At 67.0% G+C, this 55979-nt stretch carries 49 protein-coding genes (2 of these 49 cut by a window edge); 23 read left to right on the top strand and 26 right to left on the bottom strand.

The window, feature by feature from the left end; genetic code table 11:
• The 9 genes from IB261_RS30070 to IB261_RS30030 all read left to right on the top strand — a co-directional run.
• Positions 1–840, top strand: the 3' portion of a protein-coding gene (locus IB261_RS30070) for an acyl-CoA dehydrogenase family protein (RefSeq protein ID WP_138213566.1). It extends 321 nt beyond the left edge of the window; 840 of the gene's 1161 nt are visible here — the last part of the coding sequence; its start codon lies beyond the left edge, outside the window; the stop codon is at positions 838–840.
• A gap of 10 nt (positions 841–850) precedes the next feature.
• Entirely contained in the window at positions 851–2938 is a 2088-nt protein-coding gene (locus IB261_RS30065; RefSeq protein ID WP_192383526.1) for an acetate--CoA ligase family protein, read from the top strand.
• A gap of 159 nt (positions 2939–3097) precedes the next feature.
• Positions 3098–4708: a 5-guanidino-2-oxopentanoate decarboxylase gene (locus tag IB261_RS30060; RefSeq protein ID WP_192383527.1), complete on the top strand. Its 1611-nt coding sequence runs from the start codon at positions 3098–3100 to the stop codon at positions 4706–4708.
• A gap of 55 nt (positions 4709–4763) precedes the next feature.
• Entirely contained in the window at positions 4764–5954 is a 1191-nt protein-coding gene (locus IB261_RS30055; protein ID WP_081519057.1) for a pyridoxal phosphate-dependent aminotransferase, read from the top strand.
• Positions 5947–7365, top strand: a complete 1419-nt coding sequence (locus IB261_RS30050) for an aldehyde dehydrogenase family protein (protein WP_192383528.1) — start codon at positions 5947–5949, stop codon at positions 7363–7365. The genes IB261_RS30055 and IB261_RS30050 overlap by 8 nt, the downstream gene beginning before the upstream one ends.
• 72 nt (positions 7366–7437) lie before the next feature.
• Complete coding sequence (locus IB261_RS30045; RefSeq protein ID WP_192383529.1) at positions 7438–8142, top strand: NAD(P)H-dependent oxidoreductase; 705 nt, start codon at positions 7438–7440, stop codon at positions 8140–8142.
• A gap of 456 nt (positions 8143–8598) precedes the next feature.
• A complete protein-coding gene (locus tag IB261_RS30040) occupies positions 8599–9534 on the top strand; it encodes a LysR family transcriptional regulator (protein WP_192383530.1) in 936 nt (311 codons plus the stop codon).
• Positions 9535–9715: 181 nt separating this feature from the next.
• Entirely contained in the window at positions 9716–9910 is a 195-nt protein-coding gene (locus IB261_RS30035) for a hypothetical protein (protein ID WP_045213909.1), read from the top strand.
• A gap of 382 nt (positions 9911–10292) precedes the next feature.
• A complete protein-coding gene (locus IB261_RS30030) occupies positions 10293–11294 on the top strand; it encodes a hypothetical protein (RefSeq protein ID WP_081519061.1) in 1002 nt (333 codons plus the stop codon).
• Here IB261_RS30030 and mifR read toward each other — a convergent pair.
• Both mifR and mifS read right to left on the bottom strand, forming a co-directional pair.
• Positions 11276–12610: a two-component system response regulator MifR gene (gene mifR / locus IB261_RS30025; protein ID WP_151188792.1), complete on the bottom strand. Its 1335-nt coding sequence runs from the start codon at positions 12608–12610 to the stop codon at positions 11276–11278. The two genes, IB261_RS30030 and mifR, sit on opposite strands and share 19 nt — an antisense overlap.
• The gene (gene mifS / locus IB261_RS30020; RefSeq protein WP_081519063.1) at positions 12607–14370 is read right to left on the bottom strand and encodes a sensor histidine kinase; all 1764 of its coding nucleotides are present in this window, start codon (positions 14368–14370) and stop codon (positions 12607–12609) included. Before mifS ends, mifR begins: the two co-directional genes overlap by 4 nt.
• A gap of 103 nt (positions 14371–14473) precedes the next feature.
• On the opposite strand from mifS, the gene IB261_RS30015 reads away from it, so the two are divergent.
• Complete coding sequence (locus IB261_RS30015) at positions 14474–15352, top strand: alpha/beta fold hydrolase (RefSeq protein WP_192225691.1); 879 nt, start codon at positions 14474–14476, stop codon at positions 15350–15352.
• Positions 15349–15738: a DUF7079 family protein gene (locus IB261_RS30010; protein WP_081519065.1), complete on the top strand. Its 390-nt coding sequence runs from the start codon at positions 15349–15351 to the stop codon at positions 15736–15738. Before IB261_RS30015 ends, IB261_RS30010 begins: the two co-directional genes overlap by 4 nt.
• 6 nt (positions 15739–15744) lie before the next feature.
• Here the strand turns inward: IB261_RS30010 and IB261_RS30005 are convergent, their stop codons facing one another.
• Positions 15745–16236 carry a DUF3301 domain-containing protein gene (locus IB261_RS30005; protein ID WP_081519066.1) on the bottom strand — a complete coding sequence of 164 codons (492 nt, stop codon included), beginning with the start codon at positions 16234–16236 and terminating at the stop codon, positions 15745–15747.
• 120 nt (positions 16237–16356) lie between these two features.
• On the opposite strand from IB261_RS30005, the gene pdxY reads away from it, so the two are divergent.
• Positions 16357–17226, top strand: a complete 870-nt coding sequence (gene pdxY, locus IB261_RS30000; RefSeq protein ID WP_081519067.1) for a pyridoxal kinase PdxY — start codon at positions 16357–16359, stop codon at positions 17224–17226.
• 85 nt (positions 17227–17311) lie between these two features.
• Here the strand turns inward: pdxY and IB261_RS29995 are convergent, their stop codons facing one another.
• The 6 genes from IB261_RS29995 to IB261_RS29970 all read right to left on the bottom strand — a co-directional run bounded on the left by IB261_RS29995 (position 17312) and on the right by IB261_RS29970 (position 24334).
• On the bottom strand, positions 17312–17896 hold the full coding sequence (locus IB261_RS29995) for a YqaA family protein (protein ID WP_024766834.1): 585 nt from the start codon (positions 17894–17896) through the stop codon (positions 17312–17314).
• 4 nt (positions 17897–17900) lie between these two features.
• Positions 17901–19604, bottom strand: a complete 1704-nt coding sequence (gene ybaL, locus IB261_RS29990; RefSeq protein WP_081519068.1) for a YbaL family putative K(+) efflux transporter — start codon at positions 19602–19604, stop codon at positions 17901–17903.
• Between the two features lie 209 nt (positions 19605–19813).
• Positions 19814–20293 carry an acyl-CoA thioesterase gene (locus IB261_RS29985; protein WP_081519069.1) on the bottom strand — a complete coding sequence of 160 codons (480 nt, stop codon included), beginning with the start codon at positions 20291–20293 and terminating at the stop codon, positions 19814–19816.
• A 202-nt stretch (positions 20294–20495) separates the two neighbouring features.
• Positions 20496–21254 (bottom strand): SDR family NAD(P)-dependent oxidoreductase, encoded by a 759-nt coding sequence (locus IB261_RS29980; protein ID WP_045213936.1) that lies wholly within the window; start codon positions 21252–21254, stop codon positions 20496–20498.
• Between the two features lie 237 nt (positions 21255–21491).
• Entirely contained in the window at positions 21492–22859 is a 1368-nt protein-coding gene (locus IB261_RS29975; RefSeq protein ID WP_081519070.1) for a glutamine synthetase family protein, read from the bottom strand.
• A gap of 80 nt (positions 22860–22939) precedes the next feature.
• Complete coding sequence (locus IB261_RS29970; RefSeq protein WP_151188788.1) at positions 22940–24334, bottom strand: aspartate aminotransferase family protein; 1395 nt, start codon at positions 24332–24334, stop codon at positions 22940–22942.
• Between the two features lie 127 nt (positions 24335–24461).
• Between IB261_RS29970 and IB261_RS29965 the strand changes: the two genes are divergently transcribed.
• Complete coding sequence (locus IB261_RS29965) at positions 24462–25250, top strand: SDR family NAD(P)-dependent oxidoreductase (RefSeq protein WP_081519072.1); 789 nt, start codon at positions 24462–24464, stop codon at positions 25248–25250.
• Positions 25251–25324: 74 nt separating this feature from the next.
• Positions 25325–25990 carry a GntR family transcriptional regulator gene (locus tag IB261_RS29960; RefSeq protein ID WP_081519073.1) on the top strand — a complete coding sequence of 222 codons (666 nt, stop codon included), beginning with the start codon at positions 25325–25327 and terminating at the stop codon, positions 25988–25990.
• A gap of 8 nt (positions 25991–25998) precedes the next feature.
• Here IB261_RS29960 and IB261_RS29955 read toward each other — a convergent pair whose 3' ends face one another.
• The 3 genes from IB261_RS29955 to IB261_RS29945 all read right to left on the bottom strand — a co-directional run bounded on the left by IB261_RS29955 (position 25999) and on the right by IB261_RS29945 (position 27795).
• Positions 25999–26211, bottom strand: coding sequence for a YgdI/YgdR family lipoprotein (locus tag IB261_RS29955; protein WP_017521498.1), 213 nt, complete (start codon positions 26209–26211; stop codon positions 25999–26001).
• 103 nt (positions 26212–26314) lie between these two features.
• A complete protein-coding gene (locus tag IB261_RS29950; protein WP_081519074.1) occupies positions 26315–26716 on the bottom strand; it encodes an SMI1/KNR4 family protein in 402 nt (133 codons plus the stop codon).
• A gap of 194 nt (positions 26717–26910) precedes the next feature.
• A complete protein-coding gene (locus IB261_RS29945) occupies positions 26911–27795 on the bottom strand; it encodes a Tim44 domain-containing protein (protein WP_138213587.1) in 885 nt (294 codons plus the stop codon).
• A 259-nt stretch (positions 27796–28054) separates the two neighbouring features.
• On the opposite strand from IB261_RS29945, the gene IB261_RS29940 reads away from it, so the two are divergent.
• Positions 28055–29815 (top strand): cation:proton antiporter, encoded by a 1761-nt coding sequence (locus IB261_RS29940; RefSeq protein ID WP_081519076.1) that lies wholly within the window; start codon positions 28055–28057, stop codon positions 29813–29815.
• A gap of 75 nt (positions 29816–29890) precedes the next feature.
• On the opposite strand, the gene uvrD is transcribed toward IB261_RS29940, so the two are convergent.
• Positions 29891–32071 (bottom strand): DNA helicase II, encoded by a 2181-nt coding sequence (gene uvrD / locus IB261_RS29935; RefSeq protein ID WP_192383531.1) that lies wholly within the window; start codon positions 32069–32071, stop codon positions 29891–29893.
• A 176-nt stretch (positions 32072–32247) separates the two neighbouring features.
• Between uvrD and IB261_RS29930 the strand changes: the two genes are divergently transcribed.
• Positions 32248–35097, top strand: a complete 2850-nt coding sequence (locus IB261_RS29930) for an EAL domain-containing protein (RefSeq protein WP_081519078.1) — start codon at positions 32248–32250, stop codon at positions 35095–35097.
• Here IB261_RS29930 and IB261_RS29925 read toward each other — a convergent pair.
• The 7 genes from IB261_RS29925 to IB261_RS29895 all read right to left on the bottom strand — a co-directional run bounded on the left by IB261_RS29925 (position 35091) and on the right by IB261_RS29895 (position 43146).
• Positions 35091–35612: a nitrous oxide reductase accessory protein NosL gene (locus tag IB261_RS29925; protein ID WP_192383532.1), complete on the bottom strand. Its 522-nt coding sequence runs from the start codon at positions 35610–35612 to the stop codon at positions 35091–35093. The two genes, IB261_RS29930 and IB261_RS29925, sit on opposite strands and share 7 nt — an antisense overlap.
• A 14-nt stretch (positions 35613–35626) precedes the next feature.
• Positions 35627–36451: an ABC transporter permease gene (locus IB261_RS29920; protein ID WP_192383533.1), complete on the bottom strand. Its 825-nt coding sequence runs from the start codon at positions 36449–36451 to the stop codon at positions 35627–35629.
• Entirely contained in the window at positions 36448–37356 is a 909-nt protein-coding gene (locus IB261_RS29915) for an ABC transporter ATP-binding protein (protein ID WP_192383534.1), read from the bottom strand. The genes IB261_RS29920 and IB261_RS29915 overlap by 4 nt, the downstream gene beginning before the upstream one ends.
• Complete coding sequence (locus IB261_RS29910; RefSeq protein ID WP_192383535.1) at positions 37353–38618, bottom strand: nitrous oxide reductase family maturation protein NosD; 1266 nt, start codon at positions 38616–38618, stop codon at positions 37353–37355. The genes IB261_RS29915 and IB261_RS29910 overlap by 4 nt, the downstream gene beginning before the upstream one ends.
• A 59-nt stretch (positions 38619–38677) precedes the next feature.
• A complete protein-coding gene (gene nosZ, locus IB261_RS29905) occupies positions 38678–40585 on the bottom strand; it encodes a TAT-dependent nitrous-oxide reductase (protein ID WP_081519083.1) in 1908 nt (635 codons plus the stop codon).
• Positions 40586–40612: 27 nt separating this feature from the next.
• The gene (nosR, locus tag IB261_RS29900) at positions 40613–42760 is read right to left on the bottom strand and encodes a transcriptional regulator NosR (RefSeq protein ID WP_192383536.1); all 2148 of its coding nucleotides are present in this window, start codon (positions 42758–42760) and stop codon (positions 40613–40615) included.
• A 74-nt stretch (positions 42761–42834) separates the two neighbouring features.
• A complete protein-coding gene (locus IB261_RS29895) occupies positions 42835–43146 on the bottom strand; it encodes a c-type cytochrome (protein WP_054910310.1) in 312 nt (103 codons plus the stop codon).
• 200 nt (positions 43147–43346) lie between these two features.
• Between IB261_RS29895 and IB261_RS29890 the strand changes: the two genes are divergently transcribed.
• The 6 genes from IB261_RS29890 to IB261_RS29865 all read left to right on the top strand — a co-directional run bounded on the left by IB261_RS29890 (position 43347) and on the right by IB261_RS29865 (position 48861).
• Positions 43347–44144, top strand: coding sequence for a CbbQ/NirQ/NorQ/GpvN family protein (locus tag IB261_RS29890; RefSeq protein ID WP_151188777.1), 798 nt, complete (start codon positions 43347–43349; stop codon positions 44142–44144).
• Positions 44128–44721: a cytochrome c oxidase subunit 3 gene (locus tag IB261_RS29885; RefSeq protein WP_192383537.1), complete on the top strand. Its 594-nt coding sequence runs from the start codon at positions 44128–44130 to the stop codon at positions 44719–44721. The genes IB261_RS29890 and IB261_RS29885 overlap by 17 nt, the downstream gene beginning before the upstream one ends.
• Positions 44718–44966 carry a cytochrome C oxidase subunit IV family protein gene (locus IB261_RS29880; protein ID WP_081519087.1) on the top strand — a complete coding sequence of 83 codons (249 nt, stop codon included), beginning with the start codon at positions 44718–44720 and terminating at the stop codon, positions 44964–44966. The genes IB261_RS29885 and IB261_RS29880 overlap by 4 nt, the downstream gene beginning before the upstream one ends.
• Before the next feature lie 113 nt (positions 44967–45079).
• A complete protein-coding gene (locus tag IB261_RS29875; RefSeq protein ID WP_045213987.1) occupies positions 45080–45520 on the top strand; it encodes a c-type cytochrome in 441 nt (146 codons plus the stop codon).
• A gap of 2 nt (positions 45521–45522) precedes the next feature.
• On the top strand, positions 45523–46947 hold the full coding sequence (locus tag IB261_RS29870) for a cbb3-type cytochrome c oxidase subunit I (RefSeq protein WP_081519088.1): 1425 nt from the start codon (positions 45523–45525) through the stop codon (positions 46945–46947).
• A 66-nt stretch (positions 46948–47013) separates the two neighbouring features.
• A complete protein-coding gene (locus IB261_RS29865) occupies positions 47014–48861 on the top strand; it encodes a nitric oxide reductase activation protein NorD (protein ID WP_192383538.1) in 1848 nt (615 codons plus the stop codon).
• 147 nt (positions 48862–49008) lie between these two features.
• Here IB261_RS29865 and IB261_RS29860 read toward each other — a convergent pair whose 3' ends face one another.
• From IB261_RS29860 to nirK, 6 genes are all read right to left on the bottom strand, one after another.
• Positions 49009–49191 carry a protein DnrP gene (locus tag IB261_RS29860; protein ID WP_081519090.1) on the bottom strand — a complete coding sequence of 61 codons (183 nt, stop codon included), beginning with the start codon at positions 49189–49191 and terminating at the stop codon, positions 49009–49011.
• Positions 49192–49194: 3 nt separating this feature from the next.
• Complete coding sequence (locus tag IB261_RS29855) at positions 49195–49878, bottom strand: Crp/Fnr family transcriptional regulator (RefSeq protein WP_081519091.1); 684 nt, start codon at positions 49876–49878, stop codon at positions 49195–49197.
• A 108-nt stretch (positions 49879–49986) separates the two neighbouring features.
• Entirely contained in the window at positions 49987–50658 is a 672-nt protein-coding gene (gene ytfE / locus IB261_RS29850; protein ID WP_081519092.1) for an iron-sulfur cluster repair protein YtfE, read from the bottom strand.
• Positions 50659–50754: 96 nt separating this feature from the next.
• On the bottom strand, positions 50755–51483 hold the full coding sequence (locus tag IB261_RS29845; RefSeq protein ID WP_139791608.1) for a Crp/Fnr family transcriptional regulator: 729 nt from the start codon (positions 51481–51483) through the stop codon (positions 50755–50757).
• Between the two features lie 65 nt (positions 51484–51548).
• Entirely contained in the window at positions 51549–52376 is an 828-nt protein-coding gene (locus IB261_RS29840) for an SUMF1/EgtB/PvdO family nonheme iron enzyme (RefSeq protein ID WP_081519093.1), read from the bottom strand.
• Between the two features lie 65 nt (positions 52377–52441).
• Positions 52442–53593 (bottom strand): copper-containing nitrite reductase, encoded by a 1152-nt coding sequence (gene nirK, locus IB261_RS29835; protein ID WP_081519094.1) that lies wholly within the window; start codon positions 53591–53593, stop codon positions 52442–52444.
• A 243-nt stretch (positions 53594–53836) separates the two neighbouring features.
• Between nirK and IB261_RS29830 the strand changes: the two genes are divergently transcribed.
• Positions 53837–55979, top strand: partial view of a PA5441 family protein gene (locus tag IB261_RS29830; RefSeq protein ID WP_192383539.1) — the 5' portion only. It continues 35 nt past the right edge of the window; the window shows 2143 of its 2178 coding nt (coding positions 1–2143); the start codon lies at positions 53837–53839; its stop codon lies beyond the right edge, outside the window.

Raw genomic sequence — 55979 nt, 5'->3', positions numbered from 1 at the left:
GACTACCTGCTGCCGGTGGTACAGGGCGAGAAGATCGACTGCTTCGCCCTCACTGAACCGGGCGCCGGCTCCGACGCCAACTCGATCAAGACCCGCGCCGTGCGTGATGGCGAGGACTTCGTGATCAACGGCTCCAAGCACTTCATCAGCCATGCCGGCCACGCCGACTTCGCCATCGTCTTCGCGGTCACCGACACCTTCGAGCGCAACGGCAAGAAGCGCAACGCCGTGACCGCCTTCCTGGTGGACAAGGGCACCGCCGGCATGACCGTGCGCCGTGGCCCGAAATGCGTGAGCAACAAGGGTTACCACACCTACGAGATTTTCTTCGACGACTGCCGCGTGCCGGCTTCCAAGGTCCTCGGCGAAGTCGACAAGGGCTGGGAAGTGGCCAACGCCTGGCTCACCGCCGGCCGCGTGATGGTCGCCGCCAACTGCGTCGGCCAGGCCCAGCGCGCGCTGGACCTGGCGCTGCAGTGGTCGGCCGACCGCAAGCAGTTCGGCGCGGCCATCGGCAGCTACCAGGGCATCTCCTTCAAGCTCGCCGACATGGCCACGCAGATTCGCGCCGCCGAGCTGATGACCCTGCACACCGCCTGGAAGATGGACCGCGGCAGCATGACCGACGGCGAAGCCGGCATGGCCAAGCTGTTCGCCAGCGAGGTGCTGGGCAAGGTCGCCGACGAGACCGTGCAGATCTTCGGCGGCATGGGCCTGATGGACGAAGGTCCGGTGGAGCGCATCTGGCGCAACGCGCGCATCGAGCGCATCTGGGAAGGCACCTCGGAAATCCAGCGCCACATCATTTCCCGCGAACTGCTGCGTCCGCTGCTGCGTTGAGGCCCGTGCGATGAAACGCGAAAACCTCCAGCGCCTGCTGGCGCCCCGGCACCTGGCCTTCATTGGCGGTCGCAGCATGGCGCGCGCGCTCAAGCGCTGCGCCGAAGGCGGCTTCGCCGGCCCAATGTGGCTGGTCAACCCGCAATACGACGAACTCGAAGGCGTGCCCTGTGTACGCAGAATTGCCGAGCTGCCCGAAGGGCCGGATGCGGTGTTCGTCGCCACCAACCGTGACCTGACCCTGCAGGCCGTCGCCGAACTGGCCGCCAGGGACGCCGGCGGCGCCATCTGCTACGCCTCCGGCTTCGCCGAGACCGGCGCCGAGGGCGAAGCCCTGCAGCGCCGCCTGCTCGCCAGCGCCGGCGACATGGCCCTGCTCGGCCCCAACTGCTACGGCCTGCTCGACTACCTGCACGGCTCCGCGCTGTGGCCGGTGGCCCACGGCGGGCACTTGGTGGAGAAGGGCGTTGCGGTGCTGACCCAGAGCGGCAACTTCGCCTACAACCTGTCCATGAGCGACCGCTCGCTGCCCATCGCCTACATGGCCTCGGTGGGCAACCAGGCGCAACTGGGAGTGGCCGAACTGATGGACGTGCTGCTCGACGAGCCGCGCGTCACCGCCATCGGCCTGCACCTGGAAGGCTTGAAGAACGTCCCCGGCTTTGCCCGCGCGGCCTTCAAGGCGCTGCAGAAAGGCATCCCGGTGATCGCCCTGAAGACCGGCGTTTCCGAGATCGGCGCCGAACTCGCGCTCAGCCACACCAGCTCCCTGGCCGGCTCCGACGCGCTGTACGACGCACTGTTCGACCGTCTCGGGGTGATCCGCGTCAGCGGCCCGGTGAGCTTCATCGAAACCCTCAAGGCGGCCGCTTGCGGCAACCTGCCGGCCGGCCCCAGCCTCGCCGCGCTGGCCTGCTCCGGTGGTGATGCCGGGCTGATTGCCGACTACGCCGAGCGCAACGGCCTGAGCCTGCCCAAGCTGGTTGACGCGCAGCGCGCCGAACTGGCCCAGGTACTGCCTGACTACGCCAACATCGCCAACCCGCTGGACTTCACCACCGCTATCTGGGGCGATGGCCCGGCGCTCGACCGTATGCTCGACAGCGCCCTGCAGACCCCGGCCGATGCCGCCCTGCTGGTGCTGGACTACCCCGGCGAGGATACCGGCGAGCGCCCGCAGTGCGACCTGCTGCTGGAGCTGTACTGCGCGGCATTGAAGCGCCACGACAAGGTCGGCTTCATCGCCTCCGCGCTGCCCGAGCTGCTGCCCAGACATTCCCGCGAACTGCTGCATTCCCACGGCGTCGCCGCGCTGCAAGGCGTGGAAGACGGCCTCGCCGCCTGGGGTCGCATCGCTCACTACCGGCAGCGCCGCGAAGCGCTGCTGGCCCGTGGCGAAGCCGCGCTGGTACCGCTCTGCCCGCAGGCGCTGGACAGCGAAGGCCGGTTGCTGGACGAGTGGCAATCCAAGCAGGCGCTGAAACCCTTCGGCCTGCCGCTGCCGCGCGCCGCCCTGAGCACGCCGACCCAGGCCCGCGAAGCGGCCGCCGATGTCGGCTTCCCGCTGGCCTTGAAAGTGGTCAGCGCGCAACTGCCGCACAAGACCGAGGCCGGCGGCGTGGCGCTCAACCTGCGCAACGAGGCGGCGCTGGAAGCCGCGCTGTTCGACATGCGCGAGAACATCGCCCGCCACGCCCCCGGCGTGCCCTTCGACCAGGTGCTGCTGGAGCGCATGGCCAATCCGCCACTGGCCGAGCTGATCGTCGGCATCAAGCGCGAGAACGGCTTCGGCCTGGCGCTGGTGCTGGGTGCCGGCGGCATCCTCGTCGAGCTGCTCAAGGACAGCCGCAGCCTGCTGCTGCCGACCACCGACGCGGCGATCCGCGACGCCCTGCTGGGCCTGCGCAGCGCGCCGCTGCTCACCGGCTTCCGCGGTCGCCCGGCGGTGAACCTGGAGGCGCTGGTGGAGGCCATACGCGCCGTTGCCGACTACGCCTGCGAGCACGTGGACAACCTGCTGGAACTGGACGTGAACCCGCTGCTGGCGGACGCCGATGGCGCCGTGGCGGTGGATGCGCTGATCCGCATCGCCGAGTGATCGGCAGCAGGACCTGAAGGAAGAACACGAACGCTCCCTCTCCCGCTTGCGGGAGAGGGAGCAAAAGCGGCGCACGCCGGACACTCGGCGTTGGCCCCAACGAGTAGGGCGAGTAACCGCTTGCGGTTATCCGCCGAAGAACAGTTCGGGAGATCGTTCATGCAAAACGACAAGACCCTCACCGGCGGCCAGGCCCTGGTACGCCTGCTGGCCAACTACGGCGTCGATACCGTGTTCGGCATTCCCGGTGTGCACACCCTGGAGCTCTACCGTGGCCTGCCCGGCAGCGGCATCCGCCATGTGCTGACCCGCCATGAACAGGGCGCCGGCTTCATGGCCGACGGCTATGCGCGCGTCAGCGGCAAGCCGGGTGTGGCCTTCATCATCACCGGGCCGGGGGTGACCAACGCCGCCACCGCCATCGGCCAGGCCTACGCCGACTCGATCCCGATGCTGGTGATTTCCAGCGTCAACCACACCGCCAGCCTGGGCAAGGGCTGGGGCTGCCTGCACGAGACCCAGGACCAGCGCGCCATGACCGCGCCGATCACCGCTTTTTCCGCCGTCGCCCTGAGCGCCGAAGACCTGCCCGAGCTGATCGCCCGCGCCTACGCCGTGTTCGACAGCGAGCGCCCGCGCCCGGTGCACATCTCCGTGCCGCTGGATGTGCTGGCCAACCCGGTCGCCCGCGACTGGACCCACGAAGTGGTGCGCCGCGCCGGCCGTGGCCAGCCCAGCAGCGAAGCGCTCAAGCAGGCTGTGGATAAGCTCCAGGCTGCAAAGCGCCCGATGATCATCGCCGGCGGCGGCGCGCTGCATGCCGCCGATTGCCTGGCCGCGCTCAGCGAGCGCCTGGCCGCGCCGCTGTTCACCAGCGTCGCCGGCAAGGGCCTGCTGGCGCCGGAAGCGCCGCTCGCCGCGGGTGCGACCCTGTGCACCCAGGCCGGTTGGGACATGATCGCCGAGGCCGACGTGGTCCTGGCCATCGGCACCGAAATGGCCGACACCGACTTCTGGCGCGACCGCCTGCCGGTCACCGGCGAGGTGATCCGCGTCGACGTCGACTCGCGCAAGTTCAACGACTTCTACCCGAGCGCCGTGGCGCTGCTGGGCGATTCGAAGGCCACCGCCGAGGCGCTGCTCGCCGCGCTGCCGAGCGCGAGTCGGGATGCGGCGAAAGCGCAGTCGCGCATTGCCGAACTGCGTGCGCAGATCGACGGCGGCCACGCGCCGCTGCAACTTATCCACAAGTCGATCCTGGAACGCATCGCCAAGGTCCTGCCGGACAACGCCTTCATCGCCAGCGACATGACCCAGCTGGCCTACACCGCCAACTACCTCTACCCGAGCAAGGCACCGCGCGGCTGGCTGCACCCCACCGGCTACGGCACCCTCGGCTACGGCGTGCCTGCCGGTATCGGCGCCAAGTTCGGCGCGCCGGAGCGTCCCGGCCTGGTGCTGGTCGGCGACGGCGGCTTCCTCTACACCGCGCAGGAACTGGCCACCGCCACCGAGGAGCTGGACAGCCCGCTGGTGGTGCTGCTGTGGAACAACGATGCGCTGGGGCAGATCCGCGACGACATGATCGGCCTGGACATCGAGCCCATCGGCGTCCTGCCACGCAACCCGGACTTCGCCCTGCTCGGCCGCGCCTACGGTTGCGAGATGCGCCAGCCGCAGAGCCTGGACGAACTGGAGCACGACCTGCGCACCGGCTTCGCCCATCCGGGCGTCACCCTGATCGAGCTGAAACACGCCTGCGCCCAGTAGGACCCGTTGCACCCGCCGGAGCCCACGGGCTCCGGTACCTTGAAGGAAGCACAGCATGCGCTACTCGAACTTCACCCAACGCATCGCCGGCGACGGCGCCGCTGCCTGGGACATCCACTACCGCGCCCTGGCGCGCATGGAGCAGGGCGACGACATCCTGCTGCTGTCGGTGGGCGACCCGGACTTCGACACCCCGGTGCCCATCGTGCAGTCGGCCATCGACAGCCTGCTGGCCGGCAACACCCACTACGCCGACGTGCGCGGCAAGCGCTCGCTGCGCGAAGCCATCGCCCGCCGCCACAGCCAGCGCAGCGGCCAGGCCGTCACCAGTGATGACGTGGTCGTGCTGGCCGGCGCCCAGTGCGCGCTGTATGCCGTGGCGCAGTGCGTGCTCAATCCGGGCGACGAGGTGATCGTCGCCGAGCCGATGTACGTCACCTACGAAGCGGTGTTCGGTGCCTGCGGCGCCAAGGTCATCCCGGTGTCGGTGCGCTCCGAGCACGGCTTCCGCGTGCAGGCCGAGGACGTCGCCGCACTGGTCACCCCGCGCACCCGCGCGCTGGCGATCAACAGCCCGCACAACCCGTCCGGTGCCAGCCTGCCGCGCGCCACCTGGGAAGCGCTGGCCGAGCTGTGCATCAGCAACGACCTGTGGATGATTTCCGACGAGGTCTACAGCGAGCTGCTGTTCGACGGCGAGCACATCAGCCCCGCCAGCCTGCCGGGCATGGCCGGGCGCACCGCGACCCTCAACAGCCTGTCGAAATCCCACGCCATGACCGGCTGGCGCGTGGGCTGGGTGGTCGGCCCGCAGGAGCTCTGCGCGCACCTGGAAAACCTCGCCCTGTGCATGCTCTATGGCTCGCCGGACTTCATCCAGGACGCCGCCTGCACTGCGCTGGAAGCCAAACTGCCGGAACTGGAAGCCATGCGCGAGGCCTACCGCCAGCGCCGCGACCTGGTGCTCGACTGCCTCGCCGACTGCGTCGGCGTGCGCGCCCTGCGCCCGGACGGCGGCATGTTCGTGATGGTGGATATTCGCGCCACCGGGCTCTCCGCCCAGGACTTCTCCGACCTGCTGCTGGACCGCCACGGCGTCTCCGTGCTGGCCGGCGAAGCCTTCGGCCCCAGTGCCGCCGGGCACATCCGCCTCGGCCTGGTGCTCGGCGCCGAACCGCTGCGCGAAGCCTGCCGCCGCATTGCCCTGTGCGCCGCCGAACTGCTGAAGGAAAAACGCTATGCGTGAGCGTACACAGCTCTACATCGACGGCGCCTGGGTGGCACCGCAGGGGCAGGGCTTGGCCGAGGTGCAGAACCCGGCCACCGAGGAATCCGTCGGCCGCGTGCCGCTGGGTGGCGAAGGCGACGTGAACCGCGCGGTGGACGCCGCGCGCCGGGCCTTCCCGGCTTGGTCGCAGACCCCGTCCCTGGTGCGCGCCGGCTATATCCGCGCGCTCGCCGAGCAACTGAAGAACCGCGCCGACGAAATGGCCGCGCTGATCACCGCCGAGCTGGGCATGCCCATCCAGTGGTGCCGAATGGTGCAGGTCGACGGGCCCATCGAGGGTCTGGAAAGCTACGCCGCGATGGCCGCGCACATGGACGAAGTGCGCGAGGTCGGCAACTCGCTGGTGGTGAAGGAAGCGGTGGGCGTCTGCGCCTTCATCAACCCCTGGAACTACCCGCTGCACCAGCTGATCGGCAAGCTCGCCCCGGCGCTCGCCGCCGGCTGCACCGTGGTGGTCAAGCCGAGTCAGGACACTCCGCTGCACGCCTTCCTGCTGGCCGACATGATCCACGCCATCGGCCTGCCGGCCGGCGTGTTCAACCTGGTCAGCGGCCCCGGCTCCAAGGTCGGCGAAGCCCTGGCGCGGCACCCGGACGTGGACATGGTGTCCTTCACCGGCTCCACAGGTGCGGGCGTCAAGGTCTCCGAAGCCGCGGCGCCGACGGTCAAGCGCGTGTGCCTGGAGCTGGGCGGCAAGTCGCCCTTCCTGATCACCGCCGATGCTGACCTGGCCACTGCCGTGCGCCACGGCGTGCAGGACGTGATGATCAACTCCGGGCAGACCTGCACCGCGCTGACGCGCATGCTGCTGCCGGCCCATCGCTATGCCGAAGCTGTGGAAATCGCCCGCGCCGAAACCCTCGCGCTGAAGATGGGCGATCCGCTGGATGCCGACAGCTTCCTCGGCCCGATGTGCTCGGGCGGCCAGCGTCGCACCGTGCTCGATTACATCCGCGTCGGCCAGGAAGAGGGCGCGCAGCTGGTCTGTGGCGGCGCCGAGCGTCCGGCTCATCTGGAGCGCGGGCACTATGTGCAGCCGACGATCTTCGCTGGGGTGAACAACCAGATGCGCATCGCCCGCGAAGAAATCTTCGGCCCGGTGCTGTGCCTGATTCCCTACGCCGACGAGGCCGAGGCGATCGCCATCGCCAACGATTCGCCGTTCGGCCTGTCCAGCGCCGTGTGGGCGGGCGACCGCGAAGATGGCCTGCGACTCGCCCGGCAGATGCGCGCCGGCCAATGCTTCGTCAACGGCGGTGCCTTCAACTACCGGGCGCCGTTCGGTGGCTACAAGCAGTCCGGCAACGGCCGCGAATGGGGTGAACAGGGCCTGCACGAGTTCGTCGAGCTCAAGGCCATCCAGCTTTAAACAGACCCCCTCTCCCTCCGGAAGAGGGCTGGGGTGAGGGCTGTGCCGCTCACCGACTTGTCAGGAATCCACATGAACGTACTGATCGTCCACGCCCACAACGAACCGCAATCCTTCAGCACCGCGCTGTACCAGCTCGCCGAGGAAACCCTGCGCGGCCAGGGCCACGAGGTGCAGGTCTCCGACCTGTACGCGATGAACTGGAACCCGGTGGCCAGCGCCGCCGACTTCGGCGCCCGCGCCAACCCCGAATATCTGGTCTATGCGCTGGAGCAGCGTGAAGGCGCCAAGGCCAGGACCATCGCCGCTGACATCCAGGCCGAGCTGGACAAGCTGCTCTGGGCCGATCTGGTGATCTTCAACTTCCCGATCTACTGGTTCTCCGCGCCGGCCATCCTCAAGGGCTGGTTCGACCGCGTGCTGGTCTCGGGTATCTGCTACGGCGGCAAGCGCTTCTACGACCAGGGCGGCCTGGCCGGCAAGAAGGCGCTGGTGAGCGTGACCCTCGGCGGGCGCGACCATATGTTCGGCGACGGCGCCATCCACGGCCCGCTGGAAGACATGCTGCGGCCGATCCTGCGTGGCACCTTGGCCTACACCGGCATGAGCGTGCTGCCACCCTTCGTGGCCTGGCATGTGCCCTACATCAGCAACGAGGCGCGCCAGGAGTTCCTGCGCCAGTACCAGGATCGCCTGCAGAACCTGGAGAGCGACCAGCCGCTGGAGTTCGTGCGCCTGGAGCAGTTCGACGAGCGCCTGTACCCGCTGCCGCGCTGATCGGCTCTTCTGTAGAAGCGAGGGGGCGCCTAGCCCTCACCCTAACCCTCTCCCAGGGGGAGAGGGGACTGATAGGCGAAGGATGATGCAGTGGTGTCAGCCGGCACGAACTGCCCCCTCTCCTAGGGGAGAGGGCTGGGGTGAGGGGACAGCCCTCGCGCCGAATGTCACCCGGCAGAAACGAAAAAGGGCGGTCATCCGAAGATGACCGCCCCTGGAGAAAGAGTCAGTCGCTGCAGCCAGGTATGCGCGGGGGAGAGGGCCGTCGATTGGTGTATCGGCGGCCGTACGATGAGCCTGGTGTGCCCAACGTTGCTGCAGCGACTTGTCCGGCACTATACGTGGTAACAATCGGCAAAAAACGACCCTATACTGCGATTCAGTTTTGCGTCGCGGACAACAATGGTTGTCGTCTCCTACAGGCGCCTACGACAAGATCAACAGGCAGGGGGAAGCATGGACGTACTTCACGCGATGCGGGCATTCGTCCGGGTGGTGGATGCCGGCAGTTTCACCGCCGCCGCCAACGCCCTGGGGTTATCCACAGCCCAGGTCTCGCGCGTGGTCTCCGACCTCGAAGCCCAGCTGGAAGCGCGCCTGCTGCACCGCACGACAAGACGCCTGGCGCTGACCGAAACCGGTGAGCGCTACCTGCTGCGCTGCCGGGAAATCCTCGCCGATGTCGATGAAGCCCAGGCCGAAGCCAGTGGCGCGCATCTGAACCCGCGCGGTCGCCTGCGTGTGCACTCGCTCACCGGGCTGGGCCAGCAGCACCTGATCCCGCTGATCTCGCGCTACTGCGAGTCCTTCCCCGAGGTCTACATCGAGCTGACCCTGGCCCAGCGCCAACCGGACATCCTCGAGGAAGGCCAGGACGTGGTGATCACCCGCGACCGCGAGCTGCCCGACTCCGAGTTCGTCGCCCAGACCCTGGGCACCATCTACAGCGTGCTCTGCGCCAGCCCCGAGTACCTCAAGCGGCGGGGCACCCCGACCAGCGTCGCCGACCTGCACCAGCACCAGTGCCTGCGCCTGCAGGACCCGACCTTCCCCGAAGGCTGGGCCTTCGAGGAAGGCAACGAGGAAAGTGTGATCCGCCCGCGCGACACCTTCATGGTCAACGTCGCCGAGGCGCTGACCGGCGCCGCCGCCGCCGGCATGGGCATCTGCCTGCTGCCCAGTTACGTCGCCGCACCCGCGCTGCGCCGCCGTTCGCTGGTGCGCGTGCTGCCCCGGCACAGCCTGCACGTGCGGCAGATATATGCGTTGTACCCGTCGCGGCGCTTCCTCGACGCGAAGATCCGCACCTGGGTGGAATTCCTCAAGGCGGAGCTGCCACGGGTATTCGAGGAAGACGAAGCAGTGCTCAACGATCCCGTCAACTGGGCATAAGGCAAAGCGCTAGCGTGGCGGATCGTCGCAGCCGCTCTATATCGGTGTTCTCGGACGATCGGCGCGGATTGTTGCTTTTTAGGCAATGCTTTGTTGGTTAGCTAGCTATTTTTCGAGGGACTGTTGCGCCGTAACCTTTCATCAACCCCGACCAATCGGGTGTTCAGAAAGGATCACCGTCATGTCCCGTTCGCTTTATGTTGCTGCCCTGCTGTCCGTCTGCTCGCTGTCCTTCACTCAGCTGAGCTTCGCCGAAGAATCGCGCCTGATGACCGACAAGATGGTCAAGGCCAACGAAGCAGTGATTGCCCAGCAGCAGGCCCAGTCCGCCGAGCAGACCGCCAAGGCCGCCGCTGGCAGCAACGCCGATTCCTGATCGGCCGCTTCCCCCGGGAGGCTCGGTGCGTGAGCCGGGCTTCTCAACACCTTGCGCCGCATAAGACATGCGGCGTTTTTTTTGCCTGCGTTTTCACAGCGGCCAGCTGACTGTTACAGATTCTGAAACAGTCTTTCGCGGCCAGTGACCTGTATTCCTGTCTATTTGGTCAATATACTTGACCCAACAGCGCGGCTTTCCAGCCCCGCCGTTACCGGCCTCACCGCCGGCAAGCTTCCCGACGTCGATTCTTGATTGCTCCAGATCGATGTCCGTCTCAAGGCCGCTCACGTCAGCGGCCTTTTTTTTGTCTGGCGCAATGCCTTGGCAAGGCTGCCGTACTTCTGTTGGAATTCGCGCGGATCGACAAGGACGCCGCCCGATGAATCACAACCCCTTCTCCACGCCACACGCTGAACTCACTTCACCGCAGCTCACGCTGGCCCACGCTAGCCACCAGACTTACCTGTTCATCGCTGCACAGATCGTCGCGACCATCTGCTTGCTCGGCGTCAATCTGGGCCTGCAATGGTTCACCGCTGGCGACGGCTTCCACGAACGGATGACGCGCTACCTTCCGGTAATGATCTCCACCCTGCTTGGCGGAATGCTCGCCTACGTCGCCGGCGTGCTTTTGCTGGTGCAGCAGCAGCGTGAACGTCATGCCATTGGGCGTTTCCGCCCGCTGCCCGGATTGCTGCTGGCGTACGGATTTGCCTACCTGGTGTGCAGCCTGGCGATGACCAGCGGGATAGGTTTTGTTGGCCAGGTCTTCTACGAATGGGTTCGGGAGCAGGGCAACCGGCAGTTGTGGATCGTGCTTTATGCACAGCTTGCCGCGTTGGCGAGCCTGTTGCTGACCTGTGTGTTGCCGCTATGGCTGATACTGCGGCTGGCACGTGGTCGTGCGCTGCCGCTCGCCCCGGGTGCCGGCACAGCGGTTGCCCGCTGGCAGGTGGCTCTGGGCATGGCGCTGTGCGTCGCCGCGGTGGTCTACCGGCTGTCTTCCTCGCTGGCTGCGAGCATGATGACGACCTACAGCGACGGCAACGCCTGGCAGCCACTGTTCCAGCTGATCAATTGCGCAGTGCCCTTTGCCATCGTCATGGTGGCGGTGCACACGCGTCTGCCGCCGCAGTTGTCACGCTTCGGCACTGGTCGGGTGCTGATCGCGTCGCTGGTCTTGCTGCTGCTCTGGCTCGGGCTCCTGGTGCTGTGTGCGCTGGTGCTGGTTTTTGTGCTCGCCGACGCGCTGGACAGCCGATATCTGCCGTTAGCGCCGATGGGTTTTGCTGCGCTGCTGCTGTCGTTGTTGTGGCCATTGAGCCGGCTGTGCGTGCGATGGTTTTTCGCCGACGAGCTGGCTCAATCCTCGCCCAAATAATCCCCGCGGCTCAGCCCGTGGCGCTGCATCTTCTCGTTGAGGGTGCGGCGCGGCAGGCCGAGCAGCTCCATCACCGCCTTGATGTCGCCCTTGCACTGGCCCAGCGCCTGGCGGATGCACTGCGCCTCGTAGGCTTCCATGCGTTCGAACAGGCCATTGCCGGCGGGCTCGATCGGCAGCTCGGCGCGGTCCAGGCCGAGCACGTGGCGCTCGGCGGCGTTAGCCAGTTCGCGTACGTTGCCCGGCCAGTCGTGGGCGAGCAGGCGCGCCAGTTCGCTGGCGGAGAGCGGCGCGGCTTCGCGGCCGAATTTCTCGCTGGCCAGCAGCGCGTAGTGCTCGAACAGCAGCGGGATGTCCTCGCGGCGTTCGCGCAGCGGCGGCAGGCGCAGCTCGGCGACGTTCAGGCGGTACACCAGGTCCTCGCGGAAGCGCCCGGCGCGGGCTTCCTCGAGCAGGTCAGGCTTGGTCGCGGCGATCACCCGCAGGTCCACCTTGATGCTCTGGTTCGAGCCCAGGCGCTCCAGTTGCTGTTCCTGCAGCACGCGCAGCAGCTTCACCTGCTGGGCCAGCGGCATGCTCTCGATCTCGTCGAGGAACAGGCTGCCGCCGTTGGAGTGCTCCAGCTTGCCGATGCGTTTTCCCTGGGCGCCAGTGAAGGCGCCGCTTTCGTGGCCGAACAGTTCGGTCTCGAACAACTGCTCGGGAATCGCCGCGCAGTTCAGCGCGACGAAGGGCTTGCCGGCGCGTGGGCCGAAGTCGTGCAGGCAGCGCGCGACCAGTTCCTTGCCGCTGCCGGTGTCGCCGCGGATCAGCACATTCACCGGCGTACCGGCCAGCGCCATGATCTGTCGGCGCAGGGTTTCCATGGGCCGCGAGACGCCGAGCAGGCGCGATTCGATCTGGTCCTTGAGCGCCGCCTGTTCGCGCAGCTGGCGGTTCTCCTGCACCAGCCGGCGTTTCTCAAGGGCGCGGCGCAGGCTGTCGAGCAGGCGTTCGGGGGTGAAGGGCTTCTCGATGAAGTCGTAGGCGCCCTGACGCATCGCCTGCACCGCCATGGGCACGTCGCCGTGGCCGGTGACCATGATCACCGGCAGGTCGCGGTCGATCTGCTGCAGGCGCTCGAGCAGGGCCAGGCCGTCGGTACCGGGCATGCGCACATCGCTGATGACCACGCCGGGCAGCTCGCGGGAGACGCTTTTCAGGCACTCGTCGGCGCTGCTGCACAGGCGCACTTCGAAGCCGGAAAGTTGCAGCCACTGCTGCACGGCGTCGCGGATGGCGGCTTCGTCGTCGACGAAGAGGATGGTCTCGCTCATGGTCTTCTTTCTTCGCTGGCGGCCGGCAGGCTCAGGCGGAACAGCGCGCCGCCGGTGGGCTGGTTGGCGGCGTCGAGGCGCCCGCCAAGTTCGTGGACGATGCCATAGGATACCGCCAGCCCCAGGCCCAGTCCTTCGCCCACCGGCTTGGTGGTGAAGAAGGGGTCGAAGACGCTGGCCAGATGGGCTTCGTCGATGCCGGGACCGTTGTCGGCGACTTCCAGGCACCAGTGCTCGCCGTCGCGGCGCAGGGTCAGGCGGATCTGCGGCGGGGCGGTATTGGCCACCGCATCGAGGGCGTTGCGGATCAGGTTGACCAGCACCTGCTCCAGGCGGATCGCATCGCCCAGCACCCAGGCGGGCAGGTCGAGGTCCTGGCTGATCTCCACGCCTTCGCTGCGGATGCGCACGGCCAGCAGCTGCAAGGCCTGCTCGATCACGTGGCCCAGTTCGATGCGCTCGCGCAGGCCGCCGGGCGTCTTGCGGGCGAAGGTCTTCAGGTGGCCGGTGAGTGCGGCCATGCGTTCGAGCAGCTCATCGACCCGCACCAGCGCGGCGCGGGCGTCGTCCTGGCGGCCGGCGTCGAGCAGCAGGCGCACGCTGGCCAGCTGCATGCGCTGGGCGGTGAGCGGCTGGTTGATCTCGTGGGCCAGCGCGGCGGACATCTGCCCCAGCGCGGCCAGCTTGGCGGCCTGCACCAGGCCGTCCTGGGCGGTGCGCAGGGCGGCGGTGCGCTGCTCGACCAGGCGCTCCAGCTCTTCCTGGTTGCGCTGGCGCAGGCGCGCCAGGCGGCGGCGCTGTTGCAGCCAGAGCACGAGGAACACCAGCGCCAGCCAGACGCCGGCGGCGGCCAGCCGCGCGCTGGTGACGTCGGACTGCACGCCATGGGGATTGCGCAGCAGGTGCAGGGTCCACTCGTCTTCCGGCAGGCCGACCGATTGCCAGAGGTAGTCGCCGCTGATGTCCTGGCCGTCGACACGGACCATGCGCGCGTGCTCGCCGAGGGTTTCCAGCGTCCGGTGCGGCAGCGCGCTGAGCGGCTGCTTGTGATACTGGCGGGTGTCGGCCATCTCGGCGCGGGCCACGGCGTCCAGCGGCATCAGCTCGCGGTAGCGCCAGCGCGGGTGGTTGGCGAGGAACACCACGCCCTTGCTGTCGCTCACCAGCACCACGTCCGGGGTCTGGCTCCACTGCCGCTCCAGGTCGGGGAATTCCAGCTTGACCACGATGGCGCCGAGGAAGGTGCCGTCGTCGTCGCGCAGCGCGTTGGACAGGAAGTAGCCGGGAATTCCGCTGGTCACGCCGACCGCATAGAAGCGCCCCGCGCCCTGGGCGATGGTCTGGCGGAAGTAGGGGCGGAAGCCGTAGTTGTGGCCGACGTAGCTGACCGGCAGGTTCCAGTTGCTTGCAGCCACGGCAAGGCCGGTGTGGTCCAGCAGCTCCAAAGTGGAGGAGCGCGCCGCGCCGTTGATTTCCTGCAGCTTGAGGTTGAGCCGGTGCTGCAGCTCGCCGGTCACCGGGCCGCGCATGGCCGCGCGCAGCTCCGGGTCCAGCGCGAGCACGGCGGGAATGCTGCGGAAGCGCTCGATCAGGGTGTGCAGGGAGTTGGCATAGAGACCGAGCTGTTCATGGGCCGCTTCCGCCTCGGCGAGCAGCGCGCGGTGCCGCGCCTTCTCGCCGGCCCAGAACACCGACAACACCAGCCCGGCCAGCAGGAGCAGGCAGATCAGCAGCAGGCGAAGGGGGCGGGTAGGCGACATGTTCGACGGGGTTCGACCAACGGTTGGCGACAATAGCACGGCCGCGAGCTGGTCCGGCGCCCCGCCGCCTCGCTACACTGCCGCATCCCGATGGAGAGCTTCGATGCAGTTGTCGTCCTGGACCCACGAAGGGTCCGCCGGTTTCACCCTGCGCGGCTGGCGCAGCGAGCCCAGTGGCAAGCCGCTGCTGCACTTCCTGCATGGCAATGGCTTCTGCGGCCGTGCCTACGAGCCGATGCTGAAAATCCTGGCGCAGGATTTCGACCTCTGGCTGTGCGACGTGCAGGGCCATGGCGACAGTGACCACGGCGGACGCTTCCACGGCTGGAACCGCAATGCCGAGATGGCGGTGGAAGCCTTCCAGGCCGGCAGCAAAGTATTCGGTGACGTGCCGCATTACGCCGCCGGGCACAGCTTTGGCGGCGTGCTCACCAGCCTGATCCTCGGCCGTCATCCCGAGCTGTTCCGCCGTGCGGTGCTGCTCGACCCGGTGCTGTTCACCCCGGCGATGATCGGCGTGATGGCGCTCTCCGAAGTGCTCGGCCTGCACAAGCGCCGCACCATGGTGCAGAAGGCGCGCTCGCGGCGCAGCCAGTGGCCGGACCGCGAGGCGGCCTACGCCGGCCTGCACGGCCGCGGCATCTTCAAGGGCTGGACCGACGAAGCGCTCTGGGCCTATGTGGAGAACGCCATGAAGCGCACCGAGGCGGGCGTTGAGCTGAAATGCCGGCCCAGCCGCGAGGCGGAAATCTTCAGCTCCTTCCCCAAGCGCCTGTGGCCATCGCTGACCAAGGTGGTGACGCCGACCCAGGTGCTGTTCGGCGAGCGCACATACCCGTTCGTGCCCAAGTCCGTGGCGCGTTGGTGCGCGACAAACACGGTGGTGAGTGGCCAGTGTGTCGATGGCGGCCACTGCTTCATGCAGGAATTCCCCGAAGACAGCGCCGCGCGCGTGTCGCGCTTCCTGCTGGGCCACGAATGAACGATCCGGCCCGCGAGTCCGTCTGGCTGGCGCTGTCCGAGCTGTGGCTGGATACCGAGCCGAGCGAGACGGACATCAACTACATTGCCCGCACCCTGGCGGTCAGCGATTTTCCCCTGGGCGAGCTGGAAGCCATCTATCGCCTGGAGGTGGTCCCGGTGGTCTACCCCAACGCCCTGGCGACCGCGGGCGAGTGGACCGGCTTCGATCCCGACTGGCTGTTCGAGAAATGCCGGCGCAATCAGCAACGCCGCGCGTTCTTCCTCTATCGCTGGCGTTGCCGACTGTTGAGCAGGACGGTGGGTGCGCTGATGAACGCGCCACTGCAGCAGGTGCTGGCGCGAGTCGTCGAATTGCGTGAGCTGACAGAAGACAAAACGAGCTGAAGTCGCTCAGTCGCCGACCTTCTTGTCCTGGTGCGCGCGGCGCCATTCGTCCAGGCGCACGACTTCGGCCCTGGGGCGCGGCGGCGGCGGGGTGTCGTCGAACACGGCGTCGACGATATCCTCATCGACCGGCGCGGCGGCGGGGTGGAAGGTGGCGACCGGCGATACCGGCATGCGCGGTTCGGGTTCCATGCGGAAGGGCGCCAGCTCGATGCGGCCCAGGTGCTGGCCGAACATGGCGATGCGACCGGCGTAGCGTTCCTGCCCGGTGGCGGTGAACTCGAAGGCGTATTCGCGGGCCAGGCGCAGGTTGCCGCGGCCGTCGCGCTGGAAGCGGAAGCGCTGCAGGGCCATGGCGTCATCGAGCAGCTCCACGCCCTCGCGCGCGCAGTGCTGCTTGGCCAGCGCCAGCGCACGCTCGCGGATGCCATGGGCACGCCACCACCAGGCGGCGCCCGCGACAACCAGCATGAAGATGAAAAGATTGCCCAGGTCCACTTCGGCTTCCTCGGAATCGGCGCACCAGCTTACTCACTCCGCCGTCGGGCGGCGAGGGGCGGATGTTCACAGCGTGTGAATTGCGCCCCATACTGCCCCATTCTGTAACAGGACACCGTTATGCCGCGCACTCCCCACGTTCTCGCCATCCAGTCCCACGTCGTCTTCGGCCACGCCGGCAACAGCGCTGCCGAGTTTCCCATGCGCCGCGTCGGGGTGAACGTCTGGCCGCTGAACACCGTGCAGTTCTCCAACCATACCCAGTATGGCCACTGGACGGGGCAGGTGCTGCCGCCGGAGCAGATTCCCGCGCTGGTGGATGGCATCGCCGCCATCGGCGAGCTGGGCAACTGCGACGCGGTGCTCTCGGGCTACCTGGGCAGCGCGGCGCAGGGCCGTTCGATCCTCGAAGTGGTGCGCCGCATCCGCGAGGTCAACCCGCGCGCCGTGTACCTGTGCGACCCGGTGATGGGCCACCCGGAAAAGGGTTGCATCGTCGCCCCGGAGGTCAGCGAGTTCCTGCTCCACGAAGCCGCCGCCGTGGCCGACTACCTGTGCCCGAACCAACTGGAACTCGACAGCTTCTGCGACCGCCAGCCGACCTCCCTGGAAGACTGCGCGGCGATGGCCCGCGGCCTGCTGGTGCGCGGCCCGAAGGCGATCCTGGTGAAGCACCTGAATTACCCGGGCAAGCCGGCGGACGCTTTCGAGATGCTGCTGGTGACCCTCGACGAGACCTGGCACCTGCGCCGCCCGCTGCTGGCCTTCCCGCGCCAACCGGTGGGCGTGGGCGACCTGACCTCCGGGTTGTTCCTCGCCCGCCTGCTGCTGGGCGATGACCTGCGCACTGCCTTCGAATTCTGCGCCGCCGCCGTGCATGAAGTGCTGCTGGAAACCCAGGCCTGCGGCAGCTACGAACTGGAACTGGTGCGTGCCCAGGACCGCATTGCCCATCCGCGGGTGAAGTTCGAGGCGGTGAAGCTGGGGTGATCTGAGCCGCGCATCGATATTCCCCTGCAGGAGCGGACCGCGCCCGCGATTGCGCGCATGGCGCGCTCCTGCAGACGGCTCAGTGTCAGAGCATGTACTTGCCTAGCAGCAACCCGCCCACCACCATCGCCGTGAGCAGGCCGAACGCCAGCCCGAGGCGTTTCTCGATGGCTTCGCGCAGCGCAGGTCCTGCCCAGAACAGCAGGGCGCAGGTGGCGGCGAAGCGCAGGGTGCGCGCCACCACGCTGAGGGCGATGAACAGCACCAGATCCAGTTGGGTGACGCCGCTGGTCAGGGTGATCAGCTTGTAGGGCAGCGGGGTGAAGCCGCCGCCCAGCAGCACCATCAGCCAGCCGAGTTCGTTGTAGCGCTCGGCGACCTCGGCGAAGTTCTCCTGCAGGCCGTAGAAGGCCAGGATCGCCTGGCCCACCGTCTCGAACAGCAGCAGGCCGATGAAGTAGCCGGCGATGCCGCCCAGCACCGAGCTGACGATGCAGATCGCCGCATAGCGCCAGGCCTTGGCCCGGTTGGCGAGGACCATGGGCACCAGCAGCGCGTCCGGCGGGATGGGGAAGAACGAACTCTCGGCGAAGGTCACCCCGCCCAGCGCCAGCTCCGCCCGCGGATGCCCCGCCAGGCGCATGGTCCAGTCGTAGAGCCGGCGCAGCATGGCGTCAGGCCGACTGCGGCAGGTGGTCGTCGCTGGCCGCCGGCGTGGCGCCCTCGCGTTCGACCCGCTCGACCATCCCACGGGCAATTTCGCGCTCGCCCATGATCACCAGGCTGGCGCCGTTCTGCTCCAGGTAGTCCACCTCGGCGTCGAAGTGGGCGCGGGCGATGATGTCCAGGTTCGGGTTGATCGCCCGCGCGTGGCTGGAAATCGTCCCGGCCTCGAAGCCGTTGGGGATGGCGATCAGCAGCCAGCGCGCCGAGGTGATGTTGGCCTGGGTCAGGACATCCGGGTTGGCGGCGTTGCCGACCACCACGCAGAGGCCGTGCTCGCGCAGTTCGGCGGCCTTCTCGCGCTTGTCCTCGATGACCACCAGCGGAATCCTGTCCTTGCGCAGGCGCTCGCTGACCAGCGCGCCGACGCGGCCGTGGCCGATGAGGATCGCATGGTTCTGCTCCAGCACCGGCGGCGGCAGGTCCGGCGCCTCTACCTGGACCACACCCGGCTCGGCTTCGGCCTTCTGCTCCTGCCGCGCCTGCAGACGGTCGATGGCGATGAACAGCAGCGGGTTGACCAGGATCGACAGGATCGCGCCGGCCAGCACCAGGTCGCGGCCGGCTTCGGGCAGCAGGTTCAGGGTCACGCCGAGGCCGACCAGGATGAAGGAGAACTCGCCGATCTGCGCCAGGCTCGCGGCGATGGTCAGCGCGGTGCTGTTGGGGTGCCCGAACATGCGCACGATGACGTAGGCCGCCACCGACTTGCCGAAGACGATGACCAGGAAGGTCGCCAGCACCGGCAGCGGCTCGTGGATCAGGATCGCCGGGTTGAACAGCATGCCGACGGAGACGAAGAACAGCACGGCGAAGGCGTCGCGCAGCGGCAGCGAGTTCTCGGCGGCCTCGTGGCTGAGCTCGGACTCGTTGAGGATCATCCCGGCGAAGAAGGCGCCCAGGGCGAAGGACACGCCGAAGATCACCGCCGAGCCGTAGGCGATGCCCAGGGCGATGGCCAGCACGGCCAGGGTGAACAGTTCGCGCGAGCCGGTCTTGGCCACGCGCTCCAGCACCCAGGGTACGAAGCGGCGACCGCCAAGGATCATCACCGCGACAAAAGCGGCGACCTTGCCCAGGGTCAGCAGGATCGGCATCAGCAGGCCGCCGTCACCGCCGTCTGAGGTGCCGCCCAGCGAGCCGGCCAGCGCCGGCAGCAGCACGAGTGTGAGGACCATGGCGAGGTCTTCGACGATCAGCCAACCGATGGCGATGCGCCCGCGCTTGGTGTCGATCAGCTGGCGCTGCTCCAGCGCCCGCAGCAGCACGACGGTACTGGCCACCGACAGGGCGAGGCCGAAGACCAGGCCGCCGCCGAAGTTCCAGCCCATCATCCAGGCCAGACCCAGGCCGAGCAGGGTGGCGACGCCGATCTGCACCACCGCACCGGGGATGGCGATGGCTTTGACCGACAGCAGGTCTTTCAGCGAGAAGTGCAGGCCGACGCCGAACATCAGCAGGATCACGCCCAGTTCGGCGATCTCCGTGGACAGCGCCTGGTCGGCGACATAACCGGGGGTGAAGGGGCCGGCCAGCACCCCGGCGAGCAGGTAGCCCACCAGCGGCGAGATGCGCAGGCGGTTGGCCAGGGCGCCGAGGACGAAGGCCAGCACGAAGCCGACGGCGAGGGTGGTCAGTAGCGGGGTGTGATGCATGGTCTGGGCTCCGGGCACTCAGGGAGCGACCGGACTGCGCATCAGCACCGGGTCGCTCGACGGTGGGTCACGGGGGCAAACCCGCGTATGAAAAGTCTAGGCGTAGTAATCGATTCCTACCTTGCTTTCACGCAAGGGTAACCTGTTGACGCATTGGGAAATTTCCGCGACACGAGGGATTTCTTTTCAGGAAATGTCGTGAACGTCCGTCATTCGTGGCGAAGCTCGGCGTAGCGCTGTTCCAGCTCCTGGCGAATCTGCCGACGCTGCTGGGCCTGGGCGAAACGACGTTTCTCGTCCTTGGTCTGCGGCACCAGTTGCGGCACCTCGATGGTCTTGCGGTCATCGTCCAGCGCCACCATGGTGAAGAAGCAGCTGTTGGTGTGGCGCACGGATTTCTCGCGGATGTTCTCGGTGACCACTTTCACGCCGATCTCCATGGAGGTGCGGCCGGTGTAGTTCACCGAGGCGAGGAAGGTGACCAGTTCGCCGACGTGGATCGGCTGGCGGAAGATCACCTGGTCCACCGACAGGGTCACCACGTAATAGCCGGCGTAGCGGCTGGCGCAGGCGTAGGCGACTTCGTCGAGGTACTTGAGCAGGGTGCCTCCGTGGACATTGCCGGAGAAGTTGGCCATGTCGGGGGTCATCAGGACGGTCATGCTGAGCTGGTGGTTGCCAGGTTCCATGGAATTCTCTTCGGAATTGTCTTGGGAAAAGGAAAGGGCCTAACTCTGGACAACCAAAGCGCGGCAGGCGACACAGTTTTTTCTATACCGCCGATTGGCGTCCGGCACCAGTGGGCCATTTACCAATGGCATGTCTGTCGTTCGATCAACGCCCCAAACGAAAACGGGCGACCCCTGGCCGCCCGTCCGTCTATCTGCCGGCTCAGCGCCCGGCGGAGAGGCCGAAGTCGATGGCCAGGTCCGCGCCGGTGATGGCTTCGGATTCCGGTTTGCACAGGTACCAGACCAGCTCGGCGACTTCCTCGGGGCGGATGAAGCGCGACGCCTTGCCCTGTGGGTAATCCTTCAGCAAGGCGCGCTTGTAGCTGTCCGGGTTGCCCTGGCCATAGCGCTCGGCCTGGTAGTCGAGCATCGGCGTGGCGATGTCCGCCGGGGAGATGGCGTTGACCCGCACGCCGGACTCGGCCAGTTCCAGCGCCAGGGTACGGGTGAGCATGGTCAGCGCCGCCTTGCTCGCGCAGTACGCCGCGGAGCCGCGATAGGCCTGGCGGCCGGAGTCGCTGGAGATGTTGACGATGCAGCCGTGGTTTTCCTTGAGATACGGCGTCGCCGCCTGGCACATGTAGAAGGCGGCCTTGAGGTTCACGCCCATGACCAGGTCGAAGTCGTCCTCGTTGAAGTCTTCCACCGGGCCTTCGCGCCAGACGCCGGCGGCGTTCACCAGGGCGTCGAGGCGGCCGGTGCGGGCGAGGATGTCGGAAACCAGGCTGTGGCAGTTGTCGGCGCGTCGCAGGTCGCCGACGGCGGTGGCGTCCAGTGGAACCTGGGCGTTGAGCGCATGCAGGCCGGCTTTGTCCACGTCGGTTGCGGCGATGCGCCAGTGGCTTTGGGCGAAACGTTTGGCGATGGCTTTTCCGAGGCCACCGGCAGCGCCGGTGATCAGTACGACAGGAGTGCTCATTGTCTACGGGTTCTCCCTGCCTGAGAGAGGACGGCGGCCGGCAGGCAGTACCGGCGGCGCCGCTTTGACCACAGGGCGCATCTGCGCCCCGTGCAATTACAGACCAAGAAAAGACCAGATTCTTCAGTCTGACAGGGTAAATTTTTCGTAAGGCTGTCGTGTGTCAGTGGGGGTGCTGCGAAGCGTGGGCCTGGCGGCGGATAACGCTTCGCGTTATTCGCCGTATTGCCGCACGAATCAGGCGTGATGCAGGTACCAGCGCCAGTCCTGCTCGCCGACCTCGCCCATGAACTGGCGGTACTCCTCCCACTTGATCGCCAGGAACACCTTGAGGAATTCCTCGCCCAGCGCCTCGCGGGCCCAGGTGGAGGCTTCCAGTGCGCGCAGCGCGGTGAGCCAGTCGGTGGGGAGGAACTCGGTGGCCTGCTCGTAGCCGTTGCCGACGATGGGCGCGCCCGGATCGATCTGCTCGCGGATGCCTTCGTGGATGGCCGCGAGGATCGCCGCTGCCGCCAGGTACGGGTTGGCGTCGGCGCCGCAGATGCGGTGCTCGATGTGCCGGCTTTTCGCCGGACCGCCAGGTACGCGGAACGACACGGTGCGGTTGTTCACGCCCCAGCTCTTGGCCAGCGGCGCGTAGCTGTTGGCCTGGAAGCGGCGGAAGGAGTTGGCGTTGGGGCAGAAGATTGCCAGCGAATCCAGCAGGCGGGCCATCATGCCGCCGATGGAGTGGCGCAGCAGTTCGGTGCCGTGAATGTCTTCGCTGGCATAGAGGTTGTTGCCCTGCTCGTCGGCGAGGCTGACGTGCAGGTGCATGCCGGAGCCGGCGCGGTCGCCGAACGGCTTGGCCATGAAGCAGGCCTGCAACCCGTGCTTGTTCGCCACGCCCTTCACCAGGCGTTTGTAGCGCACGCCTTCGTCGATGGCCTGCATGACGTCGAAGCGGTGCTCCAGGGTCAGCTCGACCTGGCCCGGCGCGTACTCGGAGATTGCCGTGCGCACCGGCAGGCCCTGGACTTCGCAGGCAGCATAAAGATCGTCGAGGAATGGCTGCAGCTGTTCCAGTTCATAGACGCCATAGACCTGCGGCGCTTCCGGGCGGATTCCGTTCATCTGCACCGCCGGCTGCGGACGGCCATGGGCGTCGCGCTGCTTGTCCAGCAGGTAGAACTCCAGCTCCACCGCCATCACCGGGTGCAAGCCGTCGGCCTTCAGCCGGTCGACCACGCGGGACAGCGCCTGGCGCGGGTCGGCCGGGGTGGCGGGCAGGCCCTGGGTCGGGTGCATGCTCACCTGCAACTGGCCGGTGGGGCTGGTGCGCCAGGGTTGCAGGGTCAGGCTGCCGGGCAGGGGGTAGGTCCAGCAGTCGGCGTCGGCCACTTCCCAGACCAGTCCGGTGCCTTCGACGTCTTCGCCCTGCACGGTCAGCGCGAGGATCGAGCTGGGCAGCGGACGGCCGTTGTCGTAGATCGCCAGCAGCTCGTCGCGGTGCAGCAGCTTGCCGCGCGGGATGCCGTTGGAGTCGATGATGAAGAGTTCGATGCTGCGCACGTCCGGGTGGGCGGCGAGGAAGGCTTCGGCTTCCTGTCGATCGGCGAATTGCATGGTGGTCCTCGGTGGCGCTCGGCGCCGGATTGTTCTTTTGGCAGGAGCGAACCACGTCCGCTCCTGCAGGTGGCAGGCGATCAGCCCTCGCGCGCGCCGGGGATCGCCAGCAGCTCGGTGATGCCGGCATCGAGGGTCTCGATCAGGCGATCCACGTCGGCGGCGGTGGTGTCCGGGCAGCACAGGGTCATGTTGTGGAACGGCGTGATCAGGATGCCGCGGTTGATCAGGTACAGGTGCAGGGCCATCTGCAGCTCGTCGTGGAAGGCCGCTTCGGCCTCGGCGCCGGTGCGCGGGGAGACGGGGCAGAACTGGAACTCGCTGCGTGCGCCCAGCTCGGTCACCGACCACTTCAGGCCGTGCTTGGCGATCAGCCGGCGGAAGCCATCGGCCAGGCGCTTGGCCAGCGGCAGCATGTGGTCATAGGCCGCCTGGGTCATCACCTGTTCCAGGTTGGCGCGCATGCAGTGCATGGCCAGGGCATTGGCCGAGAGCGTGGTGCCCATGCCGCTGTGGCCGTGGCCATGGCTGTCTTCCTGGGCACTCTTGCGCGACGCGGCCATGCGTTCGGCCATCTCCGCGCTGCAGCCGAAGATGCCGCAGGGGACGCCGCCGGCGATCGGCTTGCCGACCACGAAGAAGTCCGGGTCGAGGTTCCACAGCTTCGTGCAGCCACCGATGTTGGTGGAGATGGTGTGGGTTTCGTCGATGATCAGCAGCGCGCCGTACTGGCGGGTCAGCTCGCGGCACTTCTGCATGAAGCCCGGGTCGGGCAGGACCATGCCGATGTTGGTCATCGCCGGCTCGCACAGCAGGGCGCAGACGTCACCCTGGGCCAGCGCGGCTTCCAGCGCCTCGACGTCGTTGAAGGGGATGGAGCGGCTGTGCTGGGTCAGGTCGTAGGCCTGGCCGACCAGGCCGGAGCGGTGCACGGTCTCGCCGTCGCGGTAGCGCACCATCACGTCGTCGACGGTGCCGTGGTAGCAGCCATCGAACACCAGCAGGGTCTTGCGCTTGGTCACCGCGCGGGCCCAGCGCAGCACATAGCGGTTGGAGTCGGTGGCGGTGGCGGTCACCTGCCAGTAGGGCAGGCCGAAGCGCGCGGCGAGCAGTTCGCCGCAGACCACGGCGTCCTCGCCGGGCAGCATGGTGGTCAGGCCGCGTGCGCCTTGTTCGGCGAGCGCGCGGGCGATCGGCGCCGGCGAATGGCCGAACATGCTGCCGGTGTCGCCCAGGCAGAAGTCCACGTAGTCATGGCCGTCCACGTCATAGAAGCGAGCGCCCTGGGCGCGTTCGACGAACAGCGGGCAGGGCGTGGACCAGTCGGCCATCCAGTGCATCGGCACACCGGCGTACAGCGACTTGTGCGCACGCTCGGCAAGGGCGACGGACTTGGGATTCTGTTCCAGGAAGCGCTGGCGCTCGCGGGCGGTGAAGAGATCCACGGCCTGTTGGGCGATTCCGCTGGCGGTCATGTTGCACACCTCGTTTGTTATTTCGCACATATTCCATTTGTGATCACAAAAATGTCAATACAGCGCGTCGGCTGCCTGATAATCTGCCCTGTAACGAATTCTGTGATCACAGACCAAGAAGATGCCCATGAAAGATGTCACGAATGAGTCCGCCTGGGCTGGCCAGGTCGCCCTGATCAGCGGTGCCGGCAGCGAGTCCGGCATCGGCTTCGCCAGTGCCCGCCGGCTGGCGCGCAACGGCGTGAAGCTGCTGCTCACCGCCAGCAGCGAGCGCGTTCTGCTGCGTGCGCAGGAGCTTTGCGCCGAGGGCTTCGAAGCCCGCGCGCTGCCCGCCGACCTGACCCGCGAAGGCGACGTCCGCGCCCTGGCCGAGTGGGCGCAGGGGCAATGGGGAAGCGTAGACGTGCTGGTGAACAACGCCGGCATGGCCATGCAGGGCAGCCCGGAGCCCTTCGCCGAACTGGCGGCGATGGACCTGGCGACCTGGAACCTGTCGCTGGCGCGCAACCTGACCAGCGCCTTCCTGCTCACCCGCGCGCTGCTGCCGGGGATGCTGGAGCGCGGCTACGGGCGCATCGTCAATGTCAGCTCCACCACCGGCGTGCGTGCCAGCAATCCGGGCGAATCGGCCTACAGCGCGGCCAAGGCCGGGATGCTCGGCATGAGCATGGGGCTGGCGCTGGAAGTGGCGCGTCGCGGGGTGACGGTGAACAGCGTGGCGCCGGGCTGGATCGCCACCGGCTCCAGCAGCGAGGAAGAAATCCAGGCCGGACGGCGCACGCCGCTCGGCCGTTCCGGGCGACCGGAAGAGGTGGCGGCCGCCATCGCCTTCCTGGCCTCGCCCGAAGCCAGCTACATCACCGGCGAAGTGCTGGTGGTGGATGGCGGCAACTGTCTGATCGAGAACAAGGGATAAGCGAGATGAAGCACGACTGCAGCCTGACCTTCGCCCAACTGCCGGCGCCGCCGGCCGGCCGGGAGTGAATCACGATGGCCGACAACCTTCAGGAACAGCTGTACCAGAACCTGCGCCAGGCCTTGCTGAGCGGGCGCTTCCAACCCGGCGAGCGGCTCAAGATCCGCGACCTGGCCGATGAGTGGGGCACCAGCCCGATGCCGGTGCGCGCGGCCCTGCAACGGCTGGTGGCCGAGGGCGCGCTGGAGGGCGAGCCGCAGCGCTCGCTACGGGTGCCGGTGATGACCCGCGAGCGCTACCTGCAGATCCTGCAGGTGCGGCAATCCCTGGAGGGGCTGGCGGTGGAAGACGCGGCCAGGCACCTGAAGCCCGCCGACATGGCGGTACTGCGCGATTGCACCGAGCGCATGGAAATCGCGCTGAACGCCCGCGACGTCCACGGCTACCTGGAGGCCAACAGCCGGTTCCACCTGACGCTCTACCGTGCCTGCGGCAATCCCACGCTGCTGCGCATGATCGAGGCGCTGTGGCTGCAGGTCGGGCCCTTCTTCAACCGGTTGTTCACCGAGGCCGACCTGTCGCTGCGCCTGAACGACTTCCACGAAGACACCCTGCAGGCGCTGGAGCGTGGCGATGGCGCAGGCGCGCGCAAAGCCATCGAACAGGACCTGGGCTACTGCGGCCAGTACCTGCTCAACCTGCTTGAGCTGGAAAGCGGGGGAAGGCTCGGGGCGCGCTAGGGCGCCCTTCACGGGGTCTTGATGAAGCGGACGTTGTCCTTCTTGATCAGGATCGTCTCGCCGTTGAGCTGTTCGAATTCGTAGTAGTCATTGTATTTGTCGTAGTCGGAGTGATCCTTCACCAGGATTTCGCTGCCATCCTGCAGCGTCACCACGGCCTTGTCGGCGCATCCGGCGAGGCCGAGCAGCAACAGGCAGGTGAACAAGGCTTTCAACTTCATAGTTTCTCCACGGGGCATCGTACCCGCCCGGGCAGCAAGGGCTGGAGGTACGCTGGGTTGCCTGTGTGACCATGGAAGTTTCAGGAAATTCCGACACCGGGCTTCAAGTATCGAGCCATACGTCGCGTGCCCAGGTCCAGACGGAGTCCCAGGTTTCCTCGGTGAGCTCGCCGTCGGCCCAGAGGATCACCTCGCCGTCCTCGGCGACCGCGTAGTAGTCGTCACCATCGGCGCAGAGCGGAATCAGCTCGCGCGGCAGGCCGCTGGCCCAGGCTACGGCGGCCACTTCCGGCAGGTAGGTGTGGGACTGCGGATCGGCCACGGTGACCGGCTCCAGGCGCCCGTAGATCACATCGCTGACCAGCAGGAGGAACTCACGGAATTCCGACGGAATGCCGATCAGCAGGGCTTCTTCGATCTCCACGAGCAGTTCTTCGTCGGGCAGTTCCAGCGGTACCGGAACCGGCTCGTTCGCTTCACGCAGTTTCTCGATCACATCTTCCACAGGCGGGGCCTCTTTGAATTCGACGAATGGCGCGCTTTATACAGTAGTAGCCGGCCATTCGCGCAAGACCACTGTGCCGGTGCCGTCCGGACGAGCGGCGGGCCCGCGGGGAGTGCCGCGCCGGATTGCCGAGGTGGGCGACGGAAACGAAAAAGCCCGGCAATCGCCGGGCTTTTTCAGTGTTGCGCGCAGGATCAGTTCTGACGGATGCCCGCCACCAGCCAGGGCTGGTTCTCGCCCTGCGGGCGCTCCATGCGCCAGCTTTCGCTGAAGGGCTCGCCCTGGTCGAAGCGCGAGGACTTCGACACGCCGCTGAAGGTCAGGGTGGCGATGGTCTTCTCGGCCTGGTCGTCCACGCCCTCGAGCTGCACGTCGAGGTTGTCGATGTAGGTGGACTGGTAGCCCTCGCCCAGGTCAGCACGCTCCTGCTTGAGAAACTGCAGCATCTGCGGGGTGACGAACTCGGCGATCTTGTCCATCTCGTTGGCGTCCCAGTGCTGCTGCAGGGACATGAAGTGCTCGCGGGCGGCGGCGACGAAACGGGTCTCGTCGAACCAGCTCGGCGCGTTGATCACCGGGCGGCTGTCCATCACCGGACGGGACGCACCACCGAAGATCGACGGCGGGGCGGCCGGCATTTCACGCTGCATCGGCGCATGTCCGCCGGCCATGGCGGGCTGGTTGCCCTGCTGCTGGCGGCGACGGGAGGCGATGAAGCGGAAGGCGATGAAGGCGATCAGCGCGATGATCAGGATGTCGAGGAACTGCATGCCCTGGAAGCCGTCGCCCATGAACATGGAGGCGAGCAGGCCACCGGCGGCGAGGCCGGCCAGCGGGCCGAGCCAGCGCGAAGCGCCGCTCTTGGCGGCGGCGCCGGCAGCGCCTGCGGCAGCACCGGTTGCGGCAGGACCTGCGGCAGTCGGGGAATTCGGCGCGGCATTGGGTTGCGCCTGGCGGGTCTGGTGGCTTGGCGCCGAGCCCATGCTCTTGCCACCACCGAAACGCTTGGCGGCGTTGACGTCGAGGCTGAGCGTCACGGCGACACAGAAAGCCATGGCAAGGCTGAGAAAGCGCTTCATGGTTGTCATTCTCTTGGTTGGTATACGACGCACGTCATGTTGCCGGTGGGTGCCCTTGAGGGCCAGCCGGATTTTGTTTCGTGCTGTTGCCCTGCGTGGGCTCACCCCCTGATATGGGGCCTGATGAATCCCTTTCCAAATCAGTCTGTTACTGATTCTTTCAGAGCCGCCTGTCGGAGGACTCGGATGGTAGGCTTCGCTGAGCGAGGCCGTCAGCCGCGCGATCCCCCTGACCAGCCCGCCGCGAGGACCGCCGACCATGCATGCCATCGACTTCATCCAGGACCTCGCGGTGATCATGCTGATCGCCGGTTTCGTCACCATTCTCTGCCACCGCTTCAAGCAGCCGGTGGTGCTGGGCTACATCATCGCCGGGGTGATCATCGGCCCGCACACCCCGCCGTTCGCCCTGGTGCACGACGAGGAAACGATCAAGACCCTCGCCGAGCTGGGGGTGATCTTCCTGATGTTCTGCCTGGGACTGGAGTTTTCCCTGCGCAAGCTGTTCCAGGTCGGCGCCACGGCGTTCATCGCCGCGTTCCTGGAAATCACCCTGATGATCTGGGCCGGCTTCGAGATCGGCCGCCTGTTCGACTGGAGCACCATGGATTCGCTGTTCCTCGGCGCGATCCTGGCGATGTCCTCCACCACCATCATCATCAAGGTCCTGGGCGACCTGAAGATGAAGAACGAGCGCTTCGCCCAGCTGATCTTCGGCGTGCTGATCATCGAGGACATCCTCGGCATCGGCATCATCGCGCTGTTCTCCGGCATCGCCGTGAGCGGCACGGTGGAGGCCGACCAGGTGTTTTCCACGGTCGGCAAGCTCAGCCTGTTCATGGTCGTCGCGCTGGTCGTCGGCATCCTGCTGGTGCCGCGTCTGCTGGCCTACGTGGCGAAGTTCGAAAGCAACGAGATGCTGCTGGTGACGGTGCTGGGCCTGTGCTTCGGCTTCTGCCTGCTGGTGGTGAAGCTGGAGTACAGCATGATCCTGGGCGCCTTCCTGATCGGCGCGATCATGGCCGAGTCGCGCCAGCTGATCCAGATCGAACGCCTGATGGAGCCGGTGCGCGACATGTTCAGCGCGATCTTCTTCGTCGCCATCGGCCTGACCATCGACCCCAAGGTACTGGTGGACTACGCCGCGCCGATCCTGGTGATCACCCTGGTGGTGGTTGCCGGCAAGCTGGTGTCCTGCGGTGCTGGCGCCTTCATCGCCGGCAACGACGGGCGCACCTCGATGCGCGTGGGCATGGGCCTTTCGCAGATCGGCGAGTTCTCTTTCATCATCGCCGCGCTGGGCATGAGCCTGGGCGTGACCAGCGACTTCCTCTATCCGGTGGTGGTCGGCGTGTCGGCCATCACCACGCTGCTGACGCCCTACCTGATCCGCTCGGCCGACCCGCTGGCGCTGTACCTGGGCCGCAGCCTGCCATCGCCCATGGTGCGCGTGTTCAGCCTGTACGGTGAATGGCTGCGCAGCATCAAGCCACGCGGCGACAAGGCGATCCTCGCCGGGATGATCCGGCGCATCCTGCTGCAGGTCGGGGTCAACCTGACCCTGGTGATCGCGATCTTCTTCGGCCTGGCGTTCTTCGCCGATCGCCTGTCGCAGTGGCTGGCTCAGTTCGTCGAGCACGAGGCGCTGCACAAGGCGCTGATCTGGGGTGCCGCGCTGCTGCTGTCACTGCCGTTCCTGATCGCCGCCTACCGCAAGCTCAAGGCGCTGGCGATGCTGCTGGCGGAGATGGGCGTGAAGGCGGAGAGCGCCGGGCGCCACACGGCCCGCGTGCGCCGGGTGATTTCCGAGCTGATCCCGCTGCTGTCGCTGGGCGGCATGATGCTGCTGCTGGCGGCGCTCAGTTCGAGCATCCTGCCGCCGGGCGAGCTGCTGGTGGTGGTGGCGCTGATCGCAGCCCTGGTGATCGCGGTGTTCTGGCGCTGGTTCATCCGCGTGCATTCGCGGATGCAGGTGGCGCTGATCGAGACGTTCGAGCAGAACGGCGGCGGGCATCACTGAGGCCTCGCCATTCCCTGCAGGAGCGGGCCATGCCCGCGATCGCGCCCATGGGGCGCCCCTACAGGTTGGCCGTGATCAGATCGCTTCCAGCTTCGCGTAACCCATCATCAGCCACTTGCTGCCCTCGCTGTCGAAGTTCACCTGCACCCGTGCCTGGGCGCCGGAGCCTTCGAAGTTGAGGATCACGCCGTCGCCGAACAGCGGGTGGCGCACGGACTGGCCCAGGCTGAAGGGGGTGTCCGGTACGCTGGCGCCGCTGAACAGGTTGCCGCTGCGCTGGTTGCCCGACAGCGGACGGCTCACCGAGTTGGACAGGCGCACTTCCTGGATCAGGCTCGGCGGGATTTCGCGGACGAAGCGCGAGACCTTGTTGTAGGTCTCGCTGCCGTACAGGCGGCGGGTTTCCGCGTAGGTCATGACCAGGCGGTGCATGGCGCGGGTGATGCCGACGTAAGCCAGGCGGCGCTCTTCTTCCAGGCGACCGGGCTCCTCCAGGCTCATCTTGTGCGGGAACAGGCCTTCTTCCACGCCGGCGAGGAACACCAGCGGGAATTCCAGGCCCTTGGCGCTGTGCAGCGTCATCAGCTGCACGCTGTCCTCGAAGGCATCGGCCTGGGTGTCGCCGGACTCCAGCGCGGTGTGGTCGAGGAAGGCCACCAGCGGCGGGGTGTCCTCTTCGTCCGGGGTCTCGAAGGCGCGGGCGGCGCTGACCAGTTCTTCCAGGTTTTCCACCCGGGCCTGGCCTTTCTCGCCCTTCTCTTCCTTGTGGTAGGTGATCAGGCCAGACTGCTCGATGACGATCTGGGTCATCTGGTGCAGCGGCAGGCCCTCGACCTTCACCGCCAGCAGGTCGACGGTTTCCAGGAACACATTGAGCGCACTGGCGGCGCGGCCGGCCACGGCCTTGGCGGCGATCACGTCGTTTATCGCACGCCACATCGAGGTGCCGTTGTGGCGTGCGGCGTTGCGGATCGCCTCGACGGTCTTCTCGCCGATGCCGCGCGGCGGCACGTTGATCACCCGCTCCAGCGCGGCGTCGTCGTCGCGCAGGCGGATCAGGCGCAGGTAGGCCAGGGCGTTCTTGATCTCGGCACGCTCGAAGAAGCGCTGGCCGCCGTAGATGCGGTAGGGAATCTTCTCGCGCAGCAGCGCCTCTTCCAGCACGCGGGACTGGGCGTTGGAGCGGTAGAGAATGGCGATGTCGCTGCGCTTGAGGCCGTCCTTGCGCAGGGCGTCCTCGATGGTCTCGACGATGTAGCGCGCCTCGTCGTGCTCGTTGAAGCCCGAGTACAGGGTGATCGGGTCGCCGTCGACGCCGTCGGTCCACAGCTCCTTGCCCAGGCGTCCGCTGTTGTTGGCGATCAGCGCGTTGGCGGCCTTGAGGATGGTGCCGGTGGAGCGGTAGTTCTGCTCCAGGCGGATGTCCTCGGTGCCGGCGAAGTCATCGCCGAACTGCTGGATGTTCTCGATCTTCGCGCCGCGCCAACCGTAGATCGACTGGTCGTCGTCGCCCACCACCATCAGACTCTCGCCGCCCTTGCCAAGGAAGCGCAGCCAGGCGTACTGCACGGCGTTGGTGTCCTGGAATTCGTCCACCAGGATGTGGCGGAAGCGCCGCTGGTAGTGCTCCAGCAGACTCGGGCGGTCGCGCCAGAGGTCCAGCGAGCGCAGCAGCAGCTCGGCGAAGTCGACGACGCCGGCGCGGGCGCAGGCCTCTTCGTAGGCCTGGTAGACGCTGACCATGGTCGCCAGGTACAGGTCGCCGCCGGCCTGGATGTTCTGCGGGCGGTTGCCCTCGTCCTTCTGGCCGTTGATGAACCACTGCGCCTGGCGCGGCGGCCAGCGCTGCTCGTCGAGGCCCAGCTCGCGCACCACGCGCTTGACCAGACGCAGCTGGTCGTCGCTGTCGAGGATCTGGAAGTTCTCCGGCAACCCGGCTTCCTGCCAGTGCGCGCGCAGCAGGCGGTGCGCCAGGCCATGGAAGGTGCCGACCCACATGCCGGCCGGGTTGATCCCCAGCAGCTGCTCGATCCGCGCGCGCATCTCGGCGGCGGCCTTGTTGGTGAAGGTCACGGCCAGGATGCTGTGCGGCGAGGCGTTCTCGACCTGGATCAGCCAGGCGATACGGTGCACCAGCACGCGGGTCTTGCCGGACCCGGCGCCAGCGAGCACGCGCTGGCGCCCCAGCGGCGCGGCCACGGCCTGGCGCTGCGGGTCATTGAGGGAGTTGAGCAGGTAGGAGATGTCATCGTTCATGGGGCGGCATTCTACCGACGGGCGGTTTTCCCCGGCAAACCCGCCCGCCGTCCGGCGTCTTCCCGACGAAAGTTGGGCGGGCACGCAGCCAATTGCCATCATCCTGCTTGGGTGGGGCTACCTCCTCGGGTATGCTCCGCCGACGCCTAGGCCTGACACCTACAAGAAAAACGCCTATGACCGCTTATGTAGAGCCTTCGGCGATCCCGGTGAGCCATGCCGAGATCCGCCAGCAGTACGCTCACGAAATTGCCGTCGAACGCACGCGCCTGCTCTATCAGGGCTCGCGGGTGCCGACCCTGCTCATGCTGCTCAACGGCCTGGCCTGCGCTGGCTTGCTGTGGGATTACGTGAAGCCGGGCCTGCTCGCCGGCTGGCTGGTGTGGCTGGTGCTGCTGGCCGTGCTGCGCCTGATCCAGGTATCCGCCTTCAACGCCGCTTCCGCCGAGCGCCAGGCCAGCCCGCACTGGCAGCGCACCTTCCTGTTCGGCGCCGGTGCGTCAGGGCTGACCCTCGCCTTCGCCGCTATCGCCCTGGTGCCGCCGGACGCCTTCCTCCAGCAATCCCTGGTCTTCGGCCTGATCGCCGCGGCGATCCTGTCCGCCAGCGTCGCCTACGCGGTCAGCCTGCCGGCCTTCCTCACCTTTGCCTTGCCCTGCCTGTTCCCCTCCATTGCCTATTTATTGATCAGCGATAACCCGCTGCAGCAAGGCTGGGGCGTGCTCGGGGTGATCCTGCTGGCCGCGCTGCTGGTGGTGGCCTGGCAGATCCACCGGGTGGTGCATGTCGGCCTGCTGCGACGTTTCCAGGCCCAGGCGCTGGTGGCGCACCTGGAGCGCGCCAAGGCGCAGACCGAGGCGCTGAACCAGGACCTGGAGCGCGAAGTCGAGCAGCGTCGTCGCGCCGAACGTGAACTCTGCCGCGCCCGCGATGCCCTGCAGGAGCGGGTCGAGGCGGGCAGCGCCCAGCTCAGTCATACCGAGGCGCGCCTGGCTCTGGCACTGGAAGCCAGCGAGCTGGGCCTATGGGACTGGAACCTGCTGACCGACGAAGTGCACCACTCGCACCTGGAAGAAATCTTCGGGCTGACCCAGGCGGCGGTGAAGAGCGTGCGCAACGACCTGCGCCCGCGCCTGCACCCCGATGACCTGCCGCTGCTGCGCCGCGCGCTTGTCGAGCATCTCAAGGGCCGCACCGACGGCTACCGCATCGAATACCGCGTGCGCCACGCCGCGGGCCACTGGGTCTGGGTGGAAGACCGTGGCCGGGTGATGGAGCGCGACGGCCGCGGGCAGGTCACGCGGATGGTCGGCACCCGCGCCGACATCTCCACGCGCAAGCTGCGCGAGGAAGAGCAACGCCTGGCCGCCACGGTGTTCGAGGCCGCCAGCGAAGGCATCATCATCCTCGACCCGGATTACCGGCTGATCGCCCTCAACGAAGCCTTCACCCGCCTCACCGGCTACCGCCGCGAAGAAGTGCTGGGGCACAACGTCGCGCGCCTGATGGGATCGTCGGAGGCGCTGCGGCGCTACCAGTCGATCCGTACCGAACTGGAGCGCCAGGGCACCTGGCAGGGCGAGCTGATCGAGACGCGCAAGAACGGCGAGCTGTACCCGCAGTGGCTGCAACTGAACGTGGTGCGCGACGGCCGCGGGCAGGTCGCCCATGTGGTCGGCTTCTTCGCCGACCTCACCGCCCGCCGCGACGCCGAGGAGCGCCTGCGCTACCTGTCGCACTACGACGAACTCACCGGGCTGGCCAACCGCACGCTGTTCAAGGAGCGCCTGCACGAGGCCAGCCAGCGCGCGCGCCAGGAAGGCCGCACGGCGGCGCTGCTGCTGATCGACCTGGACCGCTTCAAGCTGCTCAACGACAGCCTCGGCCACGAAGTCGCCGACCAGTTGCTGCGGCAGATGTCGCGGCGCATGACCCAGACCGTGCCCGAGGCCGACACCATCGCCCGGCTTTCCGGCGACGAGTTCGCCGTACTGATCGACTCCTACGCCAGCCTCGCCGCGCTGGCGCGGCTGTCCAGCCGCCTGCTGGCCAAGCTGCGCACGCCGATGACCGTGGGCGGCCACGAACTGGTGATCAGCGCCTCGGTGGGCATCAGCCTGCTGCCGGAAAACGCCTGGGAAATCTCCGCGCTGATGAGCCAGGCGAACATGGCCATGCAGCACGCCAAGCACCTGGGCGGGAACACCTTCCAGTTCTTCACCGACAACCTGCAGGCCTGCACCCTGGAGCGCCTGCAGCTGGAAACCCGCCTGCGCAAGGCCATCGACGAAGGCCAACTGGACGTTCACTACCAGCCCAAGCTGAACCTCGCCAACGAGCGCCTGGACAGCGCCGAGGCGCTGGTGCGCTGGCGCCACCCGGAGATGGGCATGGTACCGCCCAGCGATTTCATCGGTCTGGCCGAGGAAACCGGGCTGATCGGTGCCATCGGCGAGTTCGTCCTGCGCCGCGCCTGCCGGCAGGCGCGCGCCTGGCAGCTCCAGGGCCGCGAGTTGCGGGTGTCGGTCAACCTCTCGGTACACCAGTTGCGCACCGGCAACCTGGTCGACCTGGTGCGCACCGTGCTGGAGGATACCGGCCTGCCGTCGCACCTGCTGGAGCTGGAACTCACCGAAAGCCAGCTGCTGGACAACGTCGAGAGCGTCACCACGACCTTCCAGCAACTGCGCGAGATGGGCGTGAAGCTGGCCATCGACGACTTCGGCACCGGTTACTCCTCGCTCAGCTACCTGAAACGCTTCCCGGTGGACTACGTGAAGATCGACCAGACCTTCATCCGCGACCTGTCCGAGCGCGGCGAAGACGCGGCCATCACCCGCGCGATCATCGCCATGGCGCACAGCCTGGAACTGAAGGTGGTGGCCGAAGGCGTCGAGCAGGCCGAGCAGCTGCGCTTCCTGCGCGCCCATGGTTGCGACGAGATTCAGGGCTACCTGATCAGCCAGCCGGTGCCGGCGGATGCCTGCCTGGCGCTGCTGGAGAGAAGCGACCGGCTGGGTCAGTGATGCTGGTGGTCGCCTGAAACACCCTGCAGCACGCTCTGGTCGATCTCGCTGAAACGCAGCACCCGACCACCCTCGTCATTGGCCATGCGTTCCGCGTCCGCGAGTTCGGAGAATGACGCGAGTGTGGCGCCCATGGCGCCGGGACGCTTCACCCCGACCACGTAGAAGGCGCTGGTGGCGTCGATCAGGTGGCGGTCGTCGGGATGGTTCCAGTCGCTGCGGGCCATGTCATGCACATACAGGCGCGCGCCACTGTGCTGGTTTTCCGGCTGCAGCCACCAGCCCAGCAACTCGGCGGTGGAACAGAACTTGTGTACGGCTCCGGGGGCCACGGCTTCACCCTTGGGACCGGCGAAGTCGCTGATGACCATACCGCAGACGTGGCATTCCTCGCCGTTCTGGAAGGGCACAGGGCCCAGGTTGGCACTTTGTTGGGCAGCATCGTCGCAGCCGGCGAGCAGCAAGCTGAAGAACCCGGCGGCGAGGCCGAGGCGAAGGGGGCGGGACAGCAGCATGGGGGCTCCTTGAGTCAGATCGGGCGTCGGCGGAACAGCGCATAGGCCAGCGCCAGCGCGGCCAGGGTCCAGGCGCACAGCGCCAGCCAGAGGCCGGCGACGGGAACGGCGAGGTCGCGGCCGAGGGTCAGTACGCCGCCCAGCTCGGAACCGAAGTCAGGCAGGTTGATCAGCCGGTACAGGTCGGTGGGGTTGAGCAACAGCAGCCAGGGCAGCAGGTTGGCGCTGAGCTGGCCCTTGCCTATCACCAGCAGGGCGAGCAGAGCCAGGTCGAACAGCAGTACGAAGAAGAACCACACACCCAGCGCCAGGCCGGCGGCGGTGGATTTTTCGCTGACCCGCGCGCTCAGCGCGTAGGCCATCGCCAGGAAGGTCCAGCCCAGCAGGCAGGACGACAGGATGAAGCGGGCGAACGAGCCCAGCAGTTGCCCCAGCGGGATACCCGGCACCAGCAGGCCAATGGCCAGGGCGGCAGCGGAGAAGCCCAGCAGCGTGGCGAGGCCGAGAATCAGGCCGTGGCCAAGAAACTTGCCGATCAGCAGCTGCCCGCGCCCCAGCGGGTAGGTCAGCAGGAGCAACAGGGTGCCGCCTTCTTCCTCGCCGACGATGGCGTCGTAGGCCAGCAACAGGGCAATCAGCGGCATCAGGAAGGTAGCGAGGCTGGTCAGGCTGGCCAGGGTTGCCGGTAGCGAGGTGAAGCCTACCTGGCCACTGGCGGCGGCACCGAGCCAGGCGATGCCGACCGCCAGCAGGGCGAACAGCAGGCTGATGGCGAGCAACCAGCGATTGCGCAGGCCGTCGGCCAGTTCCTTGCGCGCGATGTTCCAGATCGGGTTCATGCCGTGGCTCCCGCGTGCGCGCTCTGCATATGGTGGCGATAGAGGTCCTCCAGCGATGGAGGCAGCACTTCGAGCTCCTGCGCCTGCTCGGCGAGCAGCACGCTGAGCACTTCGTGCTGGCGCCCTTCATCGACCCGCAGCTCCAGGCGTCGGCCATCCAGGGCGGCGACTTCATGGCCGACGGTGCGCCAGTGTTGCGACCAGTCGCTGTCGGGTTTACCTGCGTAGCGGATACGTACCGGCAGGCCGGCGTCCCGGCGCAGGTCGGCAAGACTGCCGGCGGTGAGCAGGCGGCCCTTGGCCAGGATCGCGGCGCGGTCGATATGCGATTCCACGCCGGGCAGTACGTGAGAGCAGAGGATGATCCCGGTGCCCTGTGCGCGCAGGCGGTCCAGCCATTGGTAGAGCTCGATGGTGGCCAACGGATCGAGGCCGACGGTGGGCTCGTCGAGCAACAGCAGTTGTGGCTCGCCGAGTAGCGCCTGGGCCAGCCCGAGGCGCTGGCGCATGCCCTTGGAGTAGGTTTTCACCCGGCGCTGCGCGGCGTGGCTGAGGCCGACCTGTTCGAGCAACTCGTCCACTTCGGCAGGCCGCGCGCCCTTGAGCCGGGCGAAGTGCTGCAGGGTTTCGCGGCCGGTGAGCTGTGGATAGAAGGTCACGTTCTCCGGCAGGAAGCCGATGCGTCGGCGCACCGCCGCATCGCCCGGCGACTGGCCGAAGACTCGCACCGAGCCTTGTGTCGGGCGCAGCAGGCCGAGGATCAGCTTGATCGTGGTGGTCTTGCCGGCGCCGTTATGTCCGAGCAGGCCGAGGACTTCCCCGGCCCCCAGTTGCAGATCGAGCCCATGCAGGGCAGTGAAGCCGCCGTAGTCCAGGGTTGCGTCACGGATTTCCACGGGGTTCATGGTTGCGGCTCCAGGTCAGCGGCTCGCATCAGCGGGAAGCTGTCGCGCACGCCGGGTGGACGGGTGACGGGAAAGGCGCGCTGGACCCAGCGCAGCAATTCGATGGCGGGGCTGGTCATCAGCAGTTGCACCTGCGGGTACAGCCAGAGCAACTGGTCGACCTTGTCGTTGGGCTCGTAGGCGACGTCGCCGATGCCGTCGGCGTTGCGGTCCCAGCCCAGGTAGTCGCTCCAGTAGTTGCCGCGCCCGTCGGCGGACCATTCCTGGGTCCGGCTGGCGACGTACTTGACCTGCTGGCGGTTGCCGACGAAGGCGTTGCCACTGATGCGGTTGTCTTCGGAGCCGGCGGTCAGGTGGATACCCAGGGCGCTGCTTTCGAAGCGGTTGTCCTCGATGCGGTTGAACAGCGAGTTGTAGATGAACAGGGCCTTGCCCTCGGCGCCTGCAATCATCGCGTCGCCGCCGCCATCGCCGCTGCGCACGGCTTCGACGCGGTTGCCGGTGAGGGTGGAGTAGGTGATGTAGTTCATCAGGATGCCGTAGTTCTGGTCGTCCACCGAGCGGTTGCCGACCACGGTGAGCTTGCGGCTCTGCATCAGCGCATAGCCGGTGCGCGTGTGCCGGGTGGTGTTGCCGATGACGCGGCTGTTGTGGGTGAACATGTAGTGCACGCCGTAGCGCAGGTCCTCGAAGAGGTTGTCTTCGATGCTGCTGTCGTTGGAGGTGTCGATGTAGACGCCGTCGCGGGTCTGGCGCACCTGGTTGCCGCGCACCAGGGCGTTCTTCACCGCATAGAGGTGGATGCCGTTGCCGCGGTCCTGGGAGCGAACGCTGGGGTCGCCCTGGATGCGGTTGTCGAGCACCTGCACGTCAGCCGTCGCGTCGAGCCAGATGCCAAAGCTGGCGCCCTGCAGGTCATTGCCGCGCACCACGGTGCCGTGGGCGGCCTTGTCGATGAATATCGCCGCGTCCATGGCGGTCAGGTCGCGGCCCCAGTTGCGCAGCGCGCAGCCCTCGATGACGACGCCGGGCACCCGCACGTGCAACGTGCTGCCGGTCCCTTCTCCGTCGAACAGGGCGCCAGGCGCGCAGCGCAGGTGCAGCGGATGGTCGATGGTGAAGTTGCCGCTGTACGTACCGGCCGGCAGCGTGCGGATGTCGCCGTCGCCCTGCAGGGGCAACTGGTCGATGGCTTGCGGTTGTGCCTGGACGCTTGCCGCGAGCAGCAGCGACAGGGCAAGGCCGGGCCGGGTGAGTCCCATGCAACACCTTCTCGTCGATACCCCGCCGGCGCTTGCCGGCGGGGCCAGGGGCCTGCTCGTCAGGCTTTTTCCACCAGCATGCGGCCGACCATTTCCATGTGCAGCGCATGGCAGAACCAGCTGCAGTAGTACCAGTGCAGGCCGGGCTTGTCGGCAGTGAAGGTGATGGAGGAGGTCTGTTGCGGGCTGATCTCCATGCTCACGCCGTGGTTGACCACGACGAAGCCGTGGGTGACGTCCTCGATCTCGTCCAGGTTGGTGATGGTGACGGTGACTTCATCGCCCTGCTTCACGGTGAACTCGGTAAGACCGTAGGCGGGCGCGGAAGAGGTCATGTAGACGCGGACCTTCTTGCCGTCGCGGATGACCTTGTTGTCCTGCATCAGGTCGATGCCGTCGCGCTTGGCGATGGCCACGGTCTCGGCGAAGAACGGGTCCTTGCGGTCCCAGATCTTGCGGGTCTTGATCTGGTCGCGGCGGGCGAGGATGCAGTCATGCGGCTCGGCGAAGGTGGGGCCGTCGTGCACCAGCTTCATCTCGTCGCCGGAGATGTCGATCAGTTGGTCGTTCTCCGGGTGCAGCGGGCCGGTGGGCAGGAAGCGGTCCTTGGAGAACTTGCTGAGCACGATGATCCACTTGCCGTCGGCCTCCTTGGTCTCGGTCAGCGTCGCGTGGTTGTGGCCTGGCTGGTAGTGCACGTCGAGCTTCTGGCGGATGTAGTCGACCTTCTCGCCCTTGTAGGCGCGAATCGCGTCGGCGATGTTCCATTTCACCAGCTGGCTGTCGATGAACAGCGTGGTATAGGCGTTGCCGCGGCCGTCGAAGGTGGTGTGCAGCGGGCCCAGGCCCAGCTCCGGTTCGCCGACGATAACGTCGCGCGGGTCCTTGAGCTTGCCGGAGAACAGGTCGGGCAGCTTGTCGATGGCGATGATGCTGCAGGTGGGGGAGAGCTTGCCGTTGGCGATGAAGTACTTGCCGTCCGGCGAGGTATTGAGGCCGTGGGGGTTCTTCGGCACCGGGATGTAGCGGGTGACGACGCTGTCCTTGCCGTCCTTCTTGCGCCCGTCGACCACCGGCACCTTGCTGTCGCCCAGGGTGATGAAGCGCTTGGCCTTGATCTCCTTCTCGATCGCCGGGACGTCGAACACCACCACCCAGTCGCGCTCGTTGCGCATCATGCCGGCCAGATCGGTGGCCTTCTCCGAGTTGTAGCAGGTGGCGGCCGTGAAGCGGCCGGTGTAGTCCATGTCGCTGTTGTCGAGGTTGCCGTCGACGATGACCTGCCAGGCCACTTCCATGGTCTCGGCATCCAGCGCGTTGTACATGGTGAAGGCGTTGTCGCCGGTGATGTCGAAGCTCGTCCCGTCATTGGGGTGGGGGATGATGAACTCGGCGTTGCAGAACACGTACTGGGTGTGCGGCACCTTCTGCAGGCGCAGGCCGTGGATGGCCTGGACGTTGGGAATGGTGGTGATGCGGTCGCACTTCATGATGTCCAGGCGGATGCGCGCGACGCGGCTGTTGGCCTTGTCGTTGATGAACAGGTACTTGCCGTCGTACTTGCCGTCGGTCATCGAGATATGCGGGTGGTGGCAGTCGCCGTTCTGGAAATGCGCGCTGTCGCCGAGGACGCGTTTGCTCTCGTTGGTCAGGCCCCAGCCGGTGGCCGAGTCGACGTTGAACACCGGGATGCGCATCAGCTCGCGCATCGATGGGATGCCCATCACGCGAACCTCGCCCTGGTGGCCGCCGCTCCAGAAGCCATAGTACTCGTCCAGCTCACCGGGGGCGATGTGGATCTTGTCCTGGGCCGACTTGACCGCGTCGGCCCAGGCCTCGCGAGAGGTGAACGCGCCCATCGAGCCCGCGGTCACCAGCGCCGCTGCGCCGGTGACCGCGGAGGCACCGAGGAAGCCCCGCCGGCTGAGCCCGGCGATCTCGTCGTGCTGCTGTTTCTTGTCAGTCATTTCCTGCTCCTTCCTGAAGGCAAATGGTCAGATCTGTTGCACTGCAATCAACTGGTCGTCGTCGCTGGCAGTTGCCCGCTTGCCGCGCTTCTTGCGCTTGTTCACTAGCGGCGGGCACTTGTTCTCGTTGTGGTAGGTCATCTGGCAGTCGAGGCAGTAGTGGCACTCGTTGGCGTTGATCCGTCCATCGGGGTGGATGGCCTGGATCTCGCATTCCTTGGCGCACAGCTGGCAGGGCTGGCCGCACTCCTTGCGCCGCTTGAGCCAGTCGAACAGGCGGGCCTTGCCGGGGATCGCCAGCGCCGCGCCGAGCGGGCAGACGTAGCGGCAATAGACCTTGCGGGTGAACAGGTTGAGGACCAGCAGCAACACCACGTAGGCGACGAACCACCACTGGCGGTCGAAGTGCAGGGTGATGGCGGTCTTGAAGGGCTCGACCTCGGCGAAGCGCTCGGCGGTGGAGAGCGACTCCAGGGAGAGGCCGAACAGCACCAGCAGGACGATGTACTTGATCGCCCAGAGCCGCTCGTGGACGGCGAAGGGCAGCTCGTACTGCGGCACCTTGAGCTTGCGCGCGGCCTCGTTGAGCAGCTCCTGCAGGGCGCCGAAGGGGCACAGCCAGCCGCAGAACACGCCGCGGCCCCAGAGCAGGATGCTGGCGGCGGTGAAGGTCCAGAGGATGAACAGCACCGGGTCGATGAGGAACAGTTCCCAGCGGAAGCCTTCGAACAACGCGTGGACGAAGGTCAGCACGTTGACCACCGACAGCTGCCCCAGGCAGTACCAGCCGATGTAGGTCAGGGTGAACAACAGGTAACCCCGGCGCAGCCAGTGCAGCAGTTGCGGACGGCGGGTCAGGGTGTCCTGCAGGAACAGGATCACCGCGAGCAGCCCCAGGGCACTGAGCAGCACGCCGATCTGGAAGCTCTTCTGGTACCAGACGCGCAGCCACATCGGCCGCTTGGCATCGGCCAGCGCCTCCAGTTCCGCAGCGGTCGGTTGTGGCCGGTCGAGGTAGCCTTCGGGCGTCTGGTAGCCCAGGTCGAAGGTGGTGAAGAGGCTGTCCACCGGGCCGGTCTGGCGCCGCACCAGCAGTTCCAGGTCCCACGGGGTGCCGGGGTCGAAACGCTGCGCGGCGCGGACGATGAAGATCGCCATCTCGACGAAGTGCGGCATGCCCTCGGCATAGGTGTCCGACAGGCGCTGGTAGTCGAGGTCGCGGAAGCTGAGGATGTCGCCGAACTGGCGGATCTGCACCCGGTCGAAGATGCCGCCGCGCACATAACCCGAGCCCTTGAACGAGTACTCGCCGCTGCCCATTACCACCAGGGCGTATTCGTCCGGCTTCAGGGAGTCCATCAGCTCGCGGTACTGCCTGTCGCCGAGCAGGTTTCGGCCGACATTGGGCGGGTTCAGCAGGGCGGTATAGAGGTCTATGAAAGTGTCTTCGCGCTGCTGCGCATCGCGGGCCTGGTCGACCTTCTCGGCGGCGGTGCCCTTGAAGGCATCATCGATCTGCCCGCGGGTCAGTTTCAGCTGGCGGATCGCGCCATTGCCCAGCAGCTCGCTCCAGCTCGCCGGCTGGTAGGCGTCGGCGCGGACGATGGCGGGCTTGGGCCGCACCTGTCCGTCGTCCTTGATCAGCTTGAGCGACACCGCCACGGTACGGGCGGCGCGCATGACGATCTCGTTGACCACCATGACCGTCACGGTGGCGCCGGCGACGGCATCCACGGTGACCGTCTGCGGATCGCCGGAGCGGCCCACGGCGACCCGCTGGTCGGCGCGCAGCCCGGAGTAGCCGGCGGTGAAGGCGTGAAGTTTCTCTTCGGGAATGCCGATCAGCAGGATCGGCTCATGGTGTTCGAGGACGTAGCTGTCGCGGATCACCGCCTGCGGATCGAGGATCACCTGGACGTTGATCGGCTTGCCCGAATACGCGGGCATGCGGGTGACGCGGATGCTCTGGAAGGCATAGCCCAGCAACTTGTCGCCGTGGGACAGGCGCCGCACGCCGTACTCGCCTTCGGGTTCGCCGATATGATCGGCCTGGGGAAACACCTGCTGGATGCGCGTCCGCTCCAGATCACTGAGCTCCGCACCCTGGACCGCCAGGCCGGCCATCAGCAACAGACAGCCGACCAGGAGCCTGAACCACTCGCGAACGCCCACCATGAGGCCTCCTTCCTCCATGCCCGAACGGGCAGAACTGCGTCAGAAGGCGGTGGGCGCCCATCTCACGCGGCAGGTCACTTCAGGGTGACGATCCACTCGGCCAGGGTCTTGGCTTCTTCCGGGCTCACGGCGTTGGCTGGCATCGGAATCGGGCCCCAGTTGCCCTTGCTGCCGGTCTTGATGCTGTTGGTGATGTGGGCGACACCATCGGCCTGTGGGCCGTACTTGGCGGCGACGTCATGGAAGGCGGGGCCGACGAGCTTCTTGTCGACCGAATGGCAGGCCACGCAGGCCTTCGCCTTGAACAGCTCCTCGCCGGTGCTGGCCATCGCGGTTGTCTGGACCAGCAGGCCGCCGAACAGCAGGGCTACCAGGGCTTTGTTCATGAACGTCTCTCCTCACAGGCTTGGCGCTTCGAGGCGCCGATCGTTTTCGCCGGCTTCCCGCCCGGCGTCTGTGGCGATTCTAGGAGCGGCCCATGCGGCTTCCGCTTGATGCCAATCAAGAACTTCCGGCGACGTGCTTGAGGCAATCCGTCGCGCTGGATAGCTTGCTACCCGAAACTTCCTACTGAGATTCGCCCGTCATGAATGCCCCTGTGCAGAACGATCCGCCGCTCTTCTACCAGCCTTCAGGCAATGAGGTGGCGCTGTTCACCCACGCCTCCGCGCAGGGCATGCCGGTTCTGATCAAGGGCCCGACCGGCTGCGGCAAGACGCGCTTCGTCCAGCACATGGCGCAGCGCCTGAACCTGCCGCTGTACACCGTGGCCTGCCACGACGACCTGTCGGCGGCGGACCTGGTCGGCCGTCACCTGATCGGCAGCGACGGCACCTGGTGGCAGGACGGCCCGCTGACCCGCGCGGTGCGCGAGGGCGGCATCTGCTACCTGGACGAGGTGGTGGAAGCGCGGCAGGACACCGTGGTGGTGCTGCACCCGCTGGCGGACGATCGCCGTGAGCTGTTCATCGAACGCACCGGTGAATCCCTGGTGGCGCCGCCGGGCTTCATGCTGGTGGTGTCCTACAACCCCGGCTATCAGAACCTGCTGAAGGGCATGAAGCCCAGTACGCGCCAGCGCTTCGTCGCCCTGCGCTTCGATTACCCGACACCGGAAGTGGAAGCCGGCATCATCGCCCGCGAGGCCGGCGTTTCCCCTGAGCTGGCGCAGCGCCTGGCGCAACTGGGCGTGGCCCTGCGTCGCCTGGGCCGGCAGGAGCTGGAAGAGGTCTGCTCGACGCGCCTGCTGGTACTCACTGCGCGCCTGCTGCAGGCCGGCGTGGCGCCGCGTGATGCCTGCCGCGCCGGGCTCGCCGAGCCGCTGTCGGACGACGAGGCCACGGTCGCCGCGCTGATGGACCTGGTCGATGTCCACTTCGCCTGAGGCGACGCTCAGCGCCCGGCACCTGCCGGGCGACCTGGCGATGTGGTTCTTCATCCTCGCCGAGCTGACCGTCTTCGCCATCCTCATCATCGTCTTCGCCGTGACCCAGCATCTGGACGTCGAAGGCTTTCGCGCCGGGCGCGCGCAGCTGGACCTGTCCACCGCCCTGGCGCTGACCCTGACCCTGCTTACCGCCGGCTTCTGCGCGGCGCTGGCGGTGGAGCAGGTGCGCCACGGCCGCCAGCGCCGAGCGGCCGTGTTGCTGGGCATTGCCGTGCTGCTGGGACTGGCCCATGTGGTGCTCAAGTCCGGCGAATACCATCACCTCGCCGCACGCGGGCTGGACCTGGAGTACAGCACCTTCTTCACCCTGTTCTGGCTGATCACAGGCTTCCACTTCCTGCACGTGCTGCTGGGGTTGGTGATCCTCGGCTGGATGACCCTGCGTTGCCTGCGCGGCGCCTACCGCAGCGACGCCCTGGGCGGGCTGGAGTCCGGCGCGTTGTATTGGCACATGGTCGACCTGGTCTGGGTGGTGCTGTTCCCGCTGGTCTACGTGCTGGCGCCTGGCTCATGAGGACGTTGCTGCTCGCCTGGCTGCTGATGCTGCCGATGTCCGTCGCCTCGGTCTGGCTCGGTCACCATGCACCCGACCTGCTGCTGCCGGTGGCGGCGATCCTGCTGCTGGGCCTGGGCAAGGCCTGGATCATCACGCTGCGCTTCATGGAGCTCAGCCACGGCCCGCGACTGTGGCAAGCGCTGCTGCTCGGCTGGCCGCTGGTGGTCACCGGCGTGATTCTGGCCCTGCACGCAACTCCCTGATTTTTCTTCGAAAAAATACCTGACTGGAAGCATTGGTCTTTCTTGATTGCCATCAAGCGAGAGGTCCTGGGTCGCTTCCTACAATGGCCCCGACCGTGACCTAGGAGGGCCCCATGTCAGAGACATTTACCAAAGGGATGGCGAGGAACATCTACCTGGGAGGAGGCGTTTTCTTCTTTCTGGTATTCCTCGCGCTGACCTATCACACCGAAACCACCTTCCCCAAGCGCACCAACCAGAGTGAGCTCACCGAATCGGTGGTGCGCGGCAAGCTGGTGTGGGAGCAGAACAACTGCGTGGGTTGCCACTCGATCCTCGGCGAAGGCGCCTACTTCGCGCCGGAGCTGGGCAACGTAGCGGTCCGCCGTGGCGGTGACGCGGCCTTTGGCAGCTTCCTCGCGGCCTGGATGAAGATGCAGCCGCTGGGCGTGCCCGGTCGCCGGCAGATGCCGCAGTTCCACCTGAGCGACCAGGAGGTCACTGACCTTGCGGCGTTCCTGCTGTGGACATCGAAGATCGACACCAACAAATGGCCGCCGAACAAGGAGGGTTGAACATGAACCCGGGCAATCCCTATCTGAAATTCGCCTCGCAGTCGGTGGCCAAGCCGTACTTCGTGTTCGCCCTGATGCTCTTCGTCGGGCAGATCGTCTTCGGGCTGATCATGGGCATGCAGTATGTGGTCGGTGACTTCCTGTTCCCGGCGATCCCCTTCAACGTCGCGCGGATGGTGCACACCAACCTGCTGATCGTCTGGCTGCTGTTCGCCTTCATGGGCGCGGCCTACTACCTGATCCCCGAAGAGGCCGACCGCGAGCTGTACAGCCCGAAACTGGCCATCGTGCTGTTCTGGGTGTTCGCCATCGCCGGCGTGCTGACCATCCTGGGCTACCTGCTGGTGCCCTACGCGGGCCTGGCGAAGCTGACCCACAACGAGCTGCTGCCGACCATGGGACGGGAGTTCCTCGAGCAGCCGACGATCACCAAGATGGGTATCGTGGTGGTGGCGCTGGGCTTCCTCTTCAACATCGGCATGACCATGCTCAAGGGCCGCAAGACTGCCGTCAGCGTGGTGATGATGACCGGCCTGGTAGGCCTGGCGGTGTTCTTCCTGTTCTCCTTCTACAACCCGGAAAACCTGTCCCGCGACAAGTACTACTGGTGGTGGGTCGTGCACCTGTGGGTGGAAGGCGTGTGGGAACTGATCATGGGCGCGATGCTGGCCTTCGTGCTGATCAAGATCACCGGCGTCGACCGCGAGGTCGTGGAGAAATGGCTCTACGTGATCATCGCCATGGCCCTGATCACCGGGATCATCGGCACCGGCCACCACTTCTTCTGGATCGGCGCGCCGCAGGTCTGGCTGTGGCTGGGTTCGATCTTCTCCGCGCTGGAGCCGCTGCCGTTCTTCGCCATGGTGCTGTTCGCCTTCAACATGGTGAACCGTCGCCGCCGCGAGCACCCGAACAAGGCCGCCGCACTGTGGGCGCTGGGCACCACCGTGACCGCCTTCCTTGGCGCCGGCGTGTGGGGCTTCCTGCACACCCTGGCTCCGGTGAACTACTACACCCACGGCTCGCAGCTCACCGCCGCCCACGGCCACCTGGCCTTCTACGGCGCCTACGCGATGATCGTCATGACCATGATCAGCTATGCCATGCCGCGCCTGCGGGGCATCGGCGAAGCGCCTGACGCCCGTGCGCAGAGCCTGGAGATCTGGGGCTTCTGGCTGATGACCATCTCCATGCTGCTGATCACCCTGATGCTCACCGCCGCCGGCATCGTCCAGGTCTGGCTGCAGCGCATGCCCGCCGATGGCGCCGCCATGCCGTTCATGGCCACGGTCGACCAGCTGAAGATCTTCTTCTGGCTGCGCCTGTACTCCGGTGTCGGTTTCTTCATCGGGCTGATCTGCTACCTGCTGAGCTTCCGCCAGCGCGGCCGCGTGGCCGTTGCCTCGGGCGCGGCTCAGGTGAGCTGATCGATACCGTCCACCCGGGCCCGACCGCTTTGCGGCGGGCCCTTTTTTCGTTCTGCAGGGGGCGCCATGACCATCCACCTCGAAATCGAAGAAAGCTTCGGCCGCGTCTGGCACCGCTTCATCACGCGCCGCGCCAGCCCGGAGTTCGAAGAGGCGGCAGTCAGCCTGGAGGAAGTGCGGCGCAGCCTGCTGCTACTGTTCCGCGGCACCGGCGGCGAGGCCGGGGTCGGCGTGGAGGCGGCCAGCGCCCGCGAACTGCTGGTGCGCCGCAGCCTGCTGCAGCAGGTGGCCGGCACCTGCCAGCAATTGCCGGTGGCCTGGTTCGACGCTGATTCCCTGCGCCTGCCCGCGCAGTTGGCTGTATACCCCGACGTCGAACTGAACCGCGAACTCTACCGCTGGCTGGCGGTGCTGGCCGCGCACAGCCAGCCGATGCGCCACTGGGCGCGCGACAACCAGGCCTGGACCTGCGCCGTGCTGGAGCGCTACCCGCTGCTGCGCCCGCGCTACCATCGACTGGTGGAAGCGCTGCTCGGCCTGCGTCCCGACCCCGCTGATCTGCCACCGGCGGAAGCGGAACTGGAGCTGGCGCTGCAACGGGCGCTGCGCGATCCGGGTAGCGTCGAGCGCCTGCCACGCAGTGAAAAGGCGCCGTGGCCGGTGCCGTTGTGGCTCTACCCGCCGCAACGACTGGCCGCGCCGCAGCACACCGACCTGATCGACGGCGACGAGCACGGCCGCTCCGCCCACAGCGAAGCCAAGGGCCTGGCACGCAAGCGCGCCGAGCGGGTCGAGCAGGACCCCGGTCGCGGCGGCCTGCTGCTGTTCCGCCTGGAAAACCTGTTCAGCTGGTCCGAGCACATCGAACTGGATCGCGCCGGCGACGACAGCGAGGACCTCGACGCGGCGAAGGTCGCCGACGACCTCGATCACCTGAGCATGTCCCGACAACGGCAGAAGAAGGGCGGCGGGCTGAAGCTCGACCTCGACCTGCCGGCCGCCGACTTCGACGACGTGCCGCTGGGCGAGGGCATTCGCCTGCCGGAATGGGATTACCGTCGCCAGCAACTGATCGACGACCACGTCTGTCTGCAGCCGATGCTGCCCCGCGATGCCGTTCCGGCGCCGCTGCCGGACTCACTGGCGCCCATTGCGCGGTGCCTGCGCCGGCAGTTCGAGAGCCTGCGCCAGCAGCCCCAATGGCTGCGCCGGCAACCCCAGGGCGCGGAGCTGGACCTGGAAGCCTGGCTGGACTTCAGCGTCGAGCGGCGCCTCGGCGCCTGCAGCGAGCCCGGACTGTTCCTCGAGCGCCGGCAGACCCGCCGCGACCTTGCGTGCCTGCTGCTGGCGGACCTGTCGATGTCCACCGACGCGCACATCGACAACGACCACCGGGTGATCGACCTGATCAGCGACAGCCTGCTGCTGTTCGGCGAGGCGCTGCAGGCGGTGGGCGACCGGTTCGCCCTGTACGGGTTCTCCTCGCTGCGTCGCCAGCAGGTGCGCCTGACCCAGCTGAAGACCTTCGATGAGCGCCACAACGATGTGGTGCGCGGGCGCATCCGCGCGCTGCGGCCGGGCTACTACACGCGCATGGGCGCGGCGATCCGTCGGGCGACGCAGTTGCTGCTCGAACGCAAGGAGCGCCAGCGGGTGCTGCTGATCCTCACCGACGGCAAGCCCAATGACCTGGACCTGTATGAGGGGCGCTACGGTGTCGAGGACACCCGCCAGGCCGTGCTGGAGGCCCGTCGCGCGGGGCTGGTGCCGTTCTGCATCACCATCGACCGTGAGGCGGCCGACTACCTGCCGCACCTGTTCGGCAGCCAGGGCTATCTGTTGATCAACGATCCGGCGCAGCTGCCGGTGCAGTTGCCGCAGCTCTACCGGCAGCTCACCCGCCGGCAGGGCTGACCATTGTGGGGGCGCGCCCTGCGCGCGATCGCGCGCAGGGCCCGCTCCTACAGGGTGAAACCACGGGGTCGGATTGGGGACGTAGGGCGAATGAAGCGGGACGCTTCATTCGCCAGGGTGTCCACAGGTAGCGGCGGAAAGCGGGAATCAGCGCGGCAACCACACCATCATCACCCCGCAGAACACCGCGAGAATGGCGCAGTACCAGGCGAAGCGCCGCAGTCTGCGTTGCTTCGCCAGTTCCTGGTCCACCGGCAGGGGCATCCCGCACTGCGGGCAGTCCGCAGCATCCTCGGGGCTCTCGTGCTGGCAGTACAGGCACTGGCGCATGGCTTACTCGAACTGTTCCAGCCGCGCCACATCGAGCACCTGCACGGTGCGGCCGTTGAGGTCGATGATCTTCTCGTCGATCAGTCGCCGCAGCACGCGGGAGAAGGTCTCCGGCTGGATCGACAGGTGCCCGGCCACCAGTTGCTTGGCCATCGGCAGTTCGAAGCGGCCGTCCTGGTTGCCATGGCGGTTGAGCTGGGTGATCAGGTAGCGCACCACGCGGTGGGTGGAGTTCTTCAGCGACAGCGTCTCGATCTCGTTGATCCGCCGGTGCAGGCGCACGCAGAGAGTGGCGAGCAGGGAGAAGGGCAGCTGCGGGTTGCTGTGCAGCAGCTCCATGTAAGTGCGGTTGGCGAAGCGGTAGACCTGCGTGGGCTCCAGCGCCTGGGCCGAGGCCACGTAGTCGGAGGTGTCCATAAGCATCATGGCTTCGGCGAAGGTCTGCCGGCTGCCGACGACCTCCAGCACCTTTTCCTGTCCCTCCGGCGTCAGGCGGTAGATCTTCACCGCACCGGAAATCACGAAATAGAAGGAGTGGGCCGGCTCACCCTGGAGGAACAGCTTGTCGCCTTTCTCCAGGTTGAGCAGCGTGCTGGTGGCGAGCAGCTGCTCCAGCTGTTCTTCGTTGAGCACGTTGAACAGATGGTGGCCGCACAGAATCTGGTGGTGGACGCGATGCGCGAGCATGGCGGAGCGCTCCTGGGCGGGGACAATCCCGCCAGTATGCGCGATGCCGCTGGGCAGCGTGGTGAGACAAGCTGTCACTGGTCGCCCTCCTGGCTCCCGGTCCGGCACTCAGGCCGGGTGGTTGGCGCCCAGGAACAGCAGGTTGTTTTCCAGGTGGATGTGCTGCATCAGGTCGCGGCGCAGCTCTTCCAGGCCGCTGTAGAGCCGGCGCCAGCTGTTGCAGCCGTCCGCCGGCACGGTGAGGTCGTCGGTCAGGTCGGCCAGCGCGGCGAGGGATTGCGAGTGTTCGTCGTGCTCATGGCGCATCACGCCGATCGGGCCCTGCACGTGGGTCAGCGGGATGCCCTGGCGCAGCCAGGGGAACAGCACGCTTTCCTCCTTGCACATGTGCCATTCCAGTTCTTCCTGCATCTTCTTCAGGTGCGCGGTCAGCCCGGCCGGGCATTGCGGATGCGCGGCGTGGGTCTTCTCGACGCGCTCGGCCAGCGGAATCAGCGCCGGCAGCTGTTCGCGATGGACCTTGTGGTAGCGCTCGAGGATGTGGTCGATCAACTGGTCGTTGCTGGTCAGTCGCCAGTCGGTCTGGTCGTTGGCAGGCGGCAGCGACTGCAGTTCGGCGGCGATGCGCTGGGCGTCGAGGCCCTGTTCGCTGGCGGCTTCGCCCAGGCTGCGCTGGCCGGCGCAGCAGAAGTCGAGCTTGTAGTCGTGGAACAGCGCGGAGCTGCCCGGCAGGCTGAAGGCCAGGTCGCTCAGGGTGCGCTCGGTGAGGTTGTCGGTCATGGCGGGCCTCGGGTGGAGTGGGGCACGGCGGCCGCAGTCGTCGTGGCGGTGGTGGTGAGTCTAGGGAAAGCGGCGCGCCGGTCTCCTTGATTGCAGTCAAGCGCCCTCGTGCACCACTTCCCGCTCGTCGCCGCCGGCGACCCGCATCAATTGCTGCGGGTTGCACACCAGCAGCTTCTGCCGGCCGCCGACCACCAGGCCGCGGTCTTCCCAGGCGCTCAGGATGCGCGAGACGGTGTGCAGGGTGGTGCCGGTCATCTCGGCGATGTCCTGGCGGGTGACCGGGAAATCGATGCGGATGCCGTCGGCCTCCGGTCGACCTGACTGCTGCACCAGGCGCAACACGGTGTGGGCGACGCGCCGTTCGACCTCTTCGGTGGCCAGCTCGCAGAAGCGCACGTGGGCTTCCTGCAGGCGCTCGCCGATGGCCTGCACGGTGTTCAGGGCGAAGCCGGGGTGGCGGGCGAGCAGGGGTTCCCACTGGCCGGTGGGCCAGGCCAGGACCAGGCTGTCCTGGCTGGCCGTGGCGGTGGCGGGGTAGTCGCGCCGGCCGAGGGCGCGGACGAAGCCGAACAGATCGCCCGGATTGACCACGCGCACCAGCACGCGCTGGCCGTCGCCGGTGAGCTGGGTGGCTTTGAGCCGGCCGTGCACCAGCAGGTAGAAGCTGGTCGCCGGCGAGCCTTGCTCGAACACGGCCACGCCGCTGTTCAGGCGCAGGATGCTGGCCTGGCGGAGGATGTCGTCCTGTTCCTCGCGGCTGCTGTTGGCGAATGGCGGCAAGCTGCCCAGCCAGGCGCGGTTCAGCGAGATATCAGCGGTCACGGCAGTGATTCCCGTCGGTTCGCCGCAGCATAACGGTTAAGCGCTGCGACGAAACTTGAGGGGAATCAAGGGATATCTCTGACCAGGCGGAAACCGAGGTTGTCCGGTGGCTGGCCGGCGCTGCAGCCGCCGCCGCGGGCATCGCGGACGAAGTCGTTGATCGCCGCGCGATGGCGCCCTTCGGCGATGCGGATCGAGCAGTACTCGGCGCGGTGGGTCTGGGTGCCCTGGGCGTCGAGGTTGACCCGCTGGTGGCAGCTCTGGGTCCACTCCCAGACGTTGCCGCCCAGGTCGGCCACGCCGTATTCGTTCAGCCCGTGGTTGCCGCGCGCCTGGGGCAGCGCCGAGGCGCTGGTACGGGTCTCCGCTTCCAGGCGGTAGCGAGCCAGCCAGCGTCGGGCAGGGTTGCTGCCATCATCGTCTTCGATGCGCAGGGCATCGTCGGCCCAGCGCGTGCCGGCGAAGAAGGCCCACTCGCGGTCGGTCGGCAGCCGCCATTGCTGGCCGGTGCGTTTGGACAGCCAGTCGGCGTAGAGCTGCGCGTCCAGCAGGCTGGCACCGGTCAGGGGCAGGTCGTCGCGGGGAGCGCTGTTGTCCAGTGCCAGGTTGTCCAGCGCCAGGCAATCGCCCTCGGCCACGCAGCGGGCGTATTCGCCCTGGCTGACCTGGAATTTCATGACTTCGAAGCGCGGGGACAGGTGCTCACGCTGCGACGGCGCATCCACCGCCTGCTTTTCCAGCCAGTAGTCGCCCGCCGGGCGGAAGTCGAAGTCGCGGGGCTCGAGCCGCACGGTTTGTGGTGCTAGCTCTGGTGCGTACTGAGGCCGCAGCAGGAGGAGGGCCCCGCCCAGCAGCAGTACGGCGGGTACGCCGATCAGGATGGTCTTGCGCATGGTCTGCCTGGTCGCCGGTATCGATTAGGGGGAAAGGGCCGGCCCGGATGGGCCGGCCTCGGGGCTTACTTGATCGCAGTCGGTGGCTGGATCTGGCTCATCAGGTCGTTGTTCCATTGGCCTTCGACCTGGATGTGCGCCGCAGCGCCCAGCAGCACAGCCTCGATGAGGTTGTGGTTGAGGTAGGTGTACAGGCCCGGCTGCAGGAAGGTGTACAGCGCCGCACCGGCCGCGCCGCCCGGGATGAACCAGGTTTCCAGGTCTTCCTCCGGCGGGTTGTGGAACTTGCCGGTGGCCCAGACGTGGTCGCCATGGCCGCCGATGAGGTGCGGGCGGGTATCGCGGTTGGCCTGGGAGTGGACGATCAGCACGGTCTCGCCGACGTTGGCCTTGAGCGCGTTCTTGCCGGTGAGGGCGCCGACCTTGCCGTTGAACACGATGTGGCTGGGGATCAGCCCCTTCATGACTTCCTGCATGTCGTTGTAGCTTTCCATCGGCGTGCCGTAGCGCTTGAACTTGCCGTCCTTGTCACGCGGGACGTAGTAGTCCTGCTCGCCGATGTAGACCACCTTGTCGTACTTCAGGGACTTGCCTTCGCGGTCCTTCAGGCCGTCGCGCGGCAGCACCATGATCGCGCCGTTCATGCCCGAGACCACGTGCCACGGGATCATCGCGCCGCCTGGAGCGCAGTGGTAGACGAACACGCCGGGGCGGGTGGCCTTGAAGCGCAGCTTCACTTCCTCGCCGGGCTGGATGATGGTCAGCGCGCCGCCGCCCAGGGCGCCGGTGGAGGCATGGAAGTCGATGTTGTGGGTCAGGGTGTTGGTCGCCGGGTTGACCAGGGTGAGTTCCAGGTAGTCATCCTGGTGTACCACCATCATCGGCCCGGGCACCGAGCCGTTGAAGGTCATGGCGTGGATCTCGGTGCCATCGTCGTCGATGACCAGCTTCTTCTCCTCGATCACCATGCGGAACTGCACGACCTTGGGCTTGCCCTTGGCGCGCTGTTCATGGGCATGGACGAAGGGCGGAGCGACCAGCTCGACCTGGACGTGCTCCAGCTTCGAGAGGTCCAGGGCCGGACCCATGTTCTTCGGCGCTGCCTCCCCGTCGGCCATGGCCTTTCCGCTGCCGAGCATGCTGCCGGTAACGCCCAGCACCACGGCGCCGGCCAGCAGAGTGCGGCGGGAAAGCGAAATTTCTTCCTGATCAAACATGGGTAATTCTCCGTAATCGACGAACTGTCGTTGGCTACAGAAATACCCGGTCGGCAGATTCCTTCTTTGAGCCGGAACAAAGAAGGAATCAGCTGGACAACGTGTCGCAGGCTCTGTTGTGCGGTAGATCGCGTTTACAGTCTTGTACCCATGCAGGCGGGCAAGACCGGGCGCGGCGAGGTAAGATTCTTCCTGCTCTGAATTCCGGCCCGGCGTGCGGGCTGCAACGGACAAGGATCATTCATGCGTCTGTACGGACTGACCCTGCTGGCCCTGATCACCGGCTGCCTTGGCGTGCAGGAAGCGCGCGCGAGCAGCGACGACTCCTGCTACCCGAGCTGGAACCTCAAGCGCGACTCGCTGGACGTGTGCAACAGCTTGCCGTTCCTCAGCCCGGGCAACGACAGCCGGGTCAACCTGCAGCTGCTGCTGGCCGACGCCGGCCAGGCCAGCATTCCCAATCGCGCGCTGACCGACGATGAGCAGCAACTGGGCTACGGCCAGGTGCCGTTCCCGCTGGCGCGCTGGCTGGAAGGTGCCGCGCCAGGGGATTCGACCGACAGCGCCAGCGCTGCCAGCACCGCACCGCTGGCCGACCTCGCCGCGCGTATCGGCCTGCCGGCGGATGCCGTGCAATCCTCCGCGGACAGCTTCGCCAGCGGCGAAGGCAGTCGCTGCCGCAGCAACAACGCGGGCACCGCCCAGGACTTCCTCAGCCAGCTGTTGCTGGTCGACAGCCTTTCCGCCGCCGAACGCCAGGACCTGGCCCGCGCGCGCCTGACCCTGCTGGGCGCCTGCCAGTGGGACGAAACCCAGCTCAGCGTGCTGCTGCCGGGTGACCTGCAGAGCGCGCAGGCCTTGGCCTACCGCAGCTACCTCAAGGGCGCCGCGGACTTCTACAGCGGGCGTTTCGGCGACGCGCTGAAATCCTTCCGCGCCCTGCAGGACAGCGACCAGCCCTGGCTGAAGGAAACCTCGCGCTACATGGTCGCCCGTGCCCTGCTCAACCAGGCGCAGCAGAACGCCTTCGACGAGATGGGCTACCCGGATCTGCGCAAGGTCGACAAGAAAATCCTCGCCCAGGCCGACACTGCGCTGGGCGACTACCTCAAGGCTTATCCACAGGGCCGGTACAGCGCTTCGGCCAAGGGCCTGACGCGCCGCGTCTACTGGCTGATGAGCGATGAAAGCCGACTGGCTGGCGAGTACGCCGAACTGTTCGCCCGCGAGGATGCCGATGACCTCGCCCAACTGGTTCAGGAAGTCGACAACAAGCTGCTGGTCACCGCCCATCCGGCCGACGTGCGCGACGCGCGCCTGCTGGCGGTGCTCGACCTGATGCAGATGCGCCACCACGAACCCAACGAGCCCCGCGCCCTCGACGCCGCCGGGCTGGCCGCGCAGAAGGACCTGTTCGCCAAGTACCCCGGCCTGCACGACTACCTGACGGCGGCCTTCCTGCTGTACGTCGAGGAAAAGCCCGCCGAGGCACTGAAATCCCTGCCCGAAGAGCTGCCGGCCAAGCTCGATTACCTTGCCTTCAGCCAGCAGGCCCTGCGGGGCTTCGCCCTGGAAGCCGGCAATGACTGGATCGCCGCCGAGAAGCTCTGGCTACGCCTGCTGCCGCTCGCCGAGCAACCGCTGCAGCGCGAACAGCTGGAGCTGGCGCTGGCTTTCAACTACGAGCGCAGCGACCGTCTGGTGAAGGTCTTCGCCGAAGGCTCGCCGGTGCATACGCCGATCATCCGCGAGATTCTCCTGCGCCATGTCGCCGGCCCCGACCTGCTGCGCCAGCAGGCGAAATCCACCAGCATCTCGGTGGAGGAGCGCGATACCGCGCTGTTCGCGCTGCTCTACAAGGACCTGCTGCACGGTCAGTACCAGGCCTATATCGACGACCTCGCGCTGTTGCCCACCGACGGCAGCGGCAAGCCGCTGGGCGCGAGCATCGGCTACCTCTACGGCAGCATGCCGCTGTCGCTGTTCCAGTGGCCGGGCGGCAAGAACGACAGCGGCTACGAATGCCCGGCCATCGTCGACGTCGCCCGCGACCTGCTGCAGAACCCGCAGCCGCCCAAGGCGCTGAACTGCCTCGGCGAGTTCATCCTGCGCAACGGCCTGGACGGCTTCCCGCTGGATACCCAGCCCAGCGAGCGCGAACTGGGCGGCGGCGAATCGTTGTTCCCCGGGACGGCCTACTCGCGCATGGACGGCTACCTCAAGGTCATCGCCGACAAGCAGGCCGTGGAAGAGGACCGCGCCTACGCGCTGTTCCGCGCCATCAACTGCTTCGCGCCCAGCGGTTATAACGGCTGCGGCAGCCAGGACATCGCCCCGTCGCAGCGCAAGCAGTGGTTCCGCACCCTCAAGGGCCAGTACTCCGCCA

Source organism: Pseudomonas sp. PDM20 (genome assembly GCF_014852575.3).
Lineage (GTDB): Bacteria > Pseudomonadota > Gammaproteobacteria > Pseudomonadales > Pseudomonadaceae > Pseudomonas.
The sequence above is the reverse complement of the archived record's forward strand: the minus strand, read 5'-3'. Positions and strand labels throughout refer to the sequence as shown.

What these genes read in the sequence shown, in the direction of transcription:
- IB261_RS30015 (WP_192225691.1), top strand. Translation starts at nt 14,474, where the DNA reads ATGCAGTTGTCGTCCTGGACCCACGAAGGGTCCGCCGGTTTCACCCTG.
- nirK (WP_081519094.1), bottom strand. Translation starts at nt 53,593, where the DNA reads ATGTTTGATCAGGAAGAAATTTCGCTTTCCCGCCGCACTCTGCTGGCC.
- IB261_RS29995 (WP_024766834.1), bottom strand. Translation starts at nt 17,896, where the DNA reads ATGCTGCGCCGGCTCTACGACTGGACCATGCGCCTGGCGGGGCATCCG.
- mifS (WP_081519063.1), bottom strand. Translation starts at nt 14,370, where the DNA reads ATGTCGCCTACCCGCCCCCTTCGCCTGCTGCTGATCTGCCTGCTCCTG.
- IB261_RS30060 (WP_192383527.1), top strand. Translation starts at nt 3,098, where the DNA reads ATGCAAAACGACAAGACCCTCACCGGCGGCCAGGCCCTGGTACGCCTG.
- nosZ (WP_081519083.1), bottom strand. Translation starts at nt 40,585, where the DNA reads ATGACTGACAAGAAACAGCAGCACGACGAGATCGCCGGGCTCAGCCGG.
- IB261_RS30035 (WP_045213909.1), top strand. Translation starts at nt 9,716, where the DNA reads ATGTCCCGTTCGCTTTATGTTGCTGCCCTGCTGTCCGTCTGCTCGCTG.
- IB261_RS29930 (WP_081519078.1), top strand. Translation starts at nt 32,248, where the DNA reads ATGACCGCTTATGTAGAGCCTTCGGCGATCCCGGTGAGCCATGCCGAG.
- IB261_RS29960 (WP_081519073.1), top strand. Translation starts at nt 25,325, where the DNA reads ATGGCCGACAACCTTCAGGAACAGCTGTACCAGAACCTGCGCCAGGCC.
- pdxY (WP_081519067.1), top strand. Translation starts at nt 16,357, where the DNA reads ATGCCGCGCACTCCCCACGTTCTCGCCATCCAGTCCCACGTCGTCTTC.
- IB261_RS29915 (WP_192383534.1), bottom strand. Translation starts at nt 37,356, where the DNA reads ATGAACCCCGTGGAAATCCGTGACGCAACCCTGGACTACGGCGGCTTC.
- IB261_RS29895 (WP_054910310.1), bottom strand. Translation starts at nt 43,146, where the DNA reads ATGAACAAAGCCCTGGTAGCCCTGCTGTTCGGCGGCCTGCTGGTCCAG.
- IB261_RS30040 (WP_192383530.1), top strand. Translation starts at nt 8,599, where the DNA reads ATGGACGTACTTCACGCGATGCGGGCATTCGTCCGGGTGGTGGATGCC.
- IB261_RS29945 (WP_138213587.1), bottom strand. Translation starts at nt 27,795, where the DNA reads ATGAAGCGCTTTCTCAGCCTTGCCATGGCTTTCTGTGTCGCCGTGACG.
- ybaL (WP_081519068.1), bottom strand. Translation starts at nt 19,604, where the DNA reads ATGCATCACACCCCGCTACTGACCACCCTCGCCGTCGGCTTCGTGCTG.
- IB261_RS30045 (WP_192383529.1), top strand. Translation starts at nt 7,438, where the DNA reads ATGAACGTACTGATCGTCCACGCCCACAACGAACCGCAATCCTTCAGC.
- IB261_RS29965 (WP_081519072.1), top strand. Translation starts at nt 24,462, where the DNA reads ATGAAAGATGTCACGAATGAGTCCGCCTGGGCTGGCCAGGTCGCCCTG.
- IB261_RS29955 (WP_017521498.1), bottom strand. Translation starts at nt 26,211, where the DNA reads ATGAAGTTGAAAGCCTTGTTCACCTGCCTGTTGCTGCTCGGCCTCGCC.
- IB261_RS29865 (WP_192383538.1), top strand. Translation starts at nt 47,014, where the DNA reads ATGACCATCCACCTCGAAATCGAAGAAAGCTTCGGCCGCGTCTGGCAC.
- nosR (WP_192383536.1), bottom strand. Translation starts at nt 42,760, where the DNA reads ATGGTGGGCGTTCGCGAGTGGTTCAGGCTCCTGGTCGGCTGTCTGTTG.
- IB261_RS29940 (WP_081519076.1), top strand. Translation starts at nt 28,055, where the DNA reads ATGCATGCCATCGACTTCATCCAGGACCTCGCGGTGATCATGCTGATC.
- IB261_RS29925 (WP_192383532.1), bottom strand. Translation starts at nt 35,612, where the DNA reads ATGCTGCTGTCCCGCCCCCTTCGCCTCGGCCTCGCCGCCGGGTTCTTC.
- uvrD (WP_192383531.1), bottom strand. Translation starts at nt 32,071, where the DNA reads ATGAACGATGACATCTCCTACCTGCTCAACTCCCTCAATGACCCGCAG.
- IB261_RS30010 (WP_081519065.1), top strand. Translation starts at nt 15,349, where the DNA reads ATGAACGATCCGGCCCGCGAGTCCGTCTGGCTGGCGCTGTCCGAGCTG.
- IB261_RS29910 (WP_192383535.1), bottom strand. Translation starts at nt 38,618, where the DNA reads ATGGGACTCACCCGGCCCGGCCTTGCCCTGTCGCTGCTGCTCGCGGCA.
- mifR (WP_151188792.1), bottom strand. Translation starts at nt 12,610, where the DNA reads ATGAGCGAGACCATCCTCTTCGTCGACGACGAAGCCGCCATCCGCGAC.
- IB261_RS29885 (WP_192383537.1), top strand. Translation starts at nt 44,128, where the DNA reads ATGTCCACTTCGCCTGAGGCGACGCTCAGCGCCCGGCACCTGCCGGGC.
- IB261_RS29980 (WP_045213936.1), bottom strand. Translation starts at nt 21,254, where the DNA reads ATGAGCACTCCTGTCGTACTGATCACCGGCGCTGCCGGTGGCCTCGGA.
- IB261_RS29985 (WP_081519069.1), bottom strand. Translation starts at nt 20,293, where the DNA reads ATGGAACCTGGCAACCACCAGCTCAGCATGACCGTCCTGATGACCCCC.
- IB261_RS30030 (WP_081519061.1), top strand. Translation starts at nt 10,293, where the DNA reads ATGAATCACAACCCCTTCTCCACGCCACACGCTGAACTCACTTCACCG.
- IB261_RS29840 (WP_081519093.1), bottom strand. Translation starts at nt 52,376, where the DNA reads ATGCGCAAGACCATCCTGATCGGCGTACCCGCCGTACTGCTGCTGGGC.
- IB261_RS29880 (WP_081519087.1), top strand. Translation starts at nt 44,718, where the DNA reads ATGAGGACGTTGCTGCTCGCCTGGCTGCTGATGCTGCCGATGTCCGTC.
- IB261_RS30050 (WP_192383528.1), top strand. Translation starts at nt 5,947, where the DNA reads ATGCGTGAGCGTACACAGCTCTACATCGACGGCGCCTGGGTGGCACCG.
- IB261_RS29975 (WP_081519070.1), bottom strand. Translation starts at nt 22,859, where the DNA reads ATGCAATTCGCCGATCGACAGGAAGCCGAAGCCTTCCTCGCCGCCCAC.
- IB261_RS30065 (WP_192383526.1), top strand. Translation starts at nt 851, where the DNA reads ATGAAACGCGAAAACCTCCAGCGCCTGCTGGCGCCCCGGCACCTGGCC.
- IB261_RS29920 (WP_192383533.1), bottom strand. Translation starts at nt 36,451, where the DNA reads ATGAACCCGATCTGGAACATCGCGCGCAAGGAACTGGCCGACGGCCTG.
- IB261_RS29870 (WP_081519088.1), top strand. Translation starts at nt 45,523, where the DNA reads ATGAACCCGGGCAATCCCTATCTGAAATTCGCCTCGCAGTCGGTGGCC.
- IB261_RS29970 (WP_151188788.1), bottom strand. Translation starts at nt 24,334, where the DNA reads ATGACCGCCAGCGGAATCGCCCAACAGGCCGTGGATCTCTTCACCGCC.
- IB261_RS29860 (WP_081519090.1), bottom strand. Translation starts at nt 49,191, where the DNA reads ATGCGCCAGTGCCTGTACTGCCAGCACGAGAGCCCCGAGGATGCTGCG.
- IB261_RS29890 (WP_151188777.1), top strand. Translation starts at nt 43,347, where the DNA reads ATGAATGCCCCTGTGCAGAACGATCCGCCGCTCTTCTACCAGCCTTCA.
- IB261_RS29875 (WP_045213987.1), top strand. Translation starts at nt 45,080, where the DNA reads ATGTCAGAGACATTTACCAAAGGGATGGCGAGGAACATCTACCTGGGA.
- IB261_RS29855 (WP_081519091.1), bottom strand. Translation starts at nt 49,878, where the DNA reads ATGCTCGCGCATCGCGTCCACCACCAGATTCTGTGCGGCCACCATCTG.
- IB261_RS30055 (WP_081519057.1), top strand. Translation starts at nt 4,764, where the DNA reads ATGCGCTACTCGAACTTCACCCAACGCATCGCCGGCGACGGCGCCGCT.
- ytfE (WP_081519092.1), bottom strand. Translation starts at nt 50,658, where the DNA reads ATGACCGACAACCTCACCGAGCGCACCCTGAGCGACCTGGCCTTCAGC.